This is a genomic window from Amycolatopsis coloradensis, assembly GCF_001953865.1.
In the GTDB taxonomy this organism is placed as follows: domain Bacteria; phylum Actinomycetota; class Actinomycetes; order Mycobacteriales; family Pseudonocardiaceae; genus Amycolatopsis; species Amycolatopsis coloradensis.
The window spans coordinates 115,344-170,994 of sequence record NZ_MQUQ01000002.1 but is presented as its reverse complement, the minus strand read 5'-3'; the positions used below and the strand labels follow the sequence as shown (position 1 = coordinate 170,994).

Genomic DNA, 55,651 nt, shown 5'->3' with positions numbered 1-55,651 from the left:
TACGGCTTCGCGGCCCACCGCGCCGTCGTGGACGTCGACACCGAACTGGGGTTGATCAAGGTCGTCGCGCTCGACTGCGCGCAGGACGTCGGCAAGGCGCTGAACCCGCAGGCGGTGCTCGGTCAGATCCAGGGCGGGTCCGCGCAGGGCCTCGGGCTCGCGGTGATGGAGGAGATCCAGATCGACGGCGGGAAGATCCGCAACCCGTCGTTCACCGACTACCTGATCCCGACCGTGCTGGACATGCCGCCGATGGACATCGACGTCCTCGAACGGCCCGACCCGAACGCGCCGTATGGTCTGCGCGGGGTCGGCGAGCCGCCGACGATCTCGTCCACCCCGGCGATCGTCGCGGCCATCCGCGCGGCCACCGGACTGGCACTGCCCCGCGTCCCGGTGCGCCCCGAGCACCTCACCGGCACCTGACCAACCCGTACTTTTCCGAGCTAGGAGCACATCCGTGAGTACCCGTCTGTCCATTTCGGAGTCCGACGAGCGGAAATGGCTCGCCGAGGCCGTCGGGCTGGCCACCACGAACGTCGAAGGCGGTGGTGGACCGTTCGGCGCGATGATCGTCCGCGACGGTGCGGTGCTCGCCACCGGGACCAACCAGGTGACCCCGGCACTGGACCCGACGGCGCACGCCGAGGTGGTCGCGATCCGCGCCGCCTGCCAGGCGATCGGTGACTACAGACTCGACGGTTGCGTCCTCGTGACGTCCTGCGAACCTTGCCCGCTCTGCCTTTCCGCCGCGCTCTGGGCGCGTGTCGGCAAGGTCGTCTACGCCGCGGACCGCCACGACGCGGCCAAGGCGGGCTTCGACGACCGCGAGTTCTACGACCTCTTTTCCCGCCCGCGCGAGACCTGGTCACTACCCGTCGGCCAACTGTCCCTTCCGGACTCTTTCGCGCCTTTCCAGGCCTGGCTGTCGAAACCCGACAAGAAGGCCTACTAGCAAGGCTTCATCCCTCGCGCCACAACGTTGTGGAGGCAGGCGTGACCCAGTTGCGCGAAGAACGTCCCCAGTATCAACCGGAGCCGGAACGGGTCTCCGGGGTCGACCGGTGGTTCAAGATCTCCCATCGCGGCAGCACGGTCGGCCGCGAGGTGCGCGGCGGGATCACCACCTTCGTCGCGATGTGTTACATCGTGCTGCTCAACCCGCTCATCCTCGGCGCGTCGGCCGACATCACCGGCGCGCGGCTGAGCACCGAGGCCATCACCACCGCGACCGCGCTGGCGGCGGGCGTCACCACGATCCTGATGGGACTCGTGGGGAACGCGCCGCTGGCGCTCGCGGCGGGGCTCGGCGTCAACGGCGTCGTCGCCTTCCAGATGGCGCCGACCATGACGTGGGCGCAGGCTTTCGGGCTCGTCGTCCTCGAAGGTGTCTGCATCGTGTTCATGGCGGTTTCCGGGGTCCGGGAACGGATCATCAACGCGATCCCGATGCCGCTCAAGGTCGCGATCACCGTCGGCATCGGGCTCTACATCGCGCTGGTCGGCCTGGTCAGCGCCGGTTTCGTCACGCGGACCCCCGACTCCGCGCAGTCGACCGTGCCGGTGCGGATGGGCATCGCCGGCCATCTCGAAGGCTGGCCGATCGCGATCTTCTGCCTCGGCCTGCTGCTGATGATCGTGCTCGTGAGCCGCGGCGTTCCCGGCGCGGTGCTGATCAGCATCGCGGTCGCGACCGGGCTCGCGGTGCTGGTCAACAGCGTGTTCCACGTCGAAGGCTGGGGGCTGGTCGAACCCCGGGTGCCCGAGCAGGTCGTGGCGCATCCCGATTTCAGCCTGCTGGGGGACATCGACCTGTTCGGCGGGTTCGCGTCGGCGGGCGCGGTGACTGCGGCGGTCTTCTTGTTCACACTGGTGCTTTCCGGGTTCTTCGACGCGATGGGCACGATCACCTCGGTCTCCGAAGAAGCGGGGCTGGTCAAGGACGGCAAGGTCGAGGGGATGGGCCGGATCCTGCTGGTCGACGGCGCCGGCGCACTCGCGGGCGGGGTCACCGGATCGGCCCCGAACACCGTGTTCCTGGAGTCGGCCGCGGGTGTCGGTGAGGGTGCGCGGACCGGGCTGGCGAGCATCGTCACCGGCGGACTGTTCACCGCGACGCTGTTCCTGACCCCGCTCGCGGCAGTCGTCCCGGCGCAGGCCGCGGCGCCCGCGCTGGTGGTCATCGGCGGCATGATGATGGCGCAATGCGCGCGGATTCCCTGGCGGGACCTGGATTTCGCCATCCCGGTGTTCCTCACCATCGCGCTGATCCCGTTCACCTACTCGATCACCAACGGCATCGGTGCCGGTCTGGTCGCCTACGTGCTGATCAAGATCTGCAAGGGCAAGATCCGCGAGATCGGCTGGATCCTCGGGGTCCTGGCCGCGGTGTTCGGGCTGTACTTCGGAATCGAAGGGATCATGTCGTGGTTCTGATGTTCCTCAACGGCGGCGGCATGCGTGGCGGCCCGCTGCACGAGCAGTTGCAGGGCGCGCCGCTGTGCTGCGTGGCCCGTTCGGCGCCGAAGTATCACTACTTCTCCGTGGGTGACAGGTTCCCGGCGATGTACGACGGCGGTTCCGGATCCGTCGTCGGCGAGGTCTACGATCTGCCTCTGTCGGTGCTGCGGGATCATCTCGTCCCCGCGGAGCCGCCGGAACTGGAGCTGGGCGTCATCGAACTGGAGGACGGCGCGGCCTGCCTCGCGACCGTCCTGCGTTCGTCCTGTGTGGACTCGCCCGAGCTGACCGACATCACCTCGCTCGGCGACTGGCGGGCGTATCTCGCGTCCCGCTGACGCCGCGTCGCCCGAGACACACGAGTTCCGCTTCCAAGCACGTGTCACGCGCGTCAATTGTCCGTGAAGGCCTCCTTGAGGGACTCATGACCCCGCAAGGAGGCCTTCACGGAACAGGGGTCAGAGCACGAAGACGAGGTCGCTGCCCGCCGGGTGGAACATCTCGGGCGCACCCGCGTAGAAGGCCCGCCAGGCGCCGGGCTTCCTGTGGTCGGCCGACGTCGCGAAGGCCCAGGTGGTGCCGTTCCAGGTGGCGTCGACCGTCGACACCGAGGTCCAGCGGTAGGTGCTGAACGAGAAGTACTGGAGTTCGACCGGGATCGGGTTCGCGGTGTACCGGCCGGGGAAGTCGATCGTGCCGGACGCGGTCACGGCCTTGTCCGCGCCGCGGCCCGCCGCGAACGACGTGATCTTCGCCGGGTGGAGCACGACGATCTTCGGGGTGTCGGCGCCCGAGTTCCCGATCGCCGGGTCGGTGGAGAAGAAGTCGGCGTGGTAGTTGCCGGTGCGGATGGGGGTCAGCTTCGCGCTGTAGACGCCGGCGGCGTCGGTGACCGGCGTGGCCTGTGCCTCGCCGCAGAAGCCGTTGAAGCAGAACGAGATACTCACCGCGGCGCCCGCGATCGGGGTGGCGTCGGCCTTGGTGAGCTTCCCGGAGATCGTGACGGTCTTCCCGGCGTCGATCTTGGTGCTGCCGGTGGTCGTGGTGAGGGTGGACGGCTGGGCCTCGACGGCGGACGCGGGCACCGCACCCGCGGTCAGCAGCGCGGCGGCGGCGATGGTACCTGCTACGAGCTTCCTGATGATCATGTGCTCCCCAAACGAAATTCGGCTCATGTCACCGCTAGGTCGGCCGGAAGTCGTTGTGTGTTGCGGGAAAACCTCGGTGTTCAGCATCCGGCCGTCGGTGCTTCACGATCAGGGGAGCAGGGTGCGGGCCAAGGCGACCGACGAGATCCCGGCGACCTGGAGCGATTCGGTGTTACGCAGCGAACGGCTCAACACGAACGCTCCTTCCAGACTGTTCACCAGCGCGATGGTGAGCAGCCGCGCGGACTCCGCCGAAAGGCCGTATTTGCCGAATTTCTCGGTGCCGGCCTCGATCCACGCGGTGAAGACGTCCGCCGTCGCGATCCGCAGCTTCTCGTTCGTGCTCGCGACCTCGAGCGCGACCGTCGCGATGGGGCAGGCGTCGGCATAGTCGGTCTCACGCAAGGTCTCCGCCGCGCTGGCGAAGCACGCCTCGATCCCGTGGATCAGATCCGGCTCGTCGGCGAAGAAGATCTCGAACAGTGCGAGGTACAGCATCCCGGAGGTGCGGATGACCTCCTCGCCGAGCTGCTCCTTGCCGCCGGGGAAGAAGTGGTACAGCGAGCCGAAGGGCGCGTTCGCGGCCTGGACGATCTGCTTCACCCCGGTGCCGGTGTATCCGTTCCGCCGGAGCAGCTCGGCGCCGGCGGTCACGATGCGGTCCCTTGTCCCTGTCACGCCTCCATGGTAGAGCGTTCTATCAAGGCAACGTGGCGTGGCCGCCCGGCGCACGCGTTCAGCCGCCCTTGAACCTTGGTCGACCCCCTGGCGCTACCTGCGGTCGATGTTCGCGCGGGTTGCCCCGCCCTAGCGTCGGGAGCCGTGGGAAATCCAAGGAAAGAAGGGGGCAACAGATGAAGCGGTTACTGATCGCCGGGGTGATCCCGGTGGTCGTGGGCGGTCTGCTCGCCGGAGCCGTGCCGGCTTCGGCGAGCGGCCCGGGCGTTCCGGCTCACTACGCCGGTCAGAAATTGGACTGGCGTCCCTGCGCGAAGGAGGATCTGGTCTCGTTGCCGCCGGGCACCGACATCAGCGGCCTCGAATGCGCGACCTACCGCACGCCCCGGGACTGGGATCGTCCGTGGGAGCGGCAGGACCTGACCATCGCGGTGAGCAGGCTGAAGGCCACCGGCCCGTCGACGGCGTCACTGCTCACCAACCCGGGTGGTCCGGGCGGGGCCGGACGCTGGCAGCCGACGATGTTCCGCGGGCAGGACAAGCTGCGCGAACACCAGGACATCATCGGCATCGACGTGCGCGGGACCGGCAAGAGCACCAACGTCACCTGCCGCGGGACCGCCGACCTCATCCGCGGGCTGGACCCGCGTGATCGCGATCCGCGCAACCTGAACCAGATCCTGGCCAACGCGGAACACGTGGCCAAGTCCTGCCAGAACGCCAATGGCGAACTCGGGCCGCTGATCACCACCTATCAGACGATCAGGGACTTCGACCTGCTCCGGGGGCTGCTCGGCCGGGCAAAGATCAACTGGGTCGGCTACTCCGGCGGCACCTGGCTGGGCGCGCACTACGCGCAGCAGTTCCCCCAGCGGACGGGGCGGTTCGTGCTGGACTCCTCGACGGAGTTCACCACGGACTGGCAGAAGACGTTCGACCGGCAGCCGGTCGGCTTCGAACGCCGCTGGCGGCAGGACTTCCTGCCGTGGATGGCGCGGTACGACGCCAAGTACCACTTCGGCACCAGCGGCGAAGAGGTCCGGCAGACCTACGAGCGGGTCCGGTACGCGTTGTCGCGCGAGCCGATCAACGGCAACGGGCCGATGGAACTCGACACCGCCATCATCTACATGCTCTACAAGAAGGCGGTTTTCCCCGCGCTGGCCGACCTGCTGGTCAAGGTTCGGGACGCGATGGAGAACCCGCGGGCTCAGGCCGGGGCCCAGGCCGCCGTCGAGGCGGCGGGTGACTTCTCCGACGCGCAGGACGCCACGTTCTGGAACACCGTCTGCGGAGAAGGACGCTTCACCGGCACCCGCGAATCGCTGATCCGCGATTCGCGGCGGAACCTCGACCGCGGTCTGCTCCTGGCGGGCGGTGGCACGCTCAACGCCTCGGTCTGCCTGTTCTGGGACAGGGAACCCCGGCCGTTGCCGAAGCTGGACGGCAAGGGTGTCCCGCCGGTGCTGATCGTCCATTCCGAACACGATCCGGCGACCGCGATCGAAGGCGCGAGGCGGGCACACGCGGGGTTCGCGAACTCGCGCATGCTGACCGTGACCGGTGAGGGTGACCACGGCCTTTACGCCGACGGGAACCCGGCTTTGGACAAGATCGTGAACGCCTACCTGGTCGACGGGGTCGTCCCCGCCGACCAGAGCGTTCCCGGGATGCCGCTGCCCGTTCCCTAGGCCGTGTTCTCAGAAGCTGGCGAGGGTGTGCCAAGCCAGGCCGGGGTCCTCGGCGTCGTCGCGGAGGACCACACCCTCGATCAGGCCGTACGGACGATCGGCGGCGTGGAAGACCTCGTTGTCGTTCTTCAGCCCGAACGGCGACAGGTCCACCAGGAAGTGGTGCTTGTTCGGCAGTGAGAGCCGGACTTCGGCGACCTCTTCGCGTTCCTCGAGCACAGCCTCTCCCATCGCGTACAGCGTTTGCTGCAGGGAGAGGCTGTGCTTGTCCGCGAAGGTCTCCAGCAGGATTCGCCGGACCTCGGCGTGGCTCGCGGCCCAGTCGATCCCGTCGCCCTGGTAGCGCCAGCGGGCGGTCACCGCGGTCGCGAGGATCCGGTCGTTCGTCTCGGCCAGCGTCGTGTACTCGTCGCGCGGGAAACCGTGAAACTCGGAACCGGTGGACTTGAGCACGACGAGATCGTCCAGACCGGACACCACCCAGGCCTGTCCGTCCTGAATGGTCACCGCCGTCGTGCGTTTTTCGCTACCTGCCAGGGAGAACGCGTGCTCGTGGCCGGAGATGCGGTTCCAGCCGTGTTCGTCGATCAGCACCCGGGCGCCGGAGATGTGCTCGAACGCATCAACGAAGTGCCGCCCGAGCCGCAGGGCGAAGTCCTCGATCTCGCCGACCGGGGACTCCTTGGCGAAGGCGTACACGGTGTTCTTCTGGGTATCGGTCGCGACGACGTCGGCGTTGTCGCCGGTGAGGTGCGTGGCCGCGAGGTCGCCGCGCAGCGACGTCGAAACGGTGAGGTCCTTGAGGTGATGGACGGCGCCTTCGCGCCGCACGGTGACCAGCCGGACTTCGGCCTTGCCGTACTGGTTGGGGCCCAGGGTGATGGCCACGGGCGATCAGCTCCCTCGGTAGGTGGAGTACGCGAACGGGCTCAGCAGCAACGGCACGTGGTGGTGCTCGGTCGCGTCGGCGATGCGGAAGGTCAGGGTGACTTCGGGGAAGAAGGAGTCCGGGCCGAGGTGGGCGCCGGTGTCGAAGACCAGCCGGTAGACCCCGGGTTCCAGGGTGTCCGGGCCGAGGTCGCGGATCCGGCCGTCGGGGTCGGTCCGCCCTTCGGCGATGGGTGCGCCCGCACCGGTTTCGAGCCGGACCGCGACATCGGCGGCGGGGCGTCCCGCGGCGGTGTCGAGGATGTGCGTGGTCACGAGACTCATGACGTCACCGCTTTCTCCAGCCGCAGCGCGGCGATCTTGGCCAGCTCTTGACCGGCCACTTCGAGTTCCGTCTCGGCGTCGTTCGACAGCCGCGACCGGAGGTTCTCCAGTAGTTCGGCACCGCTCCGGCCGCTCGCGCAGACCAGGAAGACGTGCCCGAACGTCGCTTCGTACTCGGCGTTGGCCGTCGCGAACTCGCGCGCCGCGTCACTGTCCACACCGGACTGTTCCGAGCGCGACCAGCCGGCTTCGGTGCTCTCGCCGCCCGCTTTCTCCCCGATCCGGGGATGGGCGGCCATCGCCTGCTCGACCTCGTCGGGACGCAGCGGGATCAACGCCTCGGCCGCGGCGAGCAAGGTGGCCAGATCGCCGAAGGGGCGTTTGGCCAGCAGGGTTTCCACCCAGCGTGGGACGTCGAGACAGGCTGTCAGCACCGGCCGGACGTCCTGAGCGGGTGCCTGGTCGAACTCTCGGAGGGTGAGCGGCACGGGAACTGACGGTACGGCGACGGTTCCGCCTCCGTCAACATTTTGTTGAATTGACCCTTCAGTCTTGGTCGCGGTTGAGGTAGTTGTAGACCGTGAACCTCGTGACCCCCAGCGCCTCGGCGACGGTCGAGACCGATTTGCGGAGGCCGAACGCGCCGCGTTCCTTCAGCAGCCGCACCGCGCGCTGCTTGGCGGCGCGATCGAGGGAGTCGAGCTTGCCGCCGAGTTCGCGTTCGACGTCGCCGATGAGACGGGCGAGTGCGCTGTGCAGTTCGACAGCGGGGTCGCCCGCGTTGTCGCCGACCTGCCGGAGTTGGAGGGTCACGCGGGTCGCGCCGCCGTCGAGTGCCGCCCTGGCGATGGCGGGGAGCGCGTCGAGCAGGGCGTCGGCGTCGCCGCGGACGAGGGTGCCCAGCGGGCCGAAGTCGGTCGACAAGCCCGCGTTCTCCGCCGTGTCGCGGGCTTTGACGGCGTGCTCGGGCGGCGGGCCCTCGCCGTGGAACGGTTCGCTGGTGAACTCGGCTTCTAACTGCACCCAGCGAAGGTAGCGCCGCTGGAGTTCGTTGACGAGCAGGGTGGCCGGAGTTAATGTCGGAGTGCGAAACCTCGATTCCACTCAGTGGAAATTGGAGGCTTTTATGGACTTGGTGATCAAGGCTGCCAGGGCAATCACCGCCGCCGGAGAGGTACCCGCGACGGTCGGTGTCGAAGGCGGCCGCATCGTCGCGGTGGAACCCGCCGGAGCCGCGCTGGACGGCGATCGGGTGCTCGAACTCGGCACGGACGTCGTCCTGTTGCCGGGCCTCGTGGACACCCATGTGCACGTCAACGATCCCGGCCGCACCGAATGGGAGGGGTTCGCTTCGGCGACCCGCGCGGCCGCGGCGGGCGGGGTCACGACGATCGTGGACATGCCGCTGAACAGCCTGCCGCCGACGGTCGACGTCGCGGCGCTGGAGGTGAAGCGCAAGACCGCCGAAGGTCGCGTGCACGTCGACGTCGGTTTCTGGGGTGGCGCGATCCCCGGCAATCTGGCGGAGTTGCGCGGGCTGCACGAGGCCGGGGTGTTCGGCTTCAAGTCGTTCCTGCTGCATTCCGGCGTCGACGAATTCCCTCCGCTGGACGCGCGCGGGCTCGAAGAAGCGATGACCGAGCTGCGGACCTTCGACGGCATGATCATCGTGCACGCGGAGGACTCCGACGCGATCGATCACGCGCCGGACCCGCACGGCGAGAAGTACGACGACTTCCTGCGTTCTCGCCCGCGTGGCGCGGAGAACGTGGCGATCGCCCAGGTCATCGAGCTCGCGAGGAAGACCGGTGTCCGCGCGCACATCCTGCATCTGTCCTCTTCGGACGCGCTGCCGATGGTCGGGAGCGCGCGGCGCGACGGTGTCCGGCTGACCGCCGAGACCTGCCCGCACTACCTGAGTTTCACCGCGGAGGAGATCGGCGACGGCGCCACGCAGTTCAAGTGCTGCCCGCCGATCCGCGAGGCCGGGAACCGGGAACTGCTGTGGCAGGGCCTCGCGGACGGCGTCATCGACTGCGTCGTCACCGACCATTCGCCGTGCACTCCGGAGCTGAAACGCTTCGACAGTGGCGATTTCGGGCTCGCGTGGGGCGGGATCGCCGGACTGCAACTGGGCCTGCCCGCCGTCTGGACGCAGGCACGGCAGCGCGGCTTCGGGCTCACCGACGTCGTCCGCTGGATGGCCGGACATCCGGCCGCGCAGGCGGGAATGCGCCGCAAAGGCCACCTCGCACCGGGCTACGACGCCGACTTCAGTGTGTTCGCGCCCGACGAAGCTTTCGTCGTCGACGTCGCGAAGTTGAAACACCGCAACCCGGTCAGCGCCTACCACGGACGTCCGCTCGCCGGCGTCGTCCGGAGCACGTGGTTGCAGGGCGAGGAGATCACCGGTGAAGACCCGGCAGGCGTCCTGCTGAGCCGAGGAGACTGCTGAGATGGAGGAGACCGTGAACGACCGTCCTGAGTGGACAGCACTGCCCGACCTGGCCTCGCGCGAGTTCGGCGGGACCGTGATGTGGGCGACGGACGAGTTGTTCGCCGAGAAGGAGAACCTGGTCAACCCGTGGGCCCCCGCGCACCGTGCGGAGACCTTCGGGCCCAAGGGGCAGGTCTACGACGGCTGGGAGACCCGGCGGCGCCGCGAGCCCGGCGACGACCAGGCCGTCGTCCGGCTCGGCCTGGCTGGCGTGCTCACGGGCGTCGTCGTGGACACCGCGTTCTTCAAGGGGAACTACCCGCCTTTCGTCTCGGTCGAGGCGTGCGCCGTCGAGGGTTACCCCAGCGCCGCCGAACTGTCCGAAATGGACTGGGACGTGCTGGTGAAACGCGGCGCGGCGGCGGGGCACACGGAAAACTTCTTCGAGATCGGCGGGAGCAAGCGTTACACGCACATCCGGCTGACCATGCACCCGGACGGCGGCGTCGCGCGGCTGCGGGTGCACGGCACACCGATCCCGGATCCGGGCCTGCTGGACCTCGGCGCGCTCGACCTCGCGGCGCTGGAGAACGGCGCGATGGTCACCGGATGCAGCGACATGTTCTATTCCTCGCCAAGCAACCTGTTCTCACCGGGGCTCGCCGCGCATCAGGCCGAAGGCTGGGAGACGGCGCGGCGCCGGGACGGCGGGAACGACTGGGTGACCGTCCGGCTGGCGGGAGCGGGCGTCGTCCGGTTCGCCGAACTGGACAACAGCAACCTCAAGGGCAACGCGCCGGGTTGGGCCGCGCTGAGCGGCCGGGACGGCGACGGCGAGTGGGCCGAGTTGCTGCCGAAGACCCGCCTGCAACCGGACACGCGGCACCGGTTCGCCCTCGCTTCGGGGCCCGAAGTGACCGAAGTGCGTCTCGACATCTACCCCGACGGTGGCATGGCTCGCCTACGCCTCTTCGGCGCCCTGACCGATCGAGGCCGCGCCGACGTCACTTCACGCTTCGAGGTCTCCCGCCCCTGACGCAATTCGTCCTCTGGTTGCGGTCCTTGCGCGTGCAACTACCGCAACCAGAGGACGAAACGCGGGGGATCAGGGGCGGGCGCCCGGCCGGTTCAGGTACGCGGAGAAGAGCGAGAGGACGATCCCGACCGAGAAGATCGCGGTGAGCCACCAAGCGCCGCTGATGGACAGGTTCCACACCAGGGCACCCGCCATGAGCAGCGCCATGACGATGTTCCTGACTTGCAGCGGTGTCGGTTTGGCCATGCCGCCACTTTCTCACGCGCCGGGAATTTCCCGGGCGGCGGGCAACCGGTGACGGCTACCACCGGTTCCGCGTCAAGCCTTCCGGGCAGTGCTGGACAACACCGGCTGCCACCCGGCCAGCGTAAATCCGGTGACCACCGTGCGGTGGCTGCCGTTCACGGTGAGCGAGTAGCGCTTTTACAGGGCGCGGGTGCGGAAACCCCAGGTGCGTTCACTCATCGCGCCCGGCGCTCCCCGCCGTTCCCTTGGCGTGACCATCGTTCTCACTCCGTGGCCGATCACCTCGTCGCCGTGACCACGGTGCCCTAGCCGAGTGCGGCGCGAAGCCGCCGGTCCCGTTCTTCCGGGGTCTGTCGCGGGCAACTGGTGCACTTCGGATTCCCGGCCTCGTAGATGAGGCAACAGGAAGCCCGCCGCACCACGGTGTTCCGCCCGACCCGCGAGAACCGTGGCTCCGGCATGCCGAGCCCGATCGCGGCCACGAGCGGCGCGGCCAAGGCGGTCGCCCGGTCGATGTCGCCGGTCCACAGCAGCCGGTTGCCGATCGAATCCGTGGCGATGGCGCCGAGCGCGCGCGGATTCGCGCCGGTGACCCGCGCGATCGTGCCGATCGCGGTGCCGAGCGCGCCGGCGAACGCCTCGCCGAGTTCGGGCAAGCCACCGGGGAGGATCCGGGACGAACTGGCGCCCCTGAACCGGCCGTCCGGGACGAGGTCGATGGTAACGGCGTCGAGCGACGGATCCAGCGGTTCGCCCCGCGCGAGCGACTCGACTGAAGGCGCGACGAGGACCGAGGACAGCGAGTACCACCAGATCGTGCCGAGCACCTCGGGCCGGGAGCAGCCGTAGAGCTTCGCGGCGCCGCCGATGCGGGCGCTGACCCAGGCGGCGTCGGCGAGCAGGGTCGCGGGTGCCTCCATCAGGGCACCGGCCGGTACAGCGTGACACTGAACGACGTCGTGACGTCCACCGATGCGGTGATCGCGTCAAGCCGTTCGCGGCGACCGTCGCGGTGGAGGTGATGCGCGCTCGGTCCCATCTCGACGACCTGGCGGATCCGGGCGGGGGACAACGTCACCCGTTCGGTGACCTCGCGCCGGTCCACCCGGCCGAAACGCTCGCCGAGGGTTTCCTCCAGTCGCGCGTCCTTGCCGCCGTCGACGGAGATCACCAGGTCACCCAGTTCGCGGAGGTGCCCGGGGTTCGGCGTCGCGACGACCAGCAGTCCGTCCGCGGTCAGGACGCGGTGGAACTGCGAGGCGTTGCGGGGCGCGAAGACGTTGAGGATCAGTGACGTGCTCGAGTCCGCCACCGGCCAGGGCTCCCACAGGTTCCACACGGCCGCGCCCGCGCGCGTGTGGGCGCGGGCGGCACGGCGCAGGGCGACGGCGGAGACGTCGAGTGCCAGTCCGTACGCGTCGGGGACGGCGTCGAGCACGTGCGCGAGGTAGTACCCGGTGCCTGCCCCGGCGTCGACGATCAGCCCGTCCTTCATGTGCTCCGAAGCCACCTTCGCGAGTTCTTCCGCGAGAGGGACATAGGCGCCCGAAGAGAGGAGGTCGACACGAGCCGCGACCATCGGCGCGGTGTCCGCCGTGCCTGCCGGGATGCGTGCGTGCAGAAGATTGACGTAACCCTGCTTGGCTACGTCGAACGAGTGACCCCGTCCACAACGCACCGTGCGATCGGCTGCCCCGACCGGGTCACCGCAGACAGAACACCGCAGCGACCGGACGATCTCCGGTGGCAGTGGGTCATTGCCGTGGACACGCGTGTTCATGGGGATATTCGACCACGACGTTTCGCGACCGGACAGAACGCACCAGGTCAGGGGAAACCTGGACGTAACAACGCCGCACAGACAGTTCACGTGGGTGAAACCTGGATCGCGGCCCGAGGAAACACCCCGGTCCAAAAATTCCTGCGCAGTACACCCCAGGCACGGGAGGAAGATTGTGCTGAACGCAGGAGATACGGCATGGGTACTGATCAGCGCAGCGCTGGTCATGCTCATGACACCGGGATTGGCGTTCTTCTACGGCGGCATGGTCCGCGCGAAGAGCGTTCTGAACATGTTGATGATGAACTTCATCGCGCTCGCCGTCGTCGGCGTCCTCTGGACGTTGTACGGCTTCACGATGGCTTTCGGCAACGACGTGGGCGGCGGGCTGCTCGGTGACTTCGATTTCGCCGGGCTCTCGAACATCTCCGGCAAATTCGCCGGGTTCGTGACCGCCGCGACCGACACCGCGCCCGAGGTCGCCTGGCCCGGCGCGGACGCGCTGCCGCTGTTCGCCTTCGTGATGTTCCAGCTGATGTTCGCCATCATCACGCCCGCGCTGATCTCCGGCGCCATCGCCGACCGCGCCAAGTTCTGGGGCTGGACGCTGTTCGTCGCGGTGTGGGTGACCATCGTGTACTTCCCGGTGGCGCACTGGGTGTTCTCGTTCAACGGCTTCATCGGCGCGGACTCGGTCGGCGGCTGGATCGCCAACCAGCTCAAGGCGCTCGACTTCGCCGGCGGTACCGCGGTCCACATCAACGCCGGTGCGGCGGGCCTGGCGCTGGCGATCGTGCTCGGCAAGCGCAAGGGCTGGCCGAAGGGCACCGGACGCCCGCACAACGTGCCGTTCGTGCTCCTGGGCGCCGCGCTGCTGTGGTTCGGCTGGTACGGCTTCAACGCCGGTTCGTCGCTGGCCGCCAACGACCTCGCCGCGGTGGCCTTCACCAACACCACCGTCGCGACCGCGGCCGCGATCCTCGGCTGGCTCGTCGTCGAGCAGATCAAGATCGGCAAGCCGACCACGCTCGGCGCCGCTTCCGGCGCGGTCGCCGGTCTCGTCGCGATCACCCCGGCCGCGGGCTTCGTCAGTCCGCTGGGCGCCATCGCCATCGGCGTCATCGCCGGTGCCCTGTGCGCACTGGCGATCAGCCTCAAGTTCCGCTTCGGTTTCGACGACTCCCTCGACGTCGTCGGTGTCCACCTCGTCGGTGGTCTCGTCGGTACGCTGCTCATCGGTTTCTTCGGCACCACCAGCGTCAACTCACTCGGCGTCGACGGCCTCTTCTACGGCGGTGGTCCCGGCCAGCTCGGCAAGCAGGCCGCGGCGGCGGGCGCCGTCCTCGTGTACTCGTTCGTGCTCACCTTCATCATCGGCTGGGTGATCAAGAAGCTCGGAGGATTCCGCGTCAGCGCGGAGGACGAGGTCAGTGGTATCGATGAGGCCCAGCACGCGGAGAGCGCCTACGACTTCAGCGGTGCGGGCGGCGGCCTCGGCCAGCCGACGAGCATCCCGGTCAAGGCGCCCACCGGCAACGCGGCCACGAAACTCGAGGAGAGCAAGGCATGAAGCTGATCACCGCGATCGTCAAGCCGTTCACGCTCGACGACGTCCGCTCCGCGCTGGAACAGCTGGGCGTGCTCGGCATGACGGTCAGCGAGGTGCAGGGCTACGGCAGGCAGAAGGGCCACACCGAGGTCTATCGGGGCGCGGAGTACTCCGTGGACTTCGTGGCGAAGCTGAAGGTGGAGGTCGTCACCGACGACGCAGGCGTCGAGAAGGTCCTCGACGCGATCACCACGGCCGCCCACACCGGCAAGATCGGCGACGGCAAGATCTGGGTGACGCCGGTCGAGACGGTGATCCGGGTACGAACCGGCGAACGCGGCTCGGACGCGCTATAGGCGTCAGGGATGGCCGACGGGGGTGAGCTGGTCAAGGCCACCGAGCGATTGCTCGAGGGCAGGCACGGGAGGCTGGGGGCGGCCGCGTTGCGGGCGGCCCTGGTCGACCTCTACGAATTCTGGCTGGGCAAGGGCGCCGCGGCGGCCGGCGTCGACACCGCCGAACCCGGTGTCGCGCTGGCCGCGGTCGGCGGCCTCGGGCGCCGCGAACTGGTGCCCTTCTCCGACCTCGACCTGCTGTTGCTGCACAACGGCGACAACGGTGTCGGAGAGATCGCCGACGCGATCTGGTACCCGTTGTGGGACGCCAAGATCGGCCTCGACCACTCGGTCCGCACGCCGGGTGAGGCGCTGAAGGTGGCGTCCGAGGACCTGCGGACCGCGATGGGGTTGCTCGACATCCGCCCTATCGCCGGGAACGCCGAGATCACCGCCAGGCTGGCGGACGCGGCACGGGACCAGTGGCGGCGGACGGCAAGGAAGCGGATCGGCGAACTTTCGGACGCCGTGCGGCAGCGCTGGGCTCGCAGCGGCGAGATCGCGCAGTCCGCCGAGCCCGATCTCAAACACGGCCGAGGCGGGCTTCGCGACTTCGCTGTCTTGGAGGCGTTGGCGTCGGCGCAGCTGACCGCCAGGCCTGGCGAGGAACTGCTGGCGGCCAAGGCGCTGTTGCTCGACGTCCGGACGGAATTGCGCCGTGAAGTGCGCCGGGAGCGCGACATCCTCAGCGCGCCTGAGGCCGAGACGATCGCGGGCGAACTCGGGTTCGGCGACCGGTTCACCTTGGCCCGCAAGCTTTCCGGTGTCGGCCGGACGATCGCGTACGCGGTCGACGTCGCGCTTCGGTCCACTGTGGAACCACCCAGGGCGCGATTCGGGCGGCGGCCGGTGCGGACGCCGCTCGACGAAGGTGTCGTCCTGCACGGGAACGAGGTCGCGCTGGCGCGGGACGCGGTGCCCGCCAAGGATCCGGCGCTGCTGCTGCGGGTCGCCGCGGCGTCGGCCCGGATCCGGAAGCCCATCGCGCACGGGACCCTGCGCGCGCTTGCCGAGACGGCCCCGGAACTGCGCGCGCCGTGGCCCGCCGACGCCCTCAAAGCACTGGTGGAACTGCTCGGCGCGGGAGACGGCCTGGTCGACGCCGTCGAGGCACTCGACAGGACGGGGTTGTGGGCGCGGCTGTTCCCCGAATGGGGTGCGGTGCGGGACCTCCCGCCGAGGTCACCGGTGCATTCGTGGACCGTCGACCGGCATCTCGTGCGCGCCGCTGTCGAGGCGTCGAAACTGACGACCATCGTTTCGCGGCCGGACCTGCTGCTGATCGGCGCGCTGCTGCACGACATCGGCAAGGGCCGCGACGCGGACCATTCCGAACTCGGCGCGAAGATCAGCGCCCAGGTGGCGGCCCGGCTCGGACTGCCGGAGGCCGACGTGGCACTGGTGGCGGCGATGGTGCGGCACCACCTGCTGCTGCCGCACACCGCGACACGGCGGGACCTCAGCGATCCGGCCACGATCGCGCGGGTGACGAAGACGCTCGACGACAATCCGGTCCTGCTGGAGTTGCTGCACGCCCTGACGACGGCCGATTCGCTGGCCACCGGCCCGGGTGTGTGGACCGACTGGAAGGCCCGGCTGCTCGCCGAACTCGTGTCCGGTTGTGAAGAGGCTTTGCACGGCAAGGGTTTCGTGCCGCCGGAGCCGATGGGCGCCGAACAACGGGAACTCGTCGCCGAAGCCGTCGCTTCCGGACGCGGCGAGGTGCGGATCTCGGCCGTTGGCAAGGTCGTGACCGTGGTGCTCGCGGTTCCGGCCCGCGCCGAACTGCTGGCCCCCGCCGCCGGAGTGCTCGCGTTGAACTCACTGGAGGTCCACGCGGCGGTGCTGCGCGGGCACGACGGGGGACGAGCGGGTGTGTTCACGGCGTCGCCGAAGTTCGGCTCGCTGCCCGACGTCACGTTGCTGCGTGAGCAGTTCGCGCGGGCGGTGGCCGGGACGATGCCGCTCACGCAGCGGCTCGCGGCGAAGGAACGGGACTACGGCGAGACGCCCACGGCGAACGCGAAGGTGATCTGGTTCGACGACGAGACCAGCGGGCACGACACGGTCGTGGTCGAACTGCGGGCCGCGAACCGGATCGGGCTGCTGTACCGGGTCGCGGGCGCGCTGCGGCGATGTGAGGCCGAGGTGCGCTGGGCGAAGGTGGCCACCCTCGGTGGCGCGGTCGTCGACTCGTTCGCCGTCGCGCCGCGGACCGGACGGGTCGACCAGGCGTGGCGGGCGGAGATCGAAGCCGCATTGCTGGCCGCCGCGTCCTGACCCCGTTGATCGTTTGAACCCGCGGCCGCCGGGTAGGTCAGTGGCATGTCGAATCCCACCCTGTTCGCGTTGGGGTCCGCGCTGTCCTACGGGTTGGTCGACTTCGCGGGCGGCCTGCTCGCGCGGAGGGCGGACTCCGTCGCCGTCGCGTTCGCGGGGCAGGCGGCCGGTTTCGTCTTCATGCTCGGCGCGGCTTCGCTGCTGACGCCGGAGGCCCCGTCCCTCCCGGACCTCGGCTGGGGCGCGGCGTCCGGGGTGGGCACGGGCATCGGCATGGTCTTCCTGTTCCGGGCGATGGCCAGTGGCGCGTTGAGCATCGTGGTGCCGGTCAGCGCGATGGGGAGCGTGACCCTGCCGGTGATCGCCGGTGTGGCGTTACTCGGCGAACGCCCCCCGGCGCCGGCCTGGTTCGGAATCGGCCTGGCGATCTGCGCGCTGTGGGCGGTGTCGCGTTCCGGCCACAGCGAGGAACAGGGGACGACGCCCGCCGCTCGCCTCGCGCTCATCGCGAGCGTGGGTTTCGCCGTCCAGTACCTCGCACTCGCGCAGGCGGCGCCGCAAGCCGGTCTTTGGCCGTTGGTGGCGAGCAGGCTCGCCGCGACGCTGACGGTCGTGCCCATGGCACTGCCGTCGGGGAGCGGCCTGCGCCTTCCTCCACGCCTGGCGGTCCTTTCCGCGCTGAACGGGTGTTTCGCCGCGCTTTCGCTGATGCTCTATCTGTTCGCCACTCGGGAGGGACTGACCACGATCGCCGTAGTCCTCGCGTCGTTCTACCCGGTCGTGCCGGTGGTGCTCGGCATCGTGGCGTTGCGTGAGCGGCCGTCACGGATCCAGGCCGCCGGGCTCGCCGGAGCGGCGGCCGCGGTGGTTCTGCTCGGCGTCGGCTGACCTCGATCGGGGTGTCGCGCGAGTGGCGGAGGGTGATGGTGGCAGGATGTCCGCCGTCGAGACCCGAAGGATCCGGAGGGCGGTGAGCGCGTGCTGGGCCACGAGCAGAACCCGCCGGGACCGCAGCGGCTCACGCTGCCGCCGACCGTGGTCGCCTCCCACCTCCGCGCGTGCGCCGACGACCTCGCCGTCAGCCTGACCGCGTCCGGTACCGCCGCGACCGTGCCCGAACTGCTCAAGGTGGTCCGGCATCTCGTCGCGGGCCAGCAGGCGCTGGCCATCGCGCTCGAAGGCATGGCGGGCCGGGTCGAGGGGGGCGGCGAGGGAGTGCTGGCCACCGCCAGGGGCATCGACGTCGAAGTCGTCGCGGAAGTACTCCGGGCGGCCGCCACGGCTGTCGACTGTTCGGCCCAAGCACTCGCCGAATCACGTCCGTCATTCGAATGTGTGAGCGAATCAGTCGCCCCTGACACCCGTTTGTAGCTGTCCCGCCGCTTGGGCGCGTGGATACGCTGACCAGGCGGAGGTGGGCCATGCGGACGGTGTGGAAAGGCACGATCGGATTCGGGACCTACGCCATCCCGGTGAAGGCGTACAGCGCGACCGAAGAGCACAACATCCCCCTCCATCAGGTGCACGAGCCGGACGGCGGCCGGGTGCGGGTGAAGTGGGTCTGCGAGGTCGACGGGGCCGAGGTGCCCGCCGCCGAGATCGCCAAGGGGTATCCCGTGCCCGGTGGCGACGTCGTCCTGCTGACCGGCGGGGACTTCGCGTCGCTGCTCGCGCCGACCACCCAGTCGATGGACGTCGTCGGCTTCACCCCGGCCGAGCAGGTCGACTCGACGTACTTCGCGCGCAGCTACTACCTCGAACCGGAGCCGGCGGGCACCAAGCCGTACGTGCTGTTGAGCGAGGCGCTCCAGCAGTCCGGGCGGATCGCGATCGTGAAGGTGACGTTGCGGCAGCGTGAGACGCTGGGCGCGCTGCGCGTGCGGGACCAGGTGATCGTGCTCGAGACGATGCTGTGGCCCGGCGAGATCCGGCGGCCCGACTTCCCGTTCCTGCACGAGGACGTCGAGCTGCGGCGCGGGGAACTGCGGAACGCGGTCTCGCTGATCGAAGACCTCACGCGGGATTTCGATCCCGGCCGGTACACCGATCGCTACCGGGAAGCGCTCGAAGCGCTCATCCAGGCCAAGCTGGACGGCGACGACGTCCTCCAGCCGACCGCCGCGGAGCAGACAGAGGGCGTGACACGGCTGCTGGCGGCTTTGCAGCAGAGCGCCGTCGAGGCAGACCGCGTTCCCGTCGAGAAGGCCAAGGCGGCCGCGAGTAAGGCGCGAGAGGCGCGTACGCGGGCAAAGAAGGCTTCGTCGTCATCAAAGTCGCGAGCCAAGACCAGTTGAGTAGTTCTACCCAGGGGTAGTTGGGGGTCTTCACGCTGCCGTGACCCCGCGCTGACCGGGCATTGTCATGTCATCGCGCGGAGAGAGCGCGGGCAGCGAATCGCCTGGTACTGGGGGTCCGGCGATACGAGGTCCCGCGAAGCTCGCCAAGTGTGCTTACGGTCGGCTCGCGGGGAGGCGAGTCTTCCGTAGGGGCTCCGGTACCGGTCTGCGAGGGGCGACCGGTCCCGGAGCCCTGTTCGCGTGAATGCGCTAGAACCATGCGATGGACATGTCCTGGCGGACCTGCGCTCTCGAGTGGTGCCGAGGCGCCCATATCAGCGACGATCGTTGCCTGGCTCACCTGAACCGAGAGCAACAGCGCCGGTACTTCGACAGTCTCGGTCCGGGTTCGCGAGTCGATCTTCGCAACACCGAGATGACCCCGGAGCTGGTGAAGCAGCTCAATCGAGCGGTGAGGGACGACGAAGGCCGTGCCCTCTTCGGCCGCGCCGACTTCGCCGGGGCCCGGTTTCGCGAGTTCACGAACTTCGAAAAAGCCGGCTTCGCGGGAGCGGACTTCTCGAAAGCGGAGTTCGAAGGGCCGGTCAAATTCGAGAAAACCATCCTGCGCGGGCGAACGTCCTTCTCCGATGTTCGCTTCGGCGGGAACGTGTCGTTCGTGGGGTTCACGGGCGAAGAGATCAGCTTCCGGGGCGCGGAATTTCGCGGGAACACCAGGTTCGACCGTGCGGTCTTCACGGAAAGTGAACACGCGCGTGACACCTTCGCCGCCGCGCGATTCGAGAAGTCCGTCTGGTTCGACTGGGCCGTCTTCAAGCGCGAGACACGCTTCGATGCGACGAGCTTCGGCGGCGAGACCTTCTTTCGCCGCGCGGTCTTCGAGAAAAGCGTACGGTTTCTTCCGGAAGGTGGATTTCCTCGCAATCTCTGGTTCGATGATGCCGAATTCCTCGGAATATGCGGATTCGACGGCCTCGACTTCCACGGGTACACCAGTTTCGCGGATGCCAAGTTCGCCGAGGCGGTGGTGTTCGGCAGGAGCGGCTTCCATCAGATCGCCAGATTCGACAGAGTCCGATTCGGGGGCAGTGCCAGGTTCCAGCAGGTGAGTTTCGCGGACGACACCTGCTTCGACGATGCCGATTTCGAAGTGGAAGAGCGGTTCGGCCCGGTCGAGGGAGGCCCCATGACCTTCCGGCACACGAAATTCCGCAAGCGGATGGTCATCGATATCCACGCGGAGGAACTCGACTGTACCGAGACCGCGTTCGAGGAAGGAGTCACGCTCCGGGCCGGTTCCGCCTCGATCGATCTGGAACGTGCCGTGTTCGGCAAGCCGTCGATGGTCGCCGGAGCCGACTCGGCCACCGGCGTCGTCTCCCTTCGCGGAACCGATGTCGCGGATCTGGTGCTCACCGACGTCGACCTCTCGAAGTGCCTGTTCGCCGGCGCGCATCACCTGGACGAACTGCGGATCGAGGGCGATTGCCCCTTCGGTTCACGGGGAAGGCGTCAGATCCTCGCCGAGGAGGCCGCTTGGCGGCGTAAGAGTCCCGAAGCGATTCGCCCCCGGCGCATCGCCGACCTCTACCGCCAGCTCCGCAAAGCACAAGAGGACAGCAAGAACGAACCGGGCGCCGCCGACTTCTACTACGGCGAGATGGAGATGCGCCGCCACAGCCCGGCCACCCCGTGGTCCGAGCGCGTCATCCTCCACCTCTACTGGCTCGTCTCCGGCTACGGCCTTCGCGCGCTCCGAGCCCTCGCGACTCTCGCCGCCCTCATCGCCCTGGTCACCGTCGGGTTCCGGATAGGCGGCTTCAAGACCACGCCCGCCTTCGGTGACACGCTCGTCTACGTCGCCCAGAGCACCGTTTCGCTGGAAACGAAACTCACGTCGCTGCCGAAGGACCTGACCCCGTTCGGTGAGGTCATGCGGCTGGTCATGCGCGTTCTCGGCCCGCTGCTGCTCGGCCTGACGCTGCTGGCCGTCCGCAACCGCGTCAAACGCTGACCCCGGACACCGACTACCCTGGGAAGCCGCCGGTCCGTACCGGCACGCCACAACGACCCAGCTGGAGCGTGCACACCCGTGTTCGACACCCTCTCCGATCGGCTCACGTCCGCCTTGCAGACCCTGTCTCGCAAGGGCAGGCTCTCCGACGCCGACATCGACGCCACCGCGCGCGAGATCCGTATCGCGCTGCTCGAGGCGGATGTCGCGCTGTCGGTGGTCAAGGACTTCATCGCCCGGATCAAGGAACGCGCCAAGGGCGCCGAGGTGCACGGCGCGCTGAACCCGGCGCAGCAGGTCATCAAGATCGTCAACGAGGAACTCGTCACCATCCTCGGCGGCGAGACCAGGCGGCTCACGTTCGCGAAGAACCCGCCGACGGTCATCATGCTCGCGGGTCTGCAGGGTGCCGGTAAGACCACCCTCGCCGGAAAGCTCGCGCTGTGGCTGAAGAAGCAGGGCCACGCGCCGCTGCTGGTCGCCTGTGACCTCCAGCGCCCCAACGCGGTCACGCAGCTGCAGGTCGTCGGCGAGCGAGCGGGCGTCATGACGTTCGCGCCCGAGCCCGGCAACGGTGTCGGCGACCCGGTCGACGTCGCCCGCCGCGCCATCGACGAGGCCAAACGCGCCCAGCACGACATCGTCCTCGTCGACACCGCCGGCCGTCTCGGCGTCGACGAAGAGCTGATGAAGCAGGCCGCGGACATCCGTGACGCCGTTTCGCCGGACGAGACGCTGTTCGTCGTCGACGCGATGATCGGTCAGGACGCGGTCACCACGGCCGAGGCGTTCCGCGACGGTGTCGGCTTCACCGGCGTCGTGCTCACCAAACTCGACGGTGACGCCCGCGGTGGTGCCGCGCTGTCGGTCCGCCAGGTCACCGGCCAGCCGATCCTGTTCGCCTCGAACGGTGAGAAGCTCGAGGACTTCGACCTCTTCCACCCGGACCGGATGGCCAGCCGGATCCTCGGCATGGGCGACGTGCTCAGCCTCATCGAGCAGGCCGAGCAGCACTTCGACCAGGAGAAGGCCGAGCAGACCGCGGCCAAGCTCGGCAGCGGCCAGCTCACCCTGGAGGACTTCCTCGAGCAAATGCTCGCGGTCCGCAAGATGGGCCCGATCGGCAACCTGCTCGGCATGCTTCCCGGCGCGGGGCAGATGAAGGACCAGCTCGCGCAGGTCGACGACAAGCAACTCGACAAGTTGCAGGCGATCATCCGCGGCATGACCCCCGCCGAACGCGACGACCCCAAGATGATCAACGCTTCGCGTCGTCTGCGCATCGCGAAGGGGTCCGGTGTCGCCGTCCGCGACGTCAACGAACTGGTCAACCGGTTCTTCGAGGCGCGCAAGATGATGGCGCAGATGGCGGGCCGCTTCGGTTTCGGCGGCGGAGGCGGCGGCAGCAAGAACCGCAAGGGCAAGAAGGGGAAGAAGGGCAAGGGGCGCGGCCCGACGCAGCCCAAGGTCCGCGGTGGCTTCCCCGGCGGTATGCCGATGCTGCCCCCGGGCGGGATGCCCGGCGGACCTGGCGGCGGGATGCCGGACCTCTCCCAGCTCGGCGGTATGAACGACGTACCCGGGTTCGACCCGAAGAAGTTCAAGTTCCCGAAGGAAAAGTAGCCGTGGAGGCGCTGCACCTGGCGGCGGTCGTCCTGCCGGACGGCGAGCACCGCGAGCTGTGGATCACCGGCGGCCGAATCACCACCGAACCGGTCGCCGGAGCGGAAACCGTTGTCCGGGAAGGGTTTCTCGTACCCGGCCTGGTCGACGCGCACTGTCACCCAGGCATCGGGGTCGGCGGCGCGACCACTCTCGAAGAGGCCACCGCGCAGGCGATCACCGACCGCGACGCGGGGACGCTGCTGATCCGCGACTGCGGGCTGCCGATCGACGTCCGGCCGTTGCAGGCGCGCGCCGACCTGCCGCGGATCATCCGCGCGGGACGGCATCTCGCCCTGCGCAAGCGCTACATCCCTGGTCTCGGCATCGAACTCGAAGACCCTTCCGAGCTGCCGAAGGCGGTCGCCGAGCAGGCTCGCGACGGCGACGGCTGGGTCAAGCTCGTCGGCGACTGGATCGACCGCGGCGTCGGCGATCTCGCGCCGCTCTGGCCCGACGACGTCCTCGCCGAGGCCATCGCGGTCGCGCACGCCGAGGGCGCCAAGGTGACGGCGCACGTATTCGGCCAGGCCGCGTTGCCCGGGTTGATCGCCGCCGGGATCGACTGCCTCGAACACGGCACCGAACTCCTCCCGGACCAGCTGGGCGTCCTCGCCGAACGCGGGATCGCGCTCGTGCCGACCCTGATCAACATCGAGAACTTCCCCGGGATCGCCGACAAGGCAGGCAAGTACCCGGTCTACGCGGACCACATGCGGGCGCTGCACGCCGGCGTCGGTCAGATGGTCTCGACGGCGATCGAGGCAGGCGTCGCGGTGTACGCGGGGAGCGACGCGGGCGGAATGGTCGAGCACGGCAGGCTCGTCGACGAGATCGAGGCGCTGCACAAGGCGGGCATGTCCGCCGAACAGGCGCTGGCTTCGGCTTCGTGGGCGGCTCGCGAGTGGCTCGGCGTGCCCGGGATCGTCGAGGGCGCCTCCGCCGACCTGCTGGTCTACCCGTCCGATCCCCGTGAGGATCTCGCGGTGCTCCGGCATCCGAGCCATATCGTCCTGCGTGGCAAGATCTACGCCTGACCCCGACTCCACCTGTGACCGGAGCGGCACAGGGACACGGCTTAGCTTGGAGGCGTGGTGGACGACGGGCAGGCCCGCGAGCGTCTGGTGCTCGGAGCGCACTGGGGCTTCGTAGCGTTCTTCGCGGGTATCGCCGGGTATCACCTCGTCACGCTCGTCATGAGCTTCGTGATGTCGGGTCGCTTCGGCGGCTACGACCCGCTCGAACTCCGTGACGTCGGCCCGCTGCTGATCCTCGCGTTCCTGCCGACTCTCGTACTCGGCCTCAGCCCCGCGGTCGGCTCCCGCGTCTGGGGGCAGGGAATCCGCGCCGACTTCGGGCTGAAACCCACCTGGCGTGACGTCCGGATCGGGCTCGCCTGCGGAGCGGCCGCGCTCGCCGCCGGCTACCTCCTCAACCTGCTCCTGCTCGCCGTCTACGGGACCGACAGCGCCGAAAGGTCCATCGACGACTTCTCACCCAGTCCGATCACCGAACTGTCGGGGACCGCCGAAGGTGACACCGTCTGGCTGGTACTGGCCGCGGTCATCGTCGTCTTCGCCGCTCCGGTCACCGAAGAACTGCTCTTCCGTGGCACGCTCTGGAACGCGATGGGCTTCCATCGCCTGCCCTCGTGGGTGATCCTGCTCGTCACCGCGCTGATGTTCGCCCAGTTGCACGGCGAGGCGGCACGGACGATCGCGCTGTTCGGCCAGGGGATCGCCATCGGCCTCGCCCGCTACCTGTCCGGCCGGGTGAGCGCGGCCGTCATCGCGCACGCCGCCAACAACCTCCCGCCGGCTGTATTGCTCTTCGCGGGCGAGGTGATCCCCGGTCCTGGCGGTTAGAGTCTTTGAGTAACCGAACGATCACCGGAGGATCGGCGTGACCGTATCTCAGCCAGGGGAGCCGATCCCCGAGGCCGCGCCGCCGGACGAACTCGCTGCCGGAGGTGAGGTGGCCGCGCCCGACACGCCACCGCCGCATCGCTGGGGATTCGGGGCCTTCCTGTTGGTGGAGGCCGTCCTGCTGGCGTCGGCGGCGTTCATCAGCGTCCTGCTCGGCGACGTCCAGCCCGGTCAGCCCCTGCCGATGCGCATGGTGCTGCTGGGCACGATGGTGCCGACGATGGTCGCCGCCGGGGTCGCCCTGCTGATCACGCGGCTCCGCGGCAACGGCCCCTTCGCCGACCTCCGGATCGGCTGGAGCTGGGCCGACGTCAAGATCGGGCTCAAGCTCGGGGTGCTGGGGCTCGGGTTCACCTCGCTCGCCGCCTGGGCCTGGACGCAGGTCGTCGGCAACGAGAACGCGACTTCGGCGATCAGCGCCCTCGTGGAAGACCGGCGGATGTCGGTTTCGGCGGCCGTCGTGATGTTCATCTACCTGTGGCTGGTCGGCCCGATCTGCGAGGAGATCATCTACCGCGGCCTGCTGTGGGGTGCCGTCGAGAGGCTCCAGTGGCGCACCGAACGCTGGGGGAGGATCGCGGCGTTCCTGGTCTCCACGGCCGTTTTCGCGGCGAGCCACCTCGAACCGCTGCGCACCACGTTGCTGCTGGTGATCGCGATCCCGATCGGGCTGGCCAGGGTGTTCACCGGACGGCTGCTCGGCAGCGTGGTCGCCCATCAGGTGAACAACTTCCTCCCGGCCGTGACGATCCTGCTCGCCTCGCTCGGGATAGCCGCGTTCTGACGTCCTGTCGGCGTCTGGCAGAATGTACGCTTGCCTGCTTTGGCCGGACCCTCTCACCGCGCCCGAGCTCCGGACCTTCGGGTGTGCGTAGCCGTGTCCCCACTCGGCTTTCGTGCGCCTTCCACCTGCATCAGAGAGAACTGAGGAGTACCCACACCCGTGGCCGTCAAGATCAAGCTGCAGCGTCTCGGCAAGATCCGTGCGCCGTACTACCGCATCATCGTCGCCGACGCGCGTACCCGCCGTGATGGCAAGGCCATCGAGACGATCGGCAAGTACCACCCGAAGGAAGAGCCCAGCTTCATCGAGGTCGACACCGAGCGGGCCCAGCACTGGCTGTCCGTCGGTGCCCAGCCGACCGAGCCGGTCCAGCGCATCCTCGAGATCACCGGTGACTGGCAGAAGTTCAAGGGCCTGCCGGGCGCCGAGGGCACCCTGAAGGTCGCCGAGCCGAAGCCGTCGAAGCAGGACCTGTTCAACGCCGCGCTCGCCGCGGCCGGTGACGCCCCGTCGACCGAGGCCACCACGCCGAAGAAGAAGTCCGCCCCGAAGAAGGCCGAAGCCGACAAGGCCGAGGCCGCCGAGGGTGACAAGGCCGAGGCGTGAGCTTCCTCGCTGACTCCCTCGAGCACCTGGTGCGCGGGATCGTCGACAACCCGGACGAGGTCCGGGTCGAGCTGCTGACCACTCGCCGTGGTCGCACGCTCGAGGTGCACGTGCACCCCGACGATCTCGGCAAGGTGATCGGCCGGGGCGGCCGCACGGCGACCGCCCTGCGCACCGTCATGGGTGGGATCGGTGGCCGCGGCGTCCGCGTGGACGTCGTCGACACCGATCGCTGACCAGGGACCATAACGGGATGGATGTCGTAGTAGGCCGGATCGCCAAGGCGCACGGAATCCGCGGGGAACTCGCGGTGGACGTGCGCACGGACTCGCCGGAACAGCGGTTCGCGGTCGGTTCGGCCGTCACGACGAAGCTGCGTGACGGCAGCAGCAGAAACCTCACCATCGCAGCCGCCCGCGAACACAGCGGGCGGCTGCTGGTGCGTTTCGAAGAGGTGCTGACCAGGGACGTCGCGGAGACCCTTCGCGGCGCTTTGCTGATCGCGGACACCTCGACGCTGCCGCCGACCGAAGACCCCGACGAGTTCTACGATCACGAACTCGAAGGCCTGCGGGCCGAACTCGCCGACGGCACACTCGTCGGCAAGGTGCTCGAAATCGTGCACTCGCCGGCGGGAGAGCTGCTGTCGATCGAGCACGACGGACGTGAGGTGCTGGTGCCGTTCGTGAAGGCGATCGTCCCGGCGGTCGACGTCGCGGGCGGCCGCGTGGTCCTCGACCCGCCGGAAGGCTTGCTGGACGCCTGATGCGCCTCGACGTCGTCACGATCTTCCCCGAATACCTCGACCCGCTCCGCGCCGCGCTGCTCGGACGCGCGATCGACCGCGGCCTCATCGAGGTCGGCGTGCACGACCTGCGGAACTGGACGCACGACGTCCACCGCGCGGTGGACGACGCGCCGTACGGTGGCGGGCCCGGCATGGTGATGAAACCGCAGATCTGGGGCCCCGCCCTGGACGAAGTCTGCGGCGAGAACACCCGCCTCGTGGTCCCGACCCCCGCCGGACGGCCCTTCACCCAGGCCATGGCCCACCAGTACGCCGCCGAGGAGCACCTGGTGTTCGCGTGCGGCCGCTACGAGGGCATCGACCAGCGGGTGATCGACGACGCCGCGCGGCGGATGCCCGTGGACGAGGTCTCGATCGGCGACTACGTACTGGTCGGTGGCGAGGCCGCGGTGCTGGTGATGGTCGAGGCCGTCGTCCGGCTGCTGCCCGGCGTGCTCGGGAACTCGCGCTCCGCCGAGGAGGACTCGTTCTCCGACGGCCTCCTCGAAGGCCCCAGCTACACGCGGCCCGAGGTGTGGCGGGAGCTGCCCGTGCCGGACGTCCTGCGCTCGGGCAACCACGCGCTGATCGACCGCTGGCGCCGCGACCAGGCACTGGAGCGCACCGTGCGGCGCAGGCCGGAACTGATCGGCCTGCTGCCGGAAGACAGTCTCGACAAGCACGATCTCAAGGTCCTCGAACGGTTGGACGAGGGCGCCGACGAGGCCGGTTCGAACACCTGAGGCCCGGTCTGCAATACTTGACAGGTTGGCGTGAGTGGACGCGCGAAACTTGATTGGTGCGGTAAGCACGAATTAAGGCCGCGAGGTTCGCCGGAACGCCATCAGCCCCCGGGTAGGTCGCAGTGCAGACATTACTGCGCGCCCTGCTGTACGTAAGCCATACGAAGACGAGGACGGACCACCGATGAACACCCTGGACGCGCTGGACGCGCAGTCACTGCGTTCCGACATCCCGGACTTCCGACCGGGCGACACGCTCAAGGTTCACGTCCGCGTCATCGAGGGCAACCGCGAGCGTAACCAGATCTTCCAGGGCGTCGTGCTGCGTCGTCAGGGCGGCGGCATCCGCGAGACCTTCACGGTCCGCAAGGTGTCGTTCGGCATCGGCGTGGAGCGCACCTTCCCGGTGCACTCGCCGAACATCGCCGAGGTCGAGGTCTTCAAGCGCGGCGACGTCCGCCGAGCGAAGCTGTACTACCTCCGCGAGCTGCGCGGCAAGGCCGCCAAGATCAAGGAACGCCGCGAAAACCGCGAGACGACCTCCGCCAAGTAGGTAGCCACACGGTTACAGGTAACCTGGCGTCGTGGTCGAACCCGTGTCCCAGAACACGTCCGAAGACGAGCCCGATCGCCCCGAAGAGGAGCGCCCCACCAGGGCCTCCCGACGGGGCCGATCCGGCTCCAAGAAATTCGGCAAGGTCAACAAGAAGCGGTCGTTCTGGAAGGAACTGCCGATCCTGATCGTCGTGGCGCTCGTGCTGACGATCTTGATCCAGCAGTTCCTCGCCAAGGTCTACATGATCCCCTCGGGATCCATGGAGACCACCTTGCACGGCTGCAGCGGGTGCACGGGCGACCGGATCCTGGTCGACCGGATCACGTATGACTTCACCGATCCCGGCCCTGGCGACGTGGTGGTCTTCAAGGGACCGCCCGCGTGGGCCGGCGAGTTCGAGACGCCGGAGTCCGGCAACATCTTCGTCAGCGGCTTCCGCGCGCTGGGATCGCTGATCGGGTTCGCGCCGCCGGACGAGCGCGACTTCGTCAAGCGGATCATCGCGGTCGGTGGCCAGACGGTGCAGTGCTGTGACGACAACCGTGTGGTCGTGGACGGCAAGGCGCTCGACGAGCCGTACATCCATTGGGAAGAGGGCACTGGGACCACCCAGAAGACCTTCGACCCGATCAAGGTGCCCGCCGGATACGTCTACGTGATGGGCGACAACCGCAACAACTCCAGCGACTCCCGGTTCCAGGGTGGCGGCGGAGTGAACGGCGCCGTCCCGGTCGACAACATCATCGGCAAGGCACGGGTCATCGTGCTCCCGCCCGGCCGCTGGGGTGGGGTTTCGGACCACAATCCGCAGGCGAACGCGCAGCCACTGGCGCTCGGCGCGCCTGCCTGGCAGCAGGGGCTTCCCCTGGGCGCCGGCATCGCCGCGGCGTGGCCGGTGGTCTTCCTCGGCAGGCGGATGTCGTCCGGAGTGCGCAAGGCGGTCGACCGGAGGCGGTAAGGCCTTGAGAGTTCCTGTACCGCTCACACCGGCCGAACCGCTTCGGCCGCCGCGGGCAGTGGTGCGTGGTGACCTCTTCTGGGGGTTGCAGAGTGCGCTGGACCGGCGAGGCCTCGGGCCCGTCGCCGGAGTCGACGAGGCAGGGCGCGGCGCTTGCGCCGGCCCGCTCGTCGTGGCCGCGTGCGTCCTGCGTTCCGGTGACGCCGCCCGGTTGCCCGAACTCACCGACTCCAAAGTGCTCACGGCCAAGGCCCGTGATCGTGTCTACGACCGGGTGGTCCAGCGTGCGCTGGACTACTCGGTCATCGTCATCCCGGCCGCCGAGGTCGATCTGTTCGGCATCCACGTCATGAACCTCGAAGGCATGCGACGCGCCGTCTCGGCGCTGCGAAGCACACCGGGCTACGTCCTGACCGACGGATTCCGCGTCTCCGGGCTGCCCGCCCCGAGCGTGCCGGTGATCAAGGGTGACAAGGCCGTCGCGTGCGTGGCGGCGGCATCCGTGCTGGCCAAGGTCACGCGGGACCGGATCATGGGCGACCTGCACGACGTCCACCCGCATTACGGCTTCGACGTGCACAAGGGCTACAGCACCACCGAGCACAGCGCGGCGCTGAAGACACACGGTCCGAGCCCGGTGCATCGCTGGTCGTACGCGAATGTGGCCACCGCGGCCGCCGCGCACCGGGCCCGGCCGCCTCATCCGGTGGTGTTGACCGTCGCGGCGCTGGAAAACCCAAGCGTGCCGATACGTGCCCTCGGCCCGTACGTGGGTGACAATGAACGCTCCGCCGCTGGAGTATCAGCAGAATCGCGAGGAGGGGCGCGGATTTCATGAGCGCAGAGGATCTCGAGAAGTACGAGACCGAGATGGAGCTCTCGCTTTACCGCGAGTATCGCGACATAGTCGGCCAGTTCTCGTACGTGGTGGAGACCGAGCGGCGGTTCTATCTGGCCAACGCCGTCGACGTGCAGGTGCGTGACGGTGGCGGTGAGGTGTACTTCGAGGTCCGCATGTCCGACGCGTGGGTCTGGGATATGTACCGGCCCGCCAGGTTCGTCAAGCACGTCCGGGTCATCACGTTCAAGGATGTCAACGTCGAGGAACTCGACAAGCCGGATCTCCGGTTGCCCGAGGACGGTCCGTTCTCCGGCTGATCTTCCCGAGTACAGGAAGGCCCCCGTCACGGTGACGGGGGCTTTCTTGTACCTGCGGGCGCCTAGCACGGGGTGCCGACATTTTCCTCTCGGCGGGTCCGGACGCGCCCGAACCATCCACAACACCCCAGTTGTCCACAGGCCGGGGAAATGAGCCTGTTCGGCGCCTGATCACCCTGGCAGCGTTGATCACATACGCACTGTGACGATCGCAGAGGGGGATCGAGATGATGAGCACGGCCGAACAGCCGTCCGCCGGGGCGCCGCACATCGAGCTGGGGCGATGGGGAGAAGAACTCGCGGTCCGGCAGCTGGAGAAGACGGGTTACGTCGTCCTGAGCCGTAACTGGCGTTGCCGCGACGGTGAACTGGACCTCGTCGCGACCGACCGGAAACGCCTCGTCTTCTGTGAGGTGAAAACGAGGGCTGGGCTGGGCTTCGGCACGCCGGCCGAGGCGGTGACCCCGGACAAGGCGGACCGTATCCGCCGTCTCGCGCATCAGTGGCAGCGAGCGTTCATGCTCCGCTGGTGCCCGGTCCGCTACGACATCATCGCGATCCTCGCCCAGCCCGGAATGCCGCCGCTGGTGCGGCATATCAAGGCGGCGTTCTGAATGGCGCTGGCGAAGGCCTGGTCCGTCGCGTTGCTTGGCGTCGACGGCAGGATGATCGAGATAGAGGCCGACATCGGCGGCGGTGCGCCGAGGGTGACGATGGTCGGGCTGCCCGACGCCGGGCTGAAGGAGGCCAAGGACAGGGTCCGTTCCGCCGTCCGCAATTCACGGCAGACATGGCCGGACGAAAGGGTGATCCTCGGTCTGTCCCCGGCGAACCTGCCGAAGGTGGGGTCCGGCTACGACCTGGGCATCGCGGCGGCGGTTTTGGCCGCGACGGGGTCGGTTCCGGCCACGAAGCTGCTCCACACGGTGCTGCTCGGAGAACTCGCCCTCGACGGCAGGGTGCGCGCGGTGCGCGGGGTCCTGCCGGGACTGCTGGCGGCGCGCAACGCCGGGTGTCGGCGGGCGGTCGTCCCCGCCGAGTCGTTGTTCGAAGCCGCTCTCGTGGACGGTCTCGAAGTCGGCGGCGTAGCCCGGCTGAGTGATTTCGTGGACTGGCTCAAAGGCGAAGGCGAACTCACCCGGCCGCAACCGGCCGTCGTTCAGAATCCCCCGAGGGTCCCCGATCTCGCCGACGTCGTGGGTCAGCCGGAAGCGCGGTGGGCGCTGGAGGTGGCCGCCGCGGGTGGGCATCACCTGCTCATGACCGGACCTCCGGGCGTGGGGAAGACGATGCTCGCGAAACGCCTTCCCGGACTCCTCCCGAGACTGACGGCCGAAGAGTCGTTGCAGGTCACCGCGGTCCACTCGATCGACGGTTCGCTCTCCCCGGCCGCGCCGCTGGTCACCGTGCCGCCGTTCGTGGCACCCCATCATTCGATCAGCGTGCCTGCCCTGATCGGTGGCGGCAGCGGCCTGGCCGTGCCCGGCGCCATCAGCCGGGCGCATCGGGGGATCCTGTTCCTCGACGAGGTCTGCGAGTTCGGCCCGGAGCGGCTGGAGTCGCTGCGCACGGTGCTCGAAGAGGGCGAGGTGCGGATCACGAGGGTCAGGGGCGCCGTCCGCTACCCGGCGCGTTTCCAGCTGATATTGGCGACCAATCCTTGTCCTTGTGCTCCGACGAAAGACGCCGACTGCACGTGTTCGGCAACCGCGCGGAGGCGATACTGGGGCCGCTTGTCCGGTCCGTTACTCGATCGGGTGGATTTACGGGTCCGGCTACGGCCGCTTTCCGCGCTCAGCGCGCACCTGAGCGAGCCGCCCGAAGCTTCGGCGACCGTCCGGGAACGCGTGCTGGAGGCTCGCGAACGGGCCGGGAAACGCTGGGCGGACCATGGCTGGCCGACGAACGCGGAGGTGCCCGGCCCGGCACTGCGCCGTGAATTCGCGCTTCCCGCGCAGGTCACAGCGTTGCTGGATCGCGCGCTGGAACGGGGTTCGATCACCGCTCGCGGCGCGGACCGATGCCTTCGCATCGCTTGGACGCTCTCCGATTTGAAGGGTGCCGAGAGGCCGGAAGCGGACGAGGTCGCGGCGGCGCTGAACTTCCGGGAGAGGTCGTCCGGATGAGTGAACTAGAGGCTGAACGAATCGCGCGGTCGTACCTGCTCCGCGTGGCCGAGCCACCGGCACCCGCCTTGGCCGTTTTCGTCGGTGAACACGGTCCGGTGGCCGCCGCGGAACGAGTGCGGCGTGCCGACTGCCCGCCGAAGGTGCGGGACGAGACGGCCGCGCGACGGGCCCACGACTACGCCGAGCGGGATCTGGAACGGGCGGCCGCCGCCGAGACCAGGCTCGTCATCCCGGAAGACGACGAATGGCCTGCTTGGCCGTTGCTCTCACTGGCCATCGCCCAGGGCAGGGGCGTCTCCGGGATGGCACCTCCGCAGGCGCTGTGGGTACGCGGTCCCGCCAAGCTCGACGCGGCGGTGGACCAGGCGATCGCGATCGTCGGCGCCCGGGCGGCGACCGGGTACGGCGAGCACCACGCGGCCGAGCTGGGCTATCACCTGGCGAGCCGGGGGATCCCGGTGTTCTCTGGGGCGGCGTACGGCATCGACGGCGCGGCTCACCGGGGTGCGCTGAGCGCGGAGGGCACTACGGTCGCCCTGCTCGGCTGTGGGATCGACGCCGGTTACCCGGCGCAGCACACGACCCTGTTGCGCACCATCGCGAAAACCGGTGCCGTGGTCAGCGAATACCCGCCGGGCACCTCGCCCGCGAGGCATCGCTTCCTCGTCCGGAACAGGCTCATCGCGGCGCTCACCGAGGGAACCGTCGTGGTCGAGGCCGGCAGGCGCAGCGGTGCGCGGAACACCGCCGGGACGGCCGGAGCGCTCGGCAAGGTCGTGATGGCGATGCCGGGACCGGTGTCGTCGGGGATGTCCGCTGGCTGCCACGCGCTGATCCGCGAAGGCGAGGCCACGCTGGTGACCTCCGTCGACGAGATCCTCGAAACCGCCGGAAGGCTCGGTCAGCAGGCCGCGGATCCGTCGAAACCACGCCGTCGCACCGATCGGCTCGGCCCGGAGGCGCTGCGAGTGCACGACGCGCTTTCGGAACGGTCGGCGAAACCCGAGGAACGGATCGCGGCCGAGTCCGGCATCCCGGTCGAGCGCGTCCGCGCGCTCCTGCCCGAACTGGAACTCGACGACTTCGCGGAAAGGAGTGACACAGGGTGGCGAAGACGGACTGCCAAGACCTGACTGGCCTACCCCTGAGACGCCAACCCGGCACGATCCGACCACGGACACCGCAACAGGGTGCGGCGATACTTGACCATCCGCCGCACATCGCGCAGCGTGATCGGCATGCCGTCGACCGAAGGTCCCCACGGCACGGGAAAACGCGCCCGCAGGCCCGATCTGCGTGCCGCCCGTGCCGCGCTGCCGGAGCCTGTCCGGAAGCTGATCGACGACTACGAGCGGCACCTTTCCCTGGAACGCGGGCTGTCCGCGCACACGGTGCGTGCCTATCTCGGCGATGTCGTGTCGCTGACCGGCTTCGTGGACGGGAACGGCGGCAGGCTCGAAGACCTGGACATCGGGACGCTGCGCGGCTGGCTCGCGCGTCAACGCGAGGAAGGGGCCAGCCGGACGACCCTGGCCAGGCGGGCGGCGGCGGCCCGCACCTTCACCGCGTGGGCACACCGGGGTGGCGCGCTCGCGTCCGATCCGGGCGGGCGACTGGTGGCGCCACGCGCACACCGCAAGCTTCCCGGGGTCCTCCGGGCGGAGCAGGCGAGCGAGGTCATGCGCTTTTCAGCCGCCGGTGCCGAACAGCGGGACCCGGTCGCTTTGCGGGACAGTGCCATCGTGGAACTGCTCTACGCGACCGGAGTGCGGGTGTCCGAACTGTGCGGGCTGGACGTGGGCGACGTCGACTTCTCCCGCCGGGTCGTGCTCGTGCTGGGCAAGGGCGGCAAGGAACGCGTCGTGCCGTTCGGCGTCCCCGCCGAAGCGGCCTTGCGGGTGTGGCTCGAGGAGGGCAGGGGAAGGCTCGCCGTTGAAGCGAAGGGACCGGCGGAAGCCGCGCTCTTCCTGGGGGCGCGAGGCGGCAGGCTCGATCCGCGGGCCGCCCGCCGGGTGGTCCATGACGCCGTCGGCTCAGTGCCGGGCGCGAACGACATGGGCCCGCACGGACTGAGGCATTCGGCGGCCACCCATCTGCTCGAAGGCGGCGCCGATCTTCGGAGCGTTCAGGAACTGCTTGGTCACGCTACGCTGGCTACGACGCAGCTCTACACTCATGTGACCGTCGATCGGCTGAAGGCGATCCACGACCGCGCGCACCCCCGGGCCCGATGATGCCGGGGAGGACTCGGCAGGTGACCCGGCGGCCCGAACCGGCGGCGCACGCGCATCCGCACGAGCACGGAGACCACTCTGAGTCGCATGGTGAGAACGGCGGTCCGATGACCGCCGACCCACATGTCACCGAGACCGCCGGGAAACACCGTCCCGGCGGTGCCGGTCCTGCCGTCGCGCCCGAATCGCGGACGGGCTACGAGGTGGACGCCGGGATTCAGGCGTTGTGGCGTCAGTTCACCGAGTCGCCGGACCAGATGGTGCGCGACCGGCTGGTGCTGCACTACGCCCCGCTCGTCAAGTACGTCGCGGGCCGGGTCGGCACCGGCCTGCCGACCCACGTCGACGTGGGCGACCTGATCCAGTCCGGGATCTTCGGCCTTGTCGACGCGATCGAGAAGTTCGAACCGGCCAGGGGCCTGCGATTCGAGACCTACGCCATGCAGCGCATCCGCGGCGCGATCCTCGACGATCTTCGCTCCCAGGACTGGGTGCCCCGTGCGGTGCGCAGCAAGGCCCGCGAGGCCGAACGCGCGCTGGAACGCCTCGGCGCCCGGCTGAACCGCACGCCGACCGACGCCGAACTGGCGGCCGAACTCGAAATCAGTGTCGATGACCTGCGCGAGTTCTACGGCCAGCTGCAGCTGACCAGCGTCATCGCGCTGGAAGACCTGGTCGCCGCCGGCAAGGACAGCGGCTCGCTGGTCGACACCCTGCCCGACGACGGCGCCGTCGACCCGGTGGCCGTCCTGGTCGACCAGGACAACCGCCGCCAGCTGGCGCAGGCGATCGCGCAGCTCACCGAACGCGACCGGATCGTGGTCGGCCTCTACTACTTCGAGAGCCTGACGCTCGCCGAGATCGGCAAGGTCCTCGGCGTCACCGAGTCGCGGGTCAGCCAGTTGCACACCCGCGCGGTCATGCGGCTGCGCGCGAAACTCGTCGAGACGGCCTGACCTCCCGCGTCACCGAGCGACGCCCCAGGCGTGATCAGCCGCGGACCTCGCGTGCCCGGACCCCGCACTCGCGTGCCGGAGGCGGATCTCGCGTGCTTGGAGACCGCACTCGCGTGATCAGGCACCGCACACGCGAGTGCGCCTTCCGGTCACGTGAGTGCGGGGTTCGGGCCCGCGAGTTCGGTCTTCGAGCACGTGAGTGCGGTGCTTGATCACGCGAGTCACGCCCTCCGGCACGACCGCGAGCCCGGCGAACGGGCCGGTCACCGAGGTCGTCACCTACGCCTGGTCTCCTTCCCACGGTTTGAGGCGGATCTCGGAGGGTTCGCCGATCAGCGCGAGTGGATCGACGTACTCCTCTCCCCGCCGGACACCGAAATGCAGGCAAGCCGTCTCCGGGCAGCCCGGATGGCCGGCGGCGACCGTTCCGAGCACCTGGCCCCGATGGACCTGATCACCCGCGGTGACGGTCGGGGCGAGAGGTTGGTAAGTGGTGCGCAAGCCTCCTTCGTGATCGATCGAAACCACGCCGTGGCCCGCCACCTGGCCGGCGAACATCACCACTCCCTCGGCGGCCGCGAGGACGTTCGTGCCCGGTGCGGCGGTGAGGTCGACCCCGCGGTGGCCGGGGCCGTACGGCGTCGACGGCGGCTCGAAGTACCTGGTGACGCTGGGTGCCGGTGAGAGCGGCCAGGAGAGCCTTCCTTGCGGCGAAGGCGAGCCTCTGGCCGTTCCCGGGGCGGCGGTGGAAGTCAGGATCACGAGCACGGCCGCGAGGACCGCGACGCGCGGCAGGCGCCTCGGCCGCCCGGGACGGCGGTGCCTGCCGCCGATCCGGTCGATCGCGAAGGAATGCCTGGTGACAGGGCGGGAACAGGTCGTCAACGTCATGTGTTCCAGCCTGGGGGACCGGCGTGGCGAGCGGGACGCGCCGAGGGAATCTGTGGATAACCGAGGCGGTTGTGGACAACCGCTCTCAGCAGGGGCTGCCGGTGCGGTAGACGGTGACGACAGGGAGTAGACTCTTTTGCGCGGTCCGCGGCAGCGGACTGACTTCGCGTGCACGTGCGCGCTCCCGATGGCCGATCTCCTCACGGAGGGTCAGGACAGCCGGGAGCACACGGCCCGGCGGTCCCAGGAGTCACTTCACTTCCGGGTCCGGGCCCGAGCATCTGCACCAGGGCGACCGGCCACCCGGCCGAGAGCGACGAACCGAGCAAGCGCGGTCCCGGCGGAGCCGGGCGCGCACGACACAGAAGAGGTTGATTCCGGCAATGGCCGTCGTCACCATGAAGCAGCTGCTCGACAGCGGCGTGCACTTCGGGCACCAGACTCGTCGGTGGAACCCGAAGATGAAGCGCTACATCTTCACCGAGCGCAATGGCATCTACATCATCGACCTGCAGCAGACGCTGACCTACATCGACCGTGCGTTCGAGTTCATCAAGGAAACCGTCGCGCACGGCGGCACCATCATGTTCGTCGGCACCAAGAAGCAGGCGCAGGAAGCGATCGCCTCCGAGGCCTCGCGCGTGGGCATGCCCTACGTGAACCAGCGCTGGCTCGGCGGCATGCTGACCAACTTCCAGACGGTGCACAAGCGTCTTCTCCGCCTGAAGGAGCTCGAGTCGCAGGAGCAGACCGGCGGCTTCGCCGGCCTGACCAAGCGCGAAATCCTCACGCTCACCCGTGAGAAGGACAAGCTCGAGAAGACCCTCGGCGGTATCCGCGACATGGCCAAGGTGCCGAGCATCGTGTGGATCGTCGACACGAAGAAGGAGCACATCGCCGTCGGCGAGGCTCGCAAGCTGAACATCCCGGTCGTCGCGATCCTCGACACCAACTGCGACCCGGACGAGGTCGACTACCCGATTCCGGGTAACGACGACGCGATCCGTTCGGCCGCGCTGCTGACCAAGGTTGTGGCCGAGGCCGCCGCCGCCGGTCTGATGGCCCGCTCCAGCCGCAACGGTGCCTCCGCCGACACCAAGCCCGAGCCGGGTGTCGTCGCCACGGACGAGCCGCTGGCCGAGTGGGAGAAGGAGCTGCTCGCCGGTTCCGAGACCGCCGCCGCGGACGCCAAGGAAGCCGTCGCCGCGACCGAGGCCGCCACCGAGACCCCGGTCGAAGCCCCGGCCGAGCAGGCCACCGCCTCCTCCTGATCCACCTCGCTCGTGGGGCCGCCTCCGGGCGGCCCCACGAGTACCTCTCCCGAAGACTTCTCGTACCTGAAAAGGACGGACAACGCACGATGGCGAATTACACCGCCGCAGATGTGAAGCGCCTCCGCGAACTGACCGGCGCCGGCATGATGAACTGCAAGAAGGCGCTGGAGGAGACCGACGGCGACTTCGACAAGGCCGTCGAGTTCCTGCGCATCAAGGGTGCCAAGGACGTCGGCAAGCGCGCCGAGCGCGCCACCGCCGAGGGCCTCGTCGCCGGCCAGGACGGCGTGCTGATCGAACTCGACTCCGAGACCGACTTCGTCGCGAAGAACGAGGACTTCCAGGCCCTCGCCGCGAAGATCGTCGAGGTCGCCAAGGCCGAGAAGACGAACGACGTCGAGAAGCTGAAGGCCGCCTCGCTCGACGGCAAGACCGTCGACGAGACCGTCCAGGAAATGGCCGCCCGCATCGGCGAGAAGCTCGAGCTTCGCCGCGTCGCCGCCTACGAGGGCACCACCGCCACCTACCTGCACCGTCGCGGTGCGGACCTTCCGCCCGCCGTCGGCGTGCTCATCGAGTACACCGGTGAGGGCGAAGCCGCCGCCGAGGCCGCTCGGGGCGCCGCCATGCAGGTCGCCGCGCTGAAGGCCAAGTACCTCACCCGCGAAGAGGTCCCGGTCGAGATCGTCGAGAACGAGCGCCGCGTCGCCGAGGCGACCGCCCGTGAAGAGGGCAAGCCGGAGCAGGCCATGCCCAAGATCATCGAGGGCAAGGTCAACTCCTACTACAAGGACAACGTCCTGCTCGAGCAGCCGTCGGTCAAGGACAACAAGAAGACCGTCAAGGCCCTGCTCGACGAGGCCGGCGTGACCGTGAGCCGGTTCGCCCGGTTCGAGGTCGGCCAGGCCTGATCCAGGCGCGGAACACAAGAGTCACCACTGTGCCCCGTCTCCGTCCATCGGGGACGGGGCACAGTCGGGTTCGGAGCATTAGGGAGGGCGACATGGGTGTCCGGGTCGAAGGCGGATACCGGCGGGTGCTGCTGAAGCTGGGCGGCGAGATGTTCGGCGGTGGTTCCATCGGGGTTGATCCGGATGTGGTGCACTCGGTCGCTCAGCAGATCGCCGACGTCGCGCGCACGGGCGTGCAGATCGCCGTCGTGATCGGCGGCGGCAACTACTTCCGCGGCGCGGAACTGTCACAGCGCGGCATGGACCGGGACCGCGCGGACTACATGGCGATGCTCGGCACCGTCATGAACTGCCTGGCGTTGCAGGACTTCCTCGAGAAGGAAGGCCTGCCGACCCGTGTGCAGACCGCCATCACCATGGGGCAGGTCGCCGAGCCGTACATCCCGCGCCGCGCCGAGCGTCACCTGGAGAAGGGCCGCGTCGTCATCTTCGGCGCCGGGGTCGGCATGCCGTACTTCTCGACCGACACCGCCGCCGCGCAGCGCGCGCTCGAACTCGGCTGCGAAGCCGTCTTGATGGCGAAGGCCGTTGACGGCGTCTACACCGCGGACCCGAAGAGCGACCCGACCGCCGAGATGTTCCACGAGATCAGCCACCGCGAAGTGCTGGAACGGGACCTCAAGGTCGCCGACGCCACCGCGTTCAGCCTGTGCATGGACAACAACATGCCGATCATCGTGTTCAATCTCCTCACCGAGGGGAACATCGCTCGTGCGGTCAGTGGTGAGAGGATCGGCACCCTGGTCGACACCCCGGCCGACGGGGTGCTCGCGTAGTCCTGCTCTGCTCTTCGCAACCGGTACGAATACACAACAACGGGAGTTGCCGTGATCGACGAGACCCTCCTCGACGCCGAGGAGAAGATGGAAAAAGCGGTGTCCGTCGCCAAGGAGGACTTGTCGTCGGTGCGCACCGGCCGGGCCCACCCCGGGATGTTCTCGCGCGTTGTCGTCGACTACTACGGCGCGCCGACCCCGCTGAACCAGCTGGCGGGTGTCAACATCCCCGAGGCCCGGATGGCGTTGATCAAGCCTTACGACCAGACCTCGCTCAACGCCATCGAGAAGGCGATCCGCGAGTCGGACCTCGGCGTCAACCCGAGCAACGACGGCAACGTGATCCGTATCGTCATCCCGCAGCTCACCGAAGAGCGTCGCAAGGAGATGGTGAAGGTCGCCAAGGCCAAGGGTGAGGACGCCCGGGTCTCGATCCGCAGCGTCCGCCGCAAGGCCAAGGAAGAGCTGGACCGGATCAAGAAGGACGGCGAGGCGGGCGAGGACGAGGTCGTCCACGCCGAGAAGGAACTCCAGAACCTCACCGACTCCTACTCGCACAAGGTCGACGAGCTGGTGAAACACAAGGAAGCCGAGTTGCTCGAGGTCTGATGAGCCAGGTGAGCGAGGAACGCGAGGACCGGGTGGACGCCCCGGAACCGGTTCCGGCAGAGAAGCCGGAACCGGTACAGAAGGTTTCCCGCGCCGGCCGTAACCTGCCCGCCGCGATCGGGGTCGGATTGCTGCTGGGCGCGGCGATCGTCACGTCCCTGCTCACCGTGCGCTTTCTGTTCATCGGCATCATCGCGATCGCCATCGCGGTCGGCACGATCGAGCTGGCCGGGGCGCTGAAACGGGCCGCGGGCATCCGGATCGCGCTGGTCCCGGTGCTCGTCGGCGGCCAGGCGATGATCTGGCTGGCCTGGCCGTTCGGCCGCGAAGGCGCGTTGACGGCGTTCGTGCTGACGGTGCTCGTCTGCCTGCTCTGGCGGTTGCCCGGCGGCGCGGACGGCTATCTGCGCGACATCAGCGCGTCCGTTTTCGCCGCCGCGTACATCCCGCTTTTCGGTGCCTTCGCCGCGATGCTCGTCCCGCCCGGCGACGGTGTCGGCCGCGTGCTGGCGTTCATGATCGGCGTCGTCGCTTCGGACACCGGTGGTTACATCGCCGGCGTGCTGGGCGGCAAGCATCCGATGGCGCCCAGCATCAGCCCGAAGAAGACGTGGGAAGGCTTCGCCGGTTCGCTCGTGGCCGGTGTGGTCGCCGGAGCGCTGACGCTGAGCCTGCTGCTCGACGGCCACGCCTGGCAGGGGGTGCTGTTCGGCGCGGCGATCGTCTGCACCGCGACCCTCGGCGATCTCGTCGAGTCGCTGATCAAGCGGGACCTCGGGGTCAAGGACATGGGGAACATGCTGCCCGGGCACGGCGGCCTGATGGACCGCCTCGATTCACTGCTCCCGTCGGCCGTCGTCTCCTGGTTGCTGCTCTCGGCGTTCGTCCCCGTTTAGCCGAAACCCATGTGACAAGTTCGGGGCGCTGCGCCAAGGTCGGAGTATGCGAACTCAAAGGATGAGTAAGCGACTTCTGACCCTGGCACTGAGCCTGCTGACGCTCGGTGCCCTGACGACCTCCGTGGCGGAGGCGGGCGAAGGCCCGGTCGTCCGTACGGATTCCGGGCCCGTTCGCGGGGTGAGTACCGGCGAATACCGGAGTTTCCAAGGCATTCCGTTCGCCGCGCCACCGGTCGGCGATCTGCGCTGGGCGCCACCGAAGAGGCCCGAACCGTGGACCGCCGTGCGGGACGCGCGCAAACCCGGGCCTCGATGCGCGCAGGGTCCTGGGCTCGGATCGGCACCCAGTGACAACGAGGATTGCCTGTATCTCAACGTGATCAGCCCGGCCAAACCGACGCACAAACCGCGTCCGGTGATGGTCTGGGTCCACGGCGGCGGCTTCACCTCCGGTGCCGGCAGTGACTACGACTTCCAGCGCATGGCCCTCGGCGGAGACGTTGTCGTCGTGAGCGTCAACTACCGCTTGGGTGTGTTCGGCTTCTTCGGCCACCCGGAACTCGGATACGACTCCGGTGTCTTCGGCCTCCAGGACCAGCAGGCCGCGCTTCGCTGGGTACAGCGCAACGCCCGCGCTTTCGGGGGAGATCCCCGGAACGTCACGCTGTTCGGTGAGTCCGCCGGCGCGATGAGCACCTGCGCCCAGCTGGCCTCCCCGTCGGCCGCCGGGCTGTTCCACCGCGCGATCATCCAGAGCGGTCCATGCACTCTGACCTGGCCTGACGGCGGATTCTTCCCCGGTGTGCCCGCGGGATCGCCCTATCTGCCCCGCGCCGACGTCGAGGCCATGGGAGTCGACGCCGCGAAGGAGCTGGGTTGTGCCGACGTCGCCTGTCTGCGGCGGCTTCCGGTGAAGGAGCTGGCGAACCAGCCGCTCGGGGCGCCCGCGTTCGACACCGGCCTGCTGCCCGAGCATCCGGCCACCGCGCTGAAGAAAGGGCATTTCGCCCGCGTCCCGGTGCTGACCGGGATCACCAGGGACGAGGCGAGGCTGTTCGTCGCCCTGTATCCCGGCCAGCCGTTCACCGAAGCGCATTACCAAGAACTGCTGCGCACCGCCTTCAAGGACAAGGCGCCGCTCGTCGCCGCCCGATACCCGTCGGCGAAGCACGGCAGCCCGGCGATGGCGTACGCGGACGCCATGACCGACCGGATCTGGGGGTGTCCTCAGGTGGGCACCGAGCGTTTGCTGAGCGCCCGCACCCGGACGTTCGGATACGAATTCGCCGACCGGAACGCTCCCGCGCTCGTACCTGCTCCGGAGGGAATGCGCCTCGGCGCTTCCCATGGGTCCGAATTAGCATATTTGTCTGATTTAACCGGTTTCCCGGCGGAATTGAAGCCCGAGCAGAAGAAGCTCGGGGAGCAGATGATTCGGTACTGGACCCGGTTCGCGCGGACCGGCAATCCGAACGGCGAAGAACTGCCGAAGTGGCGCCCCGCGCCGAAAACGCAGTCGCTCGCGCCGGGCGGGATCGGTCCGGTCGACCTCGCGGCCGTGCACGACTGCGGGTTCTGGGCCGGTCTCTGACACCGGGAGCCGGGGTGACGCGGTCACCCCGGCTCTTCGGCTCAGTCGTCGTACGGATCGTCGACTTCGGCGCGGCCCCAGCCCTCGGTGGCCCGGGAGTGGTCGATCACGGCGAACACTGAACCGTCCGGGTCGGCGAGGATCGCCATCCGGCCGTACGGGGTGTCGTAGGGCTGGACCACGACGGCACCGCCGAGCATCAAGGCCTGCCCCGCCGCGGCGTCCGCGCCACGAGCCGGGTCCAGTTCGAGGTAGACCATCCAGTGTGGGGGCGTGTCCGGCCGGTATTCCGTGCCCATCACATACCGGTACAGCACCGGTTCGTGCTCGATGAGCCATTCGGCGTAGTCGAGCGAGGTGCCGTCACCGATCTGGTGGCTGGTGTAGTCGAAAAGGCGGCAGTAGAAGTGATCCGCCGCCGCGCCGTCGTGGGTGTTGAGATCCGCGCCGCTGAAGGTGTTGGGCACACCGGTCGCGAACTCCCAGGTGTCCGGCGGTTCCCAGAAGACGACGTGCGCGCCGCACGCGTCGACGGCGTGGATGATGTTGCCGCGGTGGGGAATCGCCATCGGCCCGAGGGTGACCCGGCCACCGAGGCTGTCCACCCATTCGGCGGCCGCGGCCACCTGTGGCACGGAGATGTGGACACTCCAGCCGGATGGCCCTTCCGCGCCCGAGCGGTACAGACCACCGACCGGGACACCGTTCAGTGTCGCGATCGAGTACCGGCCGGTCGGCGTCGCCGGGTCACGCTGGACGGTGTACTCCCAGTCGAAAAGTCCGCCGTAGAAAGCTTGTACGGCCGCTTCGTCTCTGCACGCGAGTTCGATCCAGCACGGGATTCCTGACGGGATGACGGAAGTGTGAGCGGCCGAGCCAAGCGACATGCGGTTCTCCCTTACCGGTGGGAGTAAAGTCTAGTCGCTATCCGCATTGTTTCCGTCAAGTTTTCGACCCGGATGGCCAGGAACCCGGCCAGGTTCCGCGTCGTTGGAGTTTCCGTGCGCTGGTTTCCCCGAGCTGTCTCCTCCTTCCGCCGCGGTGGCGAGGAAGTGCTGCCGAGTCCGAACATTTGGTACTACCAAAAGGCCTACGAGGTCGAGAACCGCGCGCAGGACGTCGATGACGAGATCTGGCGGGTGCTCGCCGGGCGCCGCGACTGGTCCGGGGCGGACGTGCTCGACCTCGGCTGTGGTGACGGATTCCACTTGCCGCGCTTCGCGGAGACGGCGCGGTCGGTGCTCGGGATCGAACCCCATGAGCCCCTCGTCCGTGACGCGCGACGCCGCGTCGGGGAACTGCCGAACGTCGAAGTGCGACAGGGCCGTGCGCAGCGACTTCCCGTGCCGGACGAGGCTTTCGACGTCGTCCACGCGCGCACCGCGTACTTCTTCGGCCCCGGCTGTGAGCCCGGCCTCCGCGAGGCGGAGCGGGTGCTGCGGCCCGGCGGGACGTTGATGATCGTGGATCTCGACGTGGCGACCGAACCCTACGGACGCTGGATGCGACTGGATTTGCCGCATTACGATCCGCCCGGCGTCGAGAAGTTCTTCGCCCGTCAGGGATTCGACTGCCGCAAGGTGATGACGCGGTGGCTGTTCGAGGACGCCGCCGCGATGGAAGCGGTGCTGAAGATCGAGTTCAGCGCTCCGGTCGCGGCGAAGGCGATCGCGGAGGTCCGGCGCCTCAACGAGGTTTCGTCAGGCGCCGGGGAGAACCGGATGACGCTGCCGGTGGGCTATCGCGTGCATACGCGCACCAAGCCCACCGGCCTCGTCGTGCCAGGTCACTCCGTGTCCTCGGCGGATGCCTCGTCCGGAGCGGTGGCGTCGTCCGCCTCGCCCAGGATGCCGTAGATCGTCCGGCGTGCCTCGTTGAGCACGTCGACGGCGCGGGACTGCTGTGCCTCGCTGCCGGCGTGCATGACCTGCATGACCGCGGCGGCCAGGGTCGCCCCCGCCTTGCGCAGGTTCACCTCGACCGGGTCGACGTCGTGGGCGATCTGCTCCCACGGCGGGACGGCGTCCTGCTGTTCGGCCGCGGCGCGGCCGGATTCGGTGAGTTCGAACAGTTTCTTGCCGCTCTCGTCCTTACTGATCACCAGGCCTTCGTCGGCCAGCATCTGCAGGGTCGGGTAGACCGAGCCGGGGCTCGGCTTCCAGAAGCCGCCGCTGCGCTCGCCGATTTCGCGGATGATCTCGTAACCGTGCCTCGGCTGCTCGGAAAGCAGCGCCAGGATCGCGGCGCGGACGTCACCGCGCTTGCCGCGCCGTCCGCCGGGACCACCGCGGCGGCCGTGCCGATGACGGTGTCCAGGCCCGCCGGGGCCACCGGGGCCACCGGGGCCACCGGGGCCAGGGGGGAAGTCGCCGAAGCCGCCGCGAGCCCACGGCCCGAAGGCGGGTCGGCCGTGTTCTGGAGGTAAAGGTCGTCCTCGCATGCTGTGAATCCTCTCTACGTACTGTTCCGATACGCTTACGATATATCGGAAACGGTCGTACGGCAACCCGCTTCGCGTGAAGTGGGTCTCATACGAGGTCAGACGCAGGGAAGAGGGATGACGTTGAGGTCCCGCTCGGCGAGCCTCCGTGCCCGCCAGCCCAGCGTCACGGCGGCGTTGGCGATCCTCCCGCCGCCCCACGACGGGAGACCGGCGGGGAAGGGTGACACGAGACCCGGAACCAGCGTGTGGGCGACGTGGAATCCGGCGGCCGCGACGTCACAGGTCGTCAGGTCGACGCCGACCACCTCGAAACCGCGGGCTTCGACGCGGTCCTGATACGCCTTGAGCCGCCGTTCACCGAGCGACGGCAGACCTTCCCAAGACCGGTCCGGCAGGTCGCGCACCCACGGGGTCACTCGCTTTCCCGCCCGGGGATCGAGGTAGATCTGGTGCTGGCAAAGGAGATCGGTGACGTCGGCGAAGTCGTCGCGATAGGAGTCGAGGTAGCGCCGGTCCGGCCGGTACGGCTTGAGGTCGCCGCACTCCTGGCGCAGGGCGGGAAGTTCGCGCTCGTTGTCGAGGGCGCGGCAGGTGTGGTGCGACTCGAACCCGTCGGCGAGTGCCGCCTTCGCGGCGTCGAGGGTGTCGGGCCGGGCGGAGAAGCCGATGGACAGCCAGCGCGTCACGCGATCGAACACCGCCGCGGCGACCACCGGGACATCGAATTCGTTGTCGAGGGGGATGAGGGTGATTTCGTGGCCCTCCGCGGTGTCCGCGATGAGCGTCCGGATCTCCTCGGGGATCGAGAGCCGGGGCAGCCGTGGGGCGTTGGCCCACCAGAGCGTGGCGGTGTCCCGTGCGAGGACGCTTTCGAGGCCGGAGGTGATGGCCTGTTCCTCGGTGGTCCCGCTGGCCAAGCCCGAGTTCAGCGGGTCGGCGAAGCGGGCTTCTCCCGGCTGCCGTTCGTTCGAGACCAGGAACGCCGGCACCCAGACGGATTCTCCGGTGCTGTGGGAAAAGCCTTCCACCCACGAGCATTCCGTGTCCGGGGTCAGGGGCGCGAACGGGAAGCCAGGGGACTGGTACTGCGCGGCCGAATAGAGATGGAGGCGGCGTGGGTCGAGTGCCGGAACGCCGTAGCGCGCGAGTTGAGCGTAGCTGCCGAAGCGCACTTCGCGCTCCGGAACCAGCCAGCTTCCGCAGTACCGTTCGACGGCTTTGCCAAGGGCTGACTGCCGGGCGAGGTCGTAGTCGTGCCACGCGACGCCGAGGGCCCTGCGCTCGTTGGGCCAGTTCGTGACGCGGCGCATGTCCGCGACGTCCACGGCGCAGACGCGCAAGCGAGCGGGCAGGCCAGGGGCGGCCGGAAGTTCGCGTACGGCGGTCACGATCCCCGTCCGGTCGTCCACGAGCAGGTCCGGATCGGTCACCGCGGGCACGGGCCGGACGCGATCGGGGACGGGAAGGACCGGGCGGCGGATTTCCGAGAGGTCCGCCGGGTCCAGTTCGATCTCGCCCGCGGTGATGGCGGATCGCCCACCGGAAAGCCAGCGTTCGAGGTGGACGGCGAGGTTCGCCAGCACCCAGCGGAGGTCGCCGGGACGCAGTGGCGCCGAGTCGCCGGGCAACGGGCCCCGGGCGGCGGAACGGCGGCGGGCGACGACGTCGGCGAAGTCGATTCCACCGGGCGTGATCGCGGGCCCGGCGATCATCCGGCCGTCTTCCCGGCGCAGTGGTAACCAGCGTGCCCCGCTCCTGGCGCACCACGCGTCCAACTCGGTCAGTTCGGCGTGGGCGGCGTGATCGAAGACCGCGAGGACGACGGTGTCCTCGGGAACCGCTTCGGGCGGATCGTGGAAGACGGCGACGCTCGCGTAGCCGCTGTCGGCGAGGATTCCCGTCAGCGGCTCGGTGAGCGCGGGCGAGCCGGTGAGGAGAACCGAGGTCATGGGCAACCCCATCGTGTACAGGCGACGGAACGGTTTCCTGCTCCAGTCTCGGCCGCGGCGTGAAGTTCGACGTCTCCTCGTATGCGATCCGCACGCCGTCGCGGGAAGAACGCATACGTGACCTGGGGAACAGTGATCCAGGGCGGCCCGGGCGCGGCGAGAGTGGACATGGGAGACTGGTTGAGCTATGACTGCCCTCCCTCTCGTCTTCGACGCGCCCAAACGTGGCCTCCCGCCGCGCCACCTCGCCGACCTCACCGCCGCCGAGCGGGCCGAGGCCGTCGCCGAGCTGGGTGAGAAGCCGTTCCGCGCGAAGCAGCTGTCGAACCACTACTTCTCGCGGCTCACGGTGAACCCGGAGGAGATGACCGACATCCCGGCGGCGTCGCGGGAGAAGCTCGTCGGCAAGCTGATGCCGGCGCTGCTCACCGAGATCAAGGCGCTCGCCTGCGACGACGGCACCACCCGTAAGACCCTGTGGCGCGCGCACGACGGGACACTGCTGGAGAGCGTGCTGATGCGCTACCCGGACCGCGCGACCCTGTGCATCTCGAGCCAGGCGGGCTGCGGCATGGCGTGCCCGTTCTGCGCGACCGGGCAGGGTGGCCTCGACCGGAACCTTTCGACGGCGGAGATCGTCGACCAGGTCCGCTCGGCCGCCGCCGTGATGCGCGACGGCGGGATGACCGGCGGCCCAGGCCGTCTGTCGAACATCGTCTTCATGGGCATGGGCGAACCGCTGGCGAATTACAAGCGTGTGGTCGCCGCGGTCCGGCGTATCACCGATCCTTCGCCGGACGGCCTGGGGATCGGCCAGCGTTCGGTGACGGTGTCGACGGTGGGGCTCGCGCCGGCGATCCGGAAACTGGCGGACGAGAAGATGCAGGTGCGTCTCGCCGTTTCGCTGCACACGCCGGACGACGAGCTGCGGGACACGCTGGTACCGGTGAACGAGCGCTGGTCGGTGGACGAGGTGCTGTCGGCCGCCCGGTACTACGCGGACACTTCCGGGCGCCGGGTGTCCATCGAGTACGCGCTGATCCGCGATATCAACGACCAGCCTTGGCGGGCGGAGCTGCTGGCGAAGCGCTTGCGCCAGCACCTGGGACAGTTGGTGCACGTGAACGTGATCCCGTTGAACCCGACCCCGGGCTCGAAGTGGGACGCGTCGCCGAAGCCGGTGGAGCGCGAGTTCGTCCGGCTGGTGAACGCGGGCGGGGTCGCCTGCACGGTGCGGGACACGCGTGGCCAGGAGATCGCCGCGGCTTGCGGTCAGCTTGCCGCTGAGAACTGATTTTTCCTTTCGGTGATGGAGAATTTGTCGTGATGTATGCCCCCAGCCTGCTGGATCCGGCTGCGGAGGAGCTGAAGCTCGCGGACGTGATCGGCCATGGCGCCACAGGTGTCGCGCGCGAGGCCCGGACGCTGCTCGGTGAGCGGTTCAGCTCGGTGACGTTCATGTATGTGCTGATGCGCGCGTTCGAGGTGGAGTACAACGCGGCACGCGACGCTTCGCGGTGGCACGAGTTCCACGGCGGGCCGTATGCGCTGTCGGACGCCGATCTCGAGGCGTTGCTGGCCCCTTGGCTCGACCGCTGATCCAGTCAAGGCTCAGAGGTGCGGGACGGGCCGGTAGGTGAGTTCCCGGGTGTGGCCGGCGGCCATTTCGACGGCGTCGCCGCGCACGACGGTCGCGTCCGGCCAGTCGAGTGGCTCCCGCAGCGTGGACGACACCACCGTCGCCGGAAGGTTCTTCATCCGGGTGACCGAGGGATCAAGGCCTTCGGATTCCACGATGCCCGAAAGCATCTCCACGTTCGCCCGGAACGTGGTGGCACCGAAGACCATTCGCTGCTCCGCGTCATACGACGCGAGGCGGCGCTCGAGCAGCTCAGGGCCTTGTAGGTCGCGGTCATGACGTTCCTTCGGTGAGTTCGGCCAGGTGGCGCAGCGAGTCGATGAGGTGTTCGGGACCGAACGGCGGGAACTGGATGTACTCCCGGACGGACGGCGGCACGGCCGACCAGTCGTAGGACAGCGTGACCTCGGTTTCGGACGGGCCGAGCGGTGTCAGGTCGTAGCGCCAGATCCAGCCGCCGAACTCCAGCCGTCCGTCGGCTTTCTCCGTCCCCGTCAGCCAGCCGATGGCGCGAGGTGAGTCGAGCACCTCGACTTTGTTGGCCACCCGGTAGTCACCGTCGGGGTGTTTGGGGTGATACATGTTCATCCGGAAAATCTGCCCGACCTCGGTCAGCGGCGCGGGGTCGGCGGGTTCCTGGACCCAGCCGGTGCCGTCGATCGCGGAATGGGCCGACGGGTCCGCCAGGATCGTGAACACCCTGGTGGCGGACGCGGTGACGGTCAGGGTGGCGCTCTCGTTCTCCTCGGCCGTGCTGTGCGTGCTCCGTGTCATTTCGGCCTCCTCTCACCATGCCTACGAACGGGATCGGCGCTATCCGACATCGCCGCGAGAAAAAATCGGGAAGGATGAGGAGATGTATCGACTGCGTGCCGTCATCGTCACGGAGTCCGCACGCGGTGGACTGGTCGCTTCGCCCGGGAGCTGTCAAGTCGTTCCACTCGGCCAGGTTCGGGAGGCAGGGGAAAGCGTTCTCGGCCCGTTGCATCTGGCCGAGGACGAGCCCGACCCAGCCGCGGGCAGTCCGATCTCCCGGGCGCTCCGGCGACTCGGCGTGCTCAAAGGTGACCACTTCGGCGAATTCGCCGCCGTCGGTCTCGGCAGGCGCCGCGACACGGACGACTGGCTTGGTGAGGGGTAGCTCCGTCGCGCTGGGCTGGATGGAGCAGTCGCACGGCGGTCCCGGGCCTCGGCCATGAGACTCGGAAGATGCCGATGGAGGAAGTGAGCCGGATGTCCGGGAACAAGGCGAGACAGGTCCGCCACAGCACCGCCGTGCAGGTGCTCGGGCGGGTCGGGATGGGGTGCTACGGGCTGGTGTACCTGCTCATCGGGTACCTGGCGGTGCGTATCGCGATCGGCGGTGGCGGCCAGGAGGCCGACGGGCGTGGTGCGATCACCGAGGTCGGCTCGACGCCGTTGGGTGGCGTGCTGTTGTGGGTGCTGGCGGCCGGGCTGGTGGCGTACGGCCTGTGGCAGGCGCTGCTGGCCGCGGTCGGGTACACCTGGATCGACAAGCAGCGGCAGCGTGTCGCCAAGCGGGTGAAGTCCGGGGCGCGCTGCCTGGTGGGGATCTCGCTGGGGGTGTACGCGGCCAGGCTCGCCGCGGGGGCGGGTGAGCAGGGCAGCGGTGATCAGAAGCAGCAGGAGTTCACCGCGCGACTGCTCGAACTGCCCGCCGGCCCGTTCCTGGTGATCGTGGCGGCCGTCATCGTGCTCGGTGTCGCCGTGGCATCGGTGGTGAACGGGGTGCGCCGGAGCTTCGTGCGGGATCTCGACCTCTCGTCGTTGCCGTCGGGGACCCGGCGGTGGGTCGAGCGGCTCGGCCGGATCGGTTACGTGGCGCGGGGTGTCGTGTTCGGCGTGGTCGCGGTGCTCCTCGGAATCGCGGCGCTGGCACACGACGCGTCCCGCTCCGGCGGGCTCGACGCCGCCCTGCGCACCTTGGCCGCTCAGCCGTTCGGCACGGTGCTGCTCATCGTGGTGGCCGCCGGAGTCGCCGCGTTCGGCGCGTACTGCTTCGGGGCGGCGCGAGCACAGCGTGGCTGACGAGACAGTGCCGCACCGCGCGGGTTTCACGCCTGGCGGTCGTGACGGAGCCGGAACAGCGACAGCGGGTAGCCGCTGTCGGTGACGCTGCTGGTGATCCGACGGCCATCGGCGGCCGTGAAGGGTCACCCGCGTCGCGGACCAGCTCCGACAAGTCTCTTGCCAGTATCGTTACGGCGATCCGAGCCCGCCCCGGTCCGACGGAGAACCGGGGCGGGAAGCAACACCTAATCGACGGCGAGTTCGCCCAGCTCCGACCAGCCGTCCTGATCGACCTTCGCGTTGATGATCCGCGGGGTCTCGGCCAGGTACTGGGGCAGATCGCGCTGAGCCGCGCGGAAATGCTCCGAACCGACGTGGGCCGCGCCCGCGTCGTCGTCACGGAAGGCTTCGACGAGAACGTACTCGTTCGGGTCGTCGAGGCTGCGGGACCAGTCGTACCAGAGGCAACCGGGTTCGGCGCGGGTCGCCTCGGTGAAGTCGCGGGCGAGTTCCGGCCACCGGTCCGCGTGTTCGGGACGAACCCGGAACTTCGCCGTAATGAAGATCATGACCGTCCTGCTTTCTGATCGAGAGTAGGGGATTCGCCCCGACGTTACCGGCGTTCACAACGCGGACGCCGCGCGGTAGTCCCTCGGCGAGCTGCCCAGAAGCCGGGTGAACATGGTGGAGAACGCGGCAGGGCTTTCGTAGCCGAGCGAAGCGGCGATACCGGCGATGGGTCGACCGTCCGACAGCAGTGAAAGGGAATGCAGGACACAGGCCCGTTGCCGCCAGCGCGCGAAACTCAGCCCGGTTTCGGCGGTGAAGATCCGGTTCAGCGTCCGCTCGCTCACGTGCAGCCGGGACGCCCATGCGGTCACCGGCTCGTGGATGTCCGGAGCGTCCAAAAAGGACTCGCACAGGGCGCGCAGCCGTTCGTGTTTCGGCAGGGGGAGATCGAGCCGGACCGGGGCGGACCGGCGGATCTCGTGCAGGATCAGGCCGATGACCGCGGCGTCCCGCCCTCGCGGGGAGTACAGCTCCGGCACGCCGACGGCCTCGTTCAGCAGTTCACGGAGCAGTGCGGAGACCTCGACGACCTGACAGCGCCGCGGGAACCACGGCACCGCCTTCGGCTCGATGTACAGGCTCCTGGTGCTCACTGTCGTCGTGAAGACCTGATGCCCGGTCTCCGGCGGGACGAGCACCGCGCGCCGGGTCGGGATGGTCCAGGTGCCGTCCGCCGTTTCGACCCGCATCGACCCCGTCGCGCTGTAGAGGAACTGCGCCCGCCGGTGCCGGTGCGGGGGAATCCGGTGCCCCGGTGGGTAATCGGTGCGGATCGCCACCACCGCGCGGTCGAGGTGGTCGACCTCGTCGATGGGGATGTCACGCACGTCATCAAGGCTACGCTCACCAGTCCGATGCGCGAAAGAAAGTGGCGTCCTTTCGAATGCCCGCCGTGCCGGGACCACCTACCGTCGAAGAAGTGCTGATCGAGATCTCGGTGCTCCTCGGGTTCGGTTGCCTGAGCGGCGTCACCACTGTCCTTTTCGGATTCGGCGGTGGATTCGTCACCGTGCCCGTCGTCTACGCCTTCGCGCTCGCCGAGCCGGAGCACGCCCTTGGCGCGATGCACGTGGCGGTGGCCACCTCGACCGCGGTGATGGTGGTCAACGCCGGGAGCGCGACCCTCGCGCAACTGCGGACCGGCCGCCTTCGCCGCGACTATCTGTGGCCGCTCCTCGCCTTCATCGGTCTCGGAGCGGTGCTCGGCTCCTTCGCCGCGACCGTGGCCGACGAGAGTGTCCTGCGCTGGCTTTTCGTCGCCTATCTCGCGCTGACCATCGCCGACAGCGTCGTCCGGAAAGGGTTCGTGAGCAGGCGGGACGACGGCGGTCCCCGCGCGCTCGGCGGGATCACCACCACCGCGGGCGGGACCGGGATCGGCGCGGTGGCGAGCTTTCTCGGAGTCGGCGGCAGTGTGCTCACCGTCCCGCTCATGCGGCGCAAGGGCCTGCCGATGGCCGACGCGGCCGCGCTGGCGAATCCGCTGAGCCTGCCGGTGGCGGTGATCGGCACCGCCGTCTACGCCTTCGCGGCGACGGGCACGGCTTCCGGCGCCGCTCACCTCGGCTACATCGACCTGGTGGCCGCGGGCGCGCTGTTGTGCGGGTCGTTGCCGACCATCGCCGTGACGCGCCGGGTGGCCGGCCGGATCCCGGACCGTGCGCACGCGATCGCGTACCTCGCCTTGCTCGCCGCCGCGCTGCTCGCGATCGTCGTCCGTTGACCGACAGTGATCCGATGAGTTGACCGTCGGTGAGTGCTTCGAGGGTAGAGAAGAGAGCATGTCGGGGTAAAGATCCGATGAATCTCTATACCTTTGCCGGATCTTGCGCCAAGATCTTCCGCATGAAGCTGAGATCGACCACCAAACGCATGCTCGTTCTCGGGCTGCTGACGGTTCTCGGGACCACCGGGACGACGTCAGTGGCCACCGCCGGCCCCCTGCCGTCGCCAACGAACGTCAACGCGACAGGGCTGCCGCGCGGTGGCTGGGACCCGGTCGGCCCGAACAGCATCGGCGGGCTGCTGGCCGTGTCGCCTGCCGGGCTCGCGATGATGCAGCCCGGCCCGCCGGCGTTGTGGCTCTCCGGCGACCGCGGCGGCTCGTGGACCGCACGCCGGGGACTGCCGGTGAACACCGCCATCCAGGGATTCTTCGCCGATCCGGTGAATCCCGACCGGATGCTCGCGGTGGGCAACAAACCCGGGAACAAGGTCGGTGAGTGGCGTGGCCTGCTGCTGCGCACCACCGACCGCGGTGAGACCTGGGAGACCCTGCGCGAGTGGTATCCCGACGGTGCGTTCGGCATGGCGACGGACCCCACCGGCCGGGTCGTCGTGGTGCAGAACCTCGACTCGCTGAGCGTCAGCACCGACGGCGGGGACCACTGGAACGACGTGCCGAGGACCTGGCCGCGTGAGGGGATCGCCGCACCGGTCGGCGCGCTCAAACTCACTCTGGTCGGCGACGACGCCTACTTCACGACGGTCTACCCGGAGTACTCCCTGTGGGTGGTCCGCGGGGTCAGCGGCAAGGAACCGCGGGCCGAACTCGTCTACCGGACGAACGGCGAGATCTGGCAGGTCGCGTCGGACGGCAAGCGGTTCGCGGTCACGGTCGGCACCGAACTGCACGGCTCCACCGACGGCGGGAAGACCTGGACGGTGCTGCGCCGCGAACCCGGCGGACAGCCGCTGCGCGAACCGCGCTTCGTCGGCGGCCGCCTGTACGTCGCGACGTATAACGACATAGACGTCAGCGCGGACTTCGGCCGCACCTGGACCCGGAAACCGGTGCCCGCGCCGGGCGAGGGCGTCAGCGACATGATCGAACTCCCCGCGGCCGCGGGCAAACCCGCCACCACGCTGATCTCCTCGGTGTACCGAGGGGTGTACGCGGACGGCGGCAAGCACGGCTACCAGCAGATCGGCGTACCCGGCGAATCCATTCGCGACCTCGTGACCACCGGGAACCTGCTGCGCGAGAACCTCGTCGCGGCCGGCGTGCAGGAGATCTACAACACCCCGCTTCCGCGCGGCAAGGTCGCCTCGGCGGACAGGGTCTGGCAGTCGCACCCCACCGACAGGCTGCACGAGGACGCGCGGTTGTCCGTCTCGGCCGCCCGTCCGCACGTCGTCTGGCAGGTCACCCGGAACGGGTTCGCGCTCGACGTGCTCCGCAGCGGTGACGGCGGGCGCACCTGGCAGCTCATGGGGAAGGCGAAGGAAGGTACCCCCAGGACGATCTTGGCCCATCCGGCCGACCCGGACAGGCTCCTCGTCTCGGCCTTCGCGCCCAGCGGCCATGTGCTCTACCGCAGCGACAACGCCGGGAAGACCTGGGAAAAGCTCCCGGCCGACAACGGGTTCATCGCGTTCGCCGGTGACCCGTGGAACGCGAATCGGGTCTGGGGCGGGGATTCCCGCGGCCTGTCCCGGTCGGACGACGGCGGCAGGACCTGGACCCACGTCTCCGACGAGCCGGTCAGTTCGATCTCGGTGAGCCGCTGGGGCCGCGTCCTGGTGGGCGGTGCCGGTCTGCTGCTCAGCGAGGACGACGGCCGGACGTTCCGGCGGGTCCGCGACGGCGAGGGTCCCCACGAGATCAGCCGGATCCTGCCGCATCCGTTCGACTTCAGGGTGTGGTTCGCGAGCAGCGCGACCGGGGGCGGCGTGCTGCGCAGCACGGACTTCGGCCGCACCTGGTCGCCGGTGCCCGGCGCGTTGCCCGACGCCCGGGTGCTCTCGATGGCGATCAGCGCGGACGGCCGGTACCTGTTCGCAGGCACCGCGCAGTCCGGCGCGTACCGCTTGACGCTGTACTGAGTCCAAGGCGCTTCGTGGCCGGAGAAAGTTCCGGTCACGAAGCGTTTACTCCGTCCCTCGCCGGATGTAAGAGTCGAGGGCATGGCCATCGACGTCGCCGCTCTCCGGCGCCATTTCCCGTCCCTCTCCAGCGGAATCGCCTTCTTCGACGGACCCGCGGGCACTCAGACACCCCGGCCCGTCGCCGACGCCATCGCCGACACGCTGGCCGGTCCGCTGTCGAACCGGGGCACGGGCAGCCCGTCCGAACTCAACGCCGAGAACGCCGTCGCGGGTTTCCGCGCCGCCTACGCCGACTTCCTCGGCGTGCCTGCCGAAGGCGTCGTCCACGGCCGGAGCGCCACCCAGCTGACATACGACTTTTCCCGGCACCTGGCCAAAAACTGGCGTGAGGGCGACGAGATCGTCGTCAGCCGCCTCGATCACGACGCCAACGTCCGGCCCTGGGTCCAGGCCGCCGAA

General features: G+C 68.8%; 62 protein-coding genes and 1 pseudogene (2 of these 63 only partly in view). 46 read left to right on the top strand and 17 right to left on the bottom strand.

Annotated elements, in window-relative coordinates:
• The 4 genes in view from pucD to BS329_RS02675 are tightly spaced (at most 41 nt apart) and all read left to right on the top strand, a layout consistent with a single transcriptional unit that may run on beyond the window.
• A protein-coding gene (pucD, locus tag BS329_RS02690; RefSeq protein WP_076155356.1) for a xanthine dehydrogenase subunit D crosses the window boundary here: on the top strand, positions 1-426 show its end. 1,863 nt of this gene lie to the left of the window's left edge; 426 of the gene's 2,289 nt are visible here — the last part of the coding sequence; its start codon lies off the left edge, out of view; it ends in the stop codon at positions 424-426.
• Positions 427-460: 34 nt separating this feature from the next.
• Entirely contained in the window at positions 461-955 is a 495-nt protein-coding gene (locus BS329_RS02685; RefSeq protein WP_084749338.1) for a nucleoside deaminase, read from the top strand.
• A 41-nt stretch (positions 956-996) separates the two neighbouring features.
• A complete protein-coding gene (locus BS329_RS02680; protein WP_076155354.1) occupies positions 997-2,436 on the top strand; it encodes an NCS2 family permease in 1,440 nt (479 codons plus the stop codon).
• On the top strand, positions 2,427-2,798 hold the full coding sequence (locus tag BS329_RS02675; protein WP_076155352.1) for an allophanate hydrolase-related protein: 372 nt from the start codon (positions 2,427-2,429) through the stop codon (positions 2,796-2,798). The genes BS329_RS02680 and BS329_RS02675 overlap by 10 nt, the downstream gene beginning before the upstream one ends.
• A 120-nt stretch (positions 2,799-2,918) precedes the next feature.
• Here the strand turns inward: BS329_RS02675 and BS329_RS02670 are convergent, their stop codons facing one another.
• Positions 2,919-3,608, bottom strand: a complete 690-nt coding sequence (locus BS329_RS02670) for an Ig-like domain-containing protein (RefSeq protein WP_076155351.1) — start codon at positions 3,606-3,608, stop codon at positions 2,919-2,921.
• Positions 3,609-3,716: 108 nt separating this feature from the next.
• Complete coding sequence (locus tag BS329_RS02665; protein WP_435818494.1) at positions 3,717-4,286, bottom strand: TetR/AcrR family transcriptional regulator; 570 nt, start codon at positions 4,284-4,286, stop codon at positions 3,717-3,719.
• Between the two features lie 176 nt (positions 4,287-4,462).
• Between BS329_RS02665 and BS329_RS02660 the strand changes: the two genes are divergently transcribed.
• Positions 4,463-5,977 carry an alpha/beta hydrolase gene (locus BS329_RS02660; RefSeq protein WP_076155347.1) on the top strand — a complete coding sequence of 505 codons (1,515 nt, stop codon included), beginning with the start codon at positions 4,463-4,465 and terminating at the stop codon, positions 5,975-5,977.
• A 9-nt stretch (positions 5,978-5,986) separates the two neighbouring features.
• Here the strand turns inward: BS329_RS02660 and pucL are convergent, their stop codons facing one another.
• Genes pucL through BS329_RS02640 form a run of 4 tightly spaced genes read right to left on the bottom strand, consistent with a single transcriptional unit; the run spans position 5,987 to position 8,212 of the window.
• A complete protein-coding gene (pucL, locus tag BS329_RS02655) occupies positions 5,987-6,865 on the bottom strand; it encodes a factor-independent urate hydroxylase (RefSeq protein WP_076155345.1) in 879 nt (292 codons plus the stop codon).
• A gap of 6 nt (positions 6,866-6,871) precedes the next feature.
• Positions 6,872-7,189 (bottom strand): hydroxyisourate hydrolase, encoded by a 318-nt coding sequence (uraH, locus tag BS329_RS02650; protein ID WP_076155344.1) that lies wholly within the window; start codon positions 7,187-7,189, stop codon positions 6,872-6,874.
• Positions 7,186-7,677, bottom strand: a complete 492-nt coding sequence (uraD, locus tag BS329_RS02645; protein ID WP_076155342.1) for a 2-oxo-4-hydroxy-4-carboxy-5-ureidoimidazoline decarboxylase — start codon at positions 7,675-7,677, stop codon at positions 7,186-7,188. Before uraD ends, uraH begins: the two co-directional genes overlap by 4 nt.
• Before the next feature lie 58 nt (positions 7,678-7,735).
• Complete coding sequence (locus BS329_RS02640) at positions 7,736-8,212, bottom strand: helix-turn-helix domain-containing protein (protein ID WP_076155341.1); 477 nt, start codon at positions 8,210-8,212, stop codon at positions 7,736-7,738.
• A gap of 103 nt (positions 8,213-8,315) precedes the next feature.
• On the opposite strand from BS329_RS02640, the gene allB reads away from it, so the two are divergent.
• Both allB and alc read left to right on the top strand, forming a co-directional pair.
• Complete coding sequence (gene allB / locus BS329_RS02635) at positions 8,316-9,644, top strand: allantoinase AllB (RefSeq protein WP_076155339.1); 1,329 nt, start codon at positions 8,316-8,318, stop codon at positions 9,642-9,644.
• Position 9,645: 1 nt separating this feature from the next.
• Complete coding sequence (alc, locus tag BS329_RS02630; RefSeq protein WP_076155338.1) at positions 9,646-10,662, top strand: allantoicase; 1,017 nt, start codon at positions 9,646-9,648, stop codon at positions 10,660-10,662.
• Between the two features lie 69 nt (positions 10,663-10,731).
• Here alc and BS329_RS43765 read toward each other — a convergent pair whose 3' ends face one another.
• The 3 genes from BS329_RS43765 to BS329_RS02620 all read right to left on the bottom strand — a co-directional run bounded on the left by BS329_RS43765 (position 10,732) and on the right by BS329_RS02620 (position 12,688).
• A complete protein-coding gene (locus BS329_RS43765) occupies positions 10,732-10,908 on the bottom strand; it encodes a hypothetical protein (protein WP_167479983.1) in 177 nt (58 codons plus the stop codon).
• Positions 10,909-11,213: 305 nt separating this feature from the next.
• A complete protein-coding gene (locus tag BS329_RS02625) occupies positions 11,214-11,828 on the bottom strand; it encodes a (2Fe-2S)-binding protein (protein WP_076155336.1) in 615 nt (204 codons plus the stop codon).
• On the bottom strand, positions 11,828-12,688 hold the full coding sequence (locus BS329_RS02620) for a putative RNA methyltransferase (protein ID WP_076155335.1): 861 nt from the start codon (positions 12,686-12,688) through the stop codon (positions 11,828-11,830). Before BS329_RS02620 ends, BS329_RS02625 begins: the two co-directional genes overlap by 1 nt.
• 175 nt (positions 12,689-12,863) lie before the next feature.
• Between BS329_RS02620 and BS329_RS02615 the strand changes: the two genes are divergently transcribed.
• The 25 genes and pseudogenes from BS329_RS02615 to BS329_RS02500 all read left to right on the top strand — a co-directional run bounded on the left by BS329_RS02615 (position 12,864) and on the right by BS329_RS02500 (position 35,721).
• Positions 12,864-14,258, top strand: a complete 1,395-nt coding sequence (locus BS329_RS02615) for an ammonium transporter (protein WP_076155333.1) — start codon at positions 12,864-12,866, stop codon at positions 14,256-14,258.
• A complete protein-coding gene (locus BS329_RS02610) occupies positions 14,255-14,593 on the top strand; it encodes a P-II family nitrogen regulator (protein ID WP_076155332.1) in 339 nt (112 codons plus the stop codon). The genes BS329_RS02615 and BS329_RS02610 overlap by 4 nt, the downstream gene beginning before the upstream one ends.
• A 9-nt stretch (positions 14,594-14,602) precedes the next feature.
• The gene (locus tag BS329_RS02605) at positions 14,603-16,912 is read left to right on the top strand and encodes a [protein-PII] uridylyltransferase (protein WP_076155330.1); all 2,310 of its coding nucleotides are present in this window, start codon (positions 14,603-14,605) and stop codon (positions 16,910-16,912) included.
• A gap of 45 nt (positions 16,913-16,957) precedes the next feature.
• Positions 16,958-17,800, top strand: coding sequence for an EamA family transporter (locus tag BS329_RS02600; protein WP_076155329.1), 843 nt, complete (start codon positions 16,958-16,960; stop codon positions 17,798-17,800).
• Positions 17,801-17,890: 90 nt separating this feature from the next.
• Positions 17,891-18,283 (top strand): hypothetical protein, encoded by a 393-nt coding sequence (locus tag BS329_RS02595; protein ID WP_076155327.1) that lies wholly within the window; start codon positions 17,891-17,893, stop codon positions 18,281-18,283.
• Between the two features lie 50 nt (positions 18,284-18,333).
• Positions 18,334-19,206 (top strand): non-homologous end joining protein Ku, encoded by an 873-nt coding sequence (ku, locus tag BS329_RS02590; RefSeq protein ID WP_076155326.1) that lies wholly within the window; start codon positions 18,334-18,336, stop codon positions 19,204-19,206.
• 265 nt (positions 19,207-19,471) lie between these two features.
• A pseudogene (locus BS329_RS45355) lies at positions 19,472-19,810 on the top strand (pentapeptide repeat-containing protein); the annotation flags it as partial.
• Positions 19,811-20,395: 585 nt separating this feature from the next.
• A complete protein-coding gene (locus tag BS329_RS44335; RefSeq protein WP_244197011.1) occupies positions 20,396-21,223 on the top strand; it encodes a hypothetical protein in 828 nt (275 codons plus the stop codon).
• Between the two features lie 78 nt (positions 21,224-21,301).
• Positions 21,302-22,846: a signal recognition particle protein gene (gene ffh / locus BS329_RS02580; protein ID WP_076155322.1), complete on the top strand. Its 1,545-nt coding sequence runs from the start codon at positions 21,302-21,304 to the stop codon at positions 22,844-22,846.
• 2 nt (positions 22,847-22,848) lie between these two features.
• The gene (locus tag BS329_RS02575; RefSeq protein ID WP_076155321.1) at positions 22,849-23,922 is read left to right on the top strand and encodes an amidohydrolase family protein; all 1,074 of its coding nucleotides are present in this window, start codon (positions 22,849-22,851) and stop codon (positions 23,920-23,922) included.
• 57 nt (positions 23,923-23,979) lie between these two features.
• Complete coding sequence (locus BS329_RS02570; RefSeq protein WP_084749336.1) at positions 23,980-24,750, top strand: CPBP family intramembrane glutamic endopeptidase; 771 nt, start codon at positions 23,980-23,982, stop codon at positions 24,748-24,750.
• A 37-nt stretch (positions 24,751-24,787) separates the two neighbouring features.
• Positions 24,788-25,594, top strand: a complete 807-nt coding sequence (locus tag BS329_RS02565; protein WP_076155318.1) for a CPBP family intramembrane glutamic endopeptidase — start codon at positions 24,788-24,790, stop codon at positions 25,592-25,594.
• A gap of 159 nt (positions 25,595-25,753) precedes the next feature.
• Positions 25,754-26,200: a 30S ribosomal protein S16 gene (rpsP, locus tag BS329_RS02560; protein ID WP_061984478.1), complete on the top strand. Its 447-nt coding sequence runs from the start codon at positions 25,754-25,756 to the stop codon at positions 26,198-26,200.
• Complete coding sequence (locus BS329_RS02555; RefSeq protein WP_003103110.1) at positions 26,197-26,436, top strand: RNA-binding protein; 240 nt, start codon at positions 26,197-26,199, stop codon at positions 26,434-26,436. The genes rpsP and BS329_RS02555 overlap by 4 nt, the downstream gene beginning before the upstream one ends.
• 17 nt (positions 26,437-26,453) lie before the next feature.
• The gene (gene rimM / locus BS329_RS02550; protein ID WP_020630592.1) at positions 26,454-26,966 is read left to right on the top strand and encodes a ribosome maturation factor RimM; all 513 of its coding nucleotides are present in this window, start codon (positions 26,454-26,456) and stop codon (positions 26,964-26,966) included.
• Positions 26,966-27,730: a tRNA (guanosine(37)-N1)-methyltransferase TrmD gene (gene trmD / locus BS329_RS02545; protein WP_076155316.1), complete on the top strand. Its 765-nt coding sequence runs from the start codon at positions 26,966-26,968 to the stop codon at positions 27,728-27,730. Before rimM ends, trmD begins: the two co-directional genes overlap by 1 nt.
• Before the next feature lie 184 nt (positions 27,731-27,914).
• Positions 27,915-28,283 (top strand): 50S ribosomal protein L19, encoded by a 369-nt coding sequence (gene rplS / locus BS329_RS02540; protein ID WP_005154717.1) that lies wholly within the window; start codon positions 27,915-27,917, stop codon positions 28,281-28,283.
• A 31-nt stretch (positions 28,284-28,314) separates the two neighbouring features.
• Entirely contained in the window at positions 28,315-29,244 is a 930-nt protein-coding gene (gene lepB, locus BS329_RS02535; RefSeq protein ID WP_076155315.1) for a signal peptidase I, read from the top strand.
• Between the two features lie 58 nt (positions 29,245-29,302).
• On the top strand, positions 29,303-30,082 hold the full coding sequence (locus tag BS329_RS02530) for a ribonuclease HII (RefSeq protein ID WP_076155313.1): 780 nt from the start codon (positions 29,303-29,305) through the stop codon (positions 30,080-30,082).
• Complete coding sequence (locus tag BS329_RS02525; protein WP_003096226.1) at positions 30,079-30,402, top strand: DUF2469 domain-containing protein; 324 nt, start codon at positions 30,079-30,081, stop codon at positions 30,400-30,402. Before BS329_RS02530 ends, BS329_RS02525 begins: the two co-directional genes overlap by 4 nt.
• 227 nt (positions 30,403-30,629) lie before the next feature.
• Positions 30,630-31,016, top strand: a complete 387-nt coding sequence (locus BS329_RS02520) for a YraN family protein (RefSeq protein WP_084749334.1) — start codon at positions 30,630-30,632, stop codon at positions 31,014-31,016.
• Positions 31,017-32,528 carry a YifB family Mg chelatase-like AAA ATPase gene (locus tag BS329_RS02515; RefSeq protein WP_076155310.1) on the top strand — a complete coding sequence of 504 codons (1,512 nt, stop codon included), beginning with the start codon at positions 31,017-31,019 and terminating at the stop codon, positions 32,526-32,528. It abuts the gene before it with no gap.
• Positions 32,525-33,664 (top strand): DNA-processing protein DprA, encoded by a 1,140-nt coding sequence (gene dprA / locus BS329_RS02510; protein WP_076155309.1) that lies wholly within the window; start codon positions 32,525-32,527, stop codon positions 33,662-33,664. Before BS329_RS02515 ends, dprA begins: the two co-directional genes overlap by 4 nt.
• Positions 33,665-33,769: 105 nt before the next feature.
• On the top strand, positions 33,770-34,765 hold the full coding sequence (locus BS329_RS02505) for a tyrosine recombinase XerC (protein WP_076155639.1): 996 nt from the start codon (positions 33,770-33,772) through the stop codon (positions 34,763-34,765).
• A gap of 20 nt (positions 34,766-34,785) precedes the next feature.
• Positions 34,786-35,721, top strand: a complete 936-nt coding sequence (locus tag BS329_RS02500) for a FliA/WhiG family RNA polymerase sigma factor (protein WP_076155307.1) — start codon at positions 34,786-34,788, stop codon at positions 35,719-35,721.
• A gap of 279 nt (positions 35,722-36,000) precedes the next feature.
• Here the strand turns inward: BS329_RS02500 and BS329_RS02495 are convergent, their stop codons facing one another.
• Entirely contained in the window at positions 36,001-36,612 is a 612-nt protein-coding gene (locus BS329_RS02495; protein ID WP_076155306.1) for a murein hydrolase activator EnvC family protein, read from the bottom strand.
• Positions 36,613-36,995: 383 nt separating this feature from the next.
• Here BS329_RS02495 and rpsB point away from each other — a divergent pair, with 383 nt between their 5' ends.
• The 6 genes from rpsB to BS329_RS02465 all read left to right on the top strand — a co-directional run bounded on the left by rpsB (position 36,996) and on the right by BS329_RS02465 (position 42,732).
• Positions 36,996-37,883 (top strand): 30S ribosomal protein S2, encoded by an 888-nt coding sequence (gene rpsB / locus BS329_RS02490; protein WP_076155305.1) that lies wholly within the window; start codon positions 36,996-36,998, stop codon positions 37,881-37,883.
• A gap of 89 nt (positions 37,884-37,972) precedes the next feature.
• Complete coding sequence (gene tsf, locus BS329_RS02485) at positions 37,973-38,797, top strand: translation elongation factor Ts (RefSeq protein WP_076155303.1); 825 nt, start codon at positions 37,973-37,975, stop codon at positions 38,795-38,797.
• A 92-nt stretch (positions 38,798-38,889) separates the two neighbouring features.
• Positions 38,890-39,633, top strand: coding sequence for a UMP kinase (gene pyrH / locus BS329_RS02480; RefSeq protein WP_076155301.1), 744 nt, complete (start codon positions 38,890-38,892; stop codon positions 39,631-39,633).
• Positions 39,634-39,684: 51 nt separating this feature from the next.
• Positions 39,685-40,242: a ribosome recycling factor gene (gene frr / locus BS329_RS02475; protein WP_076155300.1), complete on the top strand. Its 558-nt coding sequence runs from the start codon at positions 39,685-39,687 to the stop codon at positions 40,240-40,242.
• Entirely contained in the window at positions 40,242-41,138 is an 897-nt protein-coding gene (locus BS329_RS02470; RefSeq protein ID WP_076155299.1) for a phosphatidate cytidylyltransferase, read from the top strand. The genes frr and BS329_RS02470 overlap by 1 nt, the downstream gene beginning before the upstream one ends.
• A gap of 61 nt (positions 41,139-41,199) precedes the next feature.
• Positions 41,200-42,732 (top strand): carboxylesterase/lipase family protein, encoded by a 1,533-nt coding sequence (locus tag BS329_RS02465; RefSeq protein ID WP_244197003.1) that lies wholly within the window; start codon positions 41,200-41,202, stop codon positions 42,730-42,732.
• Positions 42,733-42,773: 41 nt separating this feature from the next.
• Here BS329_RS02465 and BS329_RS02460 read toward each other — a convergent pair whose 3' ends face one another.
• Positions 42,774-43,619 (bottom strand): VOC family protein, encoded by an 846-nt coding sequence (locus BS329_RS02460; RefSeq protein ID WP_076155298.1) that lies wholly within the window; start codon positions 43,617-43,619, stop codon positions 42,774-42,776.
• Positions 43,620-43,733: 114 nt separating this feature from the next.
• Between BS329_RS02460 and BS329_RS02455 the strand changes: the two genes are divergently transcribed.
• Positions 43,734-44,588, top strand: coding sequence for a class I SAM-dependent methyltransferase (locus BS329_RS02455; protein ID WP_076155296.1), 855 nt, complete (start codon positions 43,734-43,736; stop codon positions 44,586-44,588).
• Here the strand turns inward: BS329_RS02455 and BS329_RS02450 are convergent.
• Both BS329_RS02450 and BS329_RS02445 read right to left on the bottom strand, forming a co-directional pair.
• Entirely contained in the window at positions 44,519-45,172 is a 654-nt protein-coding gene (locus BS329_RS02450) for a PadR family transcriptional regulator (protein WP_076155295.1), read from the bottom strand. The two genes, BS329_RS02455 and BS329_RS02450, sit on opposite strands and share 70 nt — an antisense overlap.
• A gap of 98 nt (positions 45,173-45,270) precedes the next feature.
• Positions 45,271-47,124, bottom strand: a complete 1,854-nt coding sequence (locus BS329_RS02445) for a YcaO-like family protein (protein WP_244197002.1) — start codon at positions 47,122-47,124, stop codon at positions 45,271-45,273.
• Positions 47,125-47,311: 187 nt separating this feature from the next.
• Here BS329_RS02445 and rlmN point away from each other — a divergent pair, with 187 nt between their 5' ends.
• Together rlmN and BS329_RS02435 are read left to right on the top strand one after the other, a co-directional pair.
• Positions 47,312-48,418 carry a dual-specificity RNA methyltransferase RlmN gene (gene rlmN, locus BS329_RS02440; protein WP_076155293.1) on the top strand — a complete coding sequence of 369 codons (1,107 nt, stop codon included), beginning with the start codon at positions 47,312-47,314 and terminating at the stop codon, positions 48,416-48,418.
• A 32-nt stretch (positions 48,419-48,450) separates the two neighbouring features.
• On the top strand, positions 48,451-48,723 hold the full coding sequence (locus BS329_RS02435) for a hypothetical protein (RefSeq protein WP_076155292.1): 273 nt from the start codon (positions 48,451-48,453) through the stop codon (positions 48,721-48,723).
• Positions 48,724-48,735: 12 nt separating this feature from the next.
• Here the strand turns inward: BS329_RS02435 and BS329_RS02430 are convergent, their stop codons facing one another.
• Both BS329_RS02430 and BS329_RS02425 read right to left on the bottom strand, forming a co-directional pair.
• A complete protein-coding gene (locus tag BS329_RS02430; RefSeq protein WP_341866310.1) occupies positions 48,736-48,972 on the bottom strand; it encodes a dihydrofolate reductase family protein in 237 nt (78 codons plus the stop codon).
• Between the two features lie 64 nt (positions 48,973-49,036).
• Positions 49,037-49,537, bottom strand: coding sequence for an SRPBCC family protein (locus BS329_RS02425; RefSeq protein WP_076155291.1), 501 nt, complete (start codon positions 49,535-49,537; stop codon positions 49,037-49,039).
• A gap of 82 nt (positions 49,538-49,619) precedes the next feature.
• On the opposite strand from BS329_RS02425, the gene BS329_RS02420 reads away from it, so the two are divergent.
• Together BS329_RS02420 and BS329_RS02415 are read left to right on the top strand one after the other, a co-directional pair.
• On the top strand, positions 49,620-49,904 hold the full coding sequence (locus tag BS329_RS02420) for a hypothetical protein (protein WP_076155289.1): 285 nt from the start codon (positions 49,620-49,622) through the stop codon (positions 49,902-49,904).
• A gap of 92 nt (positions 49,905-49,996) precedes the next feature.
• Positions 49,997-50,812, top strand: a complete 816-nt coding sequence (locus BS329_RS02415) for a DUF1206 domain-containing protein (RefSeq protein WP_076155635.1) — start codon at positions 49,997-49,999, stop codon at positions 50,810-50,812.
• A gap of 227 nt (positions 50,813-51,039) precedes the next feature.
• Here BS329_RS02415 and BS329_RS02410 read toward each other — a convergent pair whose 3' ends face one another.
• On the bottom strand, positions 51,040-51,363 hold the full coding sequence (locus tag BS329_RS02410; RefSeq protein ID WP_076155288.1) for a putative quinol monooxygenase: 324 nt from the start codon (positions 51,361-51,363) through the stop codon (positions 51,040-51,042).
• Positions 51,364-51,417: 54 nt separating this feature from the next.
• The gene (locus BS329_RS02405) at positions 51,418-52,191 is read right to left on the bottom strand and encodes an AraC family transcriptional regulator (protein ID WP_076155287.1); all 774 of its coding nucleotides are present in this window, start codon (positions 52,189-52,191) and stop codon (positions 51,418-51,420) included.
• Between the two features lie 92 nt (positions 52,192-52,283).
• Between BS329_RS02405 and BS329_RS02400 the strand changes: the two genes are divergently transcribed.
• The 3 genes from BS329_RS02400 to BS329_RS02390 form a co-directional block, all read left to right on the top strand.
• Positions 52,284-53,087 (top strand): sulfite exporter TauE/SafE family protein, encoded by an 804-nt coding sequence (locus tag BS329_RS02400; protein WP_076155633.1) that lies wholly within the window; start codon positions 52,284-52,286, stop codon positions 53,085-53,087.
• Between the two features lie 122 nt (positions 53,088-53,209).
• Positions 53,210-55,189 (top strand): beta propeller repeat protein, encoded by a 1,980-nt coding sequence (locus BS329_RS02395; protein WP_076155632.1) that lies wholly within the window; start codon positions 53,210-53,212, stop codon positions 55,187-55,189.
• A gap of 81 nt (positions 55,190-55,270) precedes the next feature.
• Positions 55,271-55,651, top strand: the beginning of a protein-coding gene (locus tag BS329_RS02390) for a cysteine desulfurase-like protein (RefSeq protein WP_076155286.1). The gene runs 804 nt beyond the window's last position; the window shows 381 of its 1,185 coding nt (coding positions 1-381); its start codon is at positions 55,271-55,273; its stop codon lies beyond the right edge, outside the window.

Coding starts and splice junctions, on each gene's coding strand:
- BS329_RS43765 (WP_167479983.1), bottom strand. CDS start 10,908: ATGGCCAAACCGACACCGCTGCAAGTCAGGAACATCGTCATGGCGCTG.
- BS329_RS02620 (WP_076155335.1), bottom strand. CDS start 12,688: ATGAACACGCGTGTCCACGGCAATGACCCACTGCCACCGGAGATCGTC.
- BS329_RS02410 (WP_076155288.1), bottom strand. CDS start 51,363: ATGATCTTCATTACGGCGAAGTTCCGGGTTCGTCCCGAACACGCGGAC.
- uraH (WP_076155344.1), bottom strand. CDS start 7,189: ATGAGTCTCGTGACCACGCACATCCTCGACACCGCCGCGGGACGCCCC.
- BS329_RS02660 (WP_076155347.1), top strand. CDS start 4,463: ATGAAGCGGTTACTGATCGCCGGGGTGATCCCGGTGGTCGTGGGCGGT.
- BS329_RS02495 (WP_076155306.1), bottom strand. CDS start 36,612: ATGACGTTGACGACCTGTTCCCGCCCTGTCACCAGGCATTCCTTCGCG.
- BS329_RS02465 (WP_244197003.1), top strand. CDS start 41,200: ATGAGTAAGCGACTTCTGACCCTGGCACTGAGCCTGCTGACGCTCGGT.
- BS329_RS44335 (WP_244197011.1), top strand. CDS start 20,396: ATGACCTTCCGGCACACGAAATTCCGCAAGCGGATGGTCATCGATATC.
- trmD (WP_076155316.1), top strand. CDS start 26,966: ATGCGCCTCGACGTCGTCACGATCTTCCCCGAATACCTCGACCCGCTC.
- allB (WP_076155339.1), top strand. CDS start 8,316: ATGGACTTGGTGATCAAGGCTGCCAGGGCAATCACCGCCGCCGGAGAG.
- BS329_RS02610 (WP_076155332.1), top strand. CDS start 14,255: ATGAAGCTGATCACCGCGATCGTCAAGCCGTTCACGCTCGACGACGTC.
- BS329_RS02525 (WP_003096226.1), top strand. CDS start 30,079: ATGAGCGCAGAGGATCTCGAGAAGTACGAGACCGAGATGGAGCTCTCG.
- BS329_RS02470 (WP_076155299.1), top strand. CDS start 40,242: ATGAGCCAGGTGAGCGAGGAACGCGAGGACCGGGTGGACGCCCCGGAA.
- dprA (WP_076155309.1), top strand. CDS start 32,525: ATGAGTGAACTAGAGGCTGAACGAATCGCGCGGTCGTACCTGCTCCGC.
- BS329_RS02395 (WP_076155632.1), top strand. CDS start 53,210: ATGAAGCTGAGATCGACCACCAAACGCATGCTCGTTCTCGGGCTGCTG.
- ku (WP_076155326.1), top strand. CDS start 18,334: ATGCGGACGGTGTGGAAAGGCACGATCGGATTCGGGACCTACGCCATC.
- BS329_RS02460 (WP_076155298.1), bottom strand. CDS start 43,619: ATGTCGCTTGGCTCGGCCGCTCACACTTCCGTCATCCCGTCAGGAATC.
- BS329_RS02515 (WP_076155310.1), top strand. CDS start 31,017: ATGGCGCTGGCGAAGGCCTGGTCCGTCGCGTTGCTTGGCGTCGACGGC.
- rpsB (WP_076155305.1), top strand. CDS start 36,996: ATGGCCGTCGTCACCATGAAGCAGCTGCTCGACAGCGGCGTGCACTTC.
- rplS (WP_005154717.1), top strand. CDS start 27,915: ATGAACACCCTGGACGCGCTGGACGCGCAGTCACTGCGTTCCGACATC.
- BS329_RS02450 (WP_076155295.1), bottom strand. CDS start 45,172: ATGCGAGGACGACCTTTACCTCCAGAACACGGCCGACCCGCCTTCGGG.
- BS329_RS02520 (WP_084749334.1), top strand. CDS start 30,630: ATGATGAGCACGGCCGAACAGCCGTCCGCCGGGGCGCCGCACATCGAG.
- BS329_RS02625 (WP_076155336.1), bottom strand. CDS start 11,828: ATGGAGGCACCCGCGACCCTGCTCGCCGACGCCGCCTGGGTCAGCGCC.
- pyrH (WP_076155301.1), top strand. CDS start 38,890: ATGGGTGTCCGGGTCGAAGGCGGATACCGGCGGGTGCTGCTGAAGCTG.
- alc (WP_076155338.1), top strand. CDS start 9,646: ATGGAGGAGACCGTGAACGACCGTCCTGAGTGGACAGCACTGCCCGAC.
- BS329_RS02605 (WP_076155330.1), top strand. CDS start 14,603: ATGGCCGACGGGGGTGAGCTGGTCAAGGCCACCGAGCGATTGCTCGAG.
- BS329_RS02445 (WP_244197002.1), bottom strand. CDS start 47,124: ATGACCTCGGTTCTCCTCACCGGCTCGCCCGCGCTCACCGAGCCGCTG.
- BS329_RS02430 (WP_341866310.1), bottom strand. CDS start 48,972: ATGGTCTTCGGTGCCACCACGTTCCGGGCGAACGTGGAGATGCTTTCG.
- BS329_RS02600 (WP_076155329.1), top strand. CDS start 16,958: ATGTCGAATCCCACCCTGTTCGCGTTGGGGTCCGCGCTGTCCTACGGG.
- rlmN (WP_076155293.1), top strand. CDS start 47,312: ATGACTGCCCTCCCTCTCGTCTTCGACGCGCCCAAACGTGGCCTCCCG.
- BS329_RS02425 (WP_076155291.1), bottom strand. CDS start 49,537: ATGACACGGAGCACGCACAGCACGGCCGAGGAGAACGAGAGCGCCACC.
- BS329_RS02505 (WP_076155639.1), top strand. CDS start 33,770: ATGCCGTCGACCGAAGGTCCCCACGGCACGGGAAAACGCGCCCGCAGG.
- rimM (WP_020630592.1), top strand. CDS start 26,454: ATGGATGTCGTAGTAGGCCGGATCGCCAAGGCGCACGGAATCCGCGGG.
- BS329_RS02435 (WP_076155292.1), top strand. CDS start 48,451: ATGTATGCCCCCAGCCTGCTGGATCCGGCTGCGGAGGAGCTGAAGCTC.
- BS329_RS02415 (WP_076155635.1), top strand. CDS start 49,997: ATGTCCGGGAACAAGGCGAGACAGGTCCGCCACAGCACCGCCGTGCAG.
- BS329_RS02670 (WP_076155351.1), bottom strand. CDS start 3,608: ATGATCATCAGGAAGCTCGTAGCAGGTACCATCGCCGCCGCCGCGCTG.
- tsf (WP_076155303.1), top strand. CDS start 37,973: ATGGCGAATTACACCGCCGCAGATGTGAAGCGCCTCCGCGAACTGACC.
- BS329_RS02420 (WP_076155289.1), top strand. CDS start 49,620: ATGTATCGACTGCGTGCCGTCATCGTCACGGAGTCCGCACGCGGTGGA.